This window comes from Alicyclobacillus sp. SO9 (assembly GCF_016406125.1).
In the GTDB taxonomy this organism is placed as follows: Bacteria; Bacillota; Bacilli; order Alicyclobacillales; family Alicyclobacillaceae; genus SO9.
In genome coordinates, this window is record NZ_CP066339.1 from 1 (window position 1) to 57,671 (window position 57,671).

At 49.0% G+C, this 57,671-nt stretch carries 43 protein-coding genes, 1 tRNA gene, 3 rRNA genes and 1 pseudogene; 35 read left to right on the forward strand and 13 right to left on the reverse strand.

Annotated elements, in window-relative coordinates; all coding sequences use genetic code 11:
- From dnaA to rrf, 11 genes are all read left to right on the forward strand, one after another.
- Positions 1 to 1,383, forward strand: coding sequence for a chromosomal replication initiator protein DnaA (gene dnaA / locus GI364_RS00005; protein WP_198851716.1), 1,383 nt, complete (start codon positions 1 to 3; stop codon positions 1,381 to 1,383).
- Positions 1,384 to 1,591: 208 nt separating this feature from the next.
- Positions 1,592 to 2,725, forward strand: a complete 1,134-nt coding sequence (gene dnaN / locus GI364_RS00010; RefSeq protein WP_198851717.1) for a DNA polymerase III subunit beta — start codon at positions 1,592 to 1,594, stop codon at positions 2,723 to 2,725.
- 21 nt (positions 2,726 to 2,746) lie between these two features.
- A complete protein-coding gene (yaaA, locus tag GI364_RS00015) occupies positions 2,747 to 2,947 on the forward strand; it encodes a S4 domain-containing protein YaaA (protein WP_370541873.1) in 201 nt (66 codons plus the stop codon).
- 5 nt (positions 2,948 to 2,952) lie between these two features.
- Positions 2,953 to 4,068, forward strand: coding sequence for a DNA replication/repair protein RecF (gene recF / locus GI364_RS00020; protein ID WP_198851719.1), 1,116 nt, complete (start codon positions 2,953 to 2,955; stop codon positions 4,066 to 4,068).
- 9 nt (positions 4,069 to 4,077) lie between these two features.
- On the forward strand, positions 4,078 to 4,353 hold the full coding sequence (remB, locus tag GI364_RS00025) for an extracellular matrix regulator RemB (protein ID WP_198851720.1): 276 nt from the start codon (positions 4,078 to 4,080) through the stop codon (positions 4,351 to 4,353).
- Between the two features lie 57 nt (positions 4,354 to 4,410).
- Positions 4,411 to 6,336 (forward strand): DNA topoisomerase (ATP-hydrolyzing) subunit B, encoded by a 1,926-nt coding sequence (gene gyrB, locus GI364_RS00030; RefSeq protein ID WP_198851721.1) that lies wholly within the window; start codon positions 4,411 to 4,413, stop codon positions 6,334 to 6,336.
- Between the two features lie 61 nt (positions 6,337 to 6,397).
- Entirely contained in the window at positions 6,398 to 9,061 is a 2,664-nt protein-coding gene (gene gyrA / locus GI364_RS00035; protein WP_198851722.1) for a DNA gyrase subunit A, read from the forward strand.
- Positions 9,062 to 9,602: 541 nt separating this feature from the next.
- Positions 9,603 to 10,034: a universal stress protein gene (locus GI364_RS00040; RefSeq protein ID WP_198851723.1), complete on the forward strand. Its 432-nt coding sequence runs from the start codon at positions 9,603 to 9,605 to the stop codon at positions 10,032 to 10,034.
- Between the two features lie 1,506 nt (positions 10,035 to 11,540).
- Positions 11,541 to 13,087: ribosomal RNA gene (locus GI364_RS00045) — 16S ribosomal RNA — on the forward strand.
- Between the two features lie 318 nt (positions 13,088 to 13,405).
- Positions 13,406 to 16,367 (forward strand): 23S ribosomal RNA (locus tag GI364_RS00050).
- Positions 16,368 to 16,529: 162 nt separating this feature from the next.
- Positions 16,530 to 16,646: ribosomal RNA gene (gene rrf, locus GI364_RS00055) — 5S ribosomal RNA — on the forward strand.
- Together the 16S, 23S and 5S rRNA genes form the textbook arrangement of a ribosomal RNA operon.
- A gap of 903 nt (positions 16,647 to 17,549) precedes the next feature.
- Here the strand turns inward: rrf and GI364_RS00060 are convergent.
- On the reverse strand, positions 17,550 to 18,968 hold the full coding sequence (locus tag GI364_RS00060) for a YaaC family protein (protein ID WP_198851724.1): 1,419 nt from the start codon (positions 18,966 to 18,968) through the stop codon (positions 17,550 to 17,552).
- A gap of 424 nt (positions 18,969 to 19,392) precedes the next feature.
- Between GI364_RS00060 and guaB the strand changes: the two genes are divergently transcribed.
- The 16 genes from guaB (at position 19,393) to GI364_RS00135 (ending at position 34,169) form a co-directional block, all read left to right on the forward strand.
- Positions 19,393 to 20,862 (forward strand): IMP dehydrogenase, encoded by a 1,470-nt coding sequence (gene guaB, locus GI364_RS00065; RefSeq protein ID WP_198851725.1) that lies wholly within the window; start codon positions 19,393 to 19,395, stop codon positions 20,860 to 20,862.
- Positions 20,863 to 21,122: 260 nt separating this feature from the next.
- Positions 21,123 to 22,316, forward strand: coding sequence for a D-alanyl-D-alanine carboxypeptidase family protein (locus GI364_RS00070; RefSeq protein ID WP_198851726.1), 1,194 nt, complete (start codon positions 21,123 to 21,125; stop codon positions 22,314 to 22,316).
- A 166-nt stretch (positions 22,317 to 22,482) separates the two neighbouring features.
- Positions 22,483 to 22,602: a DUF2621 domain-containing protein gene (locus tag GI364_RS24785; RefSeq protein WP_233095950.1), complete on the forward strand. Its 120-nt coding sequence runs from the start codon at positions 22,483 to 22,485 to the stop codon at positions 22,600 to 22,602.
- A 48-nt stretch (positions 22,603 to 22,650) separates the two neighbouring features.
- Positions 22,651 to 23,535, forward strand: a complete 885-nt coding sequence (pdxS, locus tag GI364_RS00075) for a pyridoxal 5'-phosphate synthase lyase subunit PdxS (protein ID WP_198851727.1) — start codon at positions 22,651 to 22,653, stop codon at positions 23,533 to 23,535.
- 70 nt (positions 23,536 to 23,605) lie between these two features.
- Positions 23,606 to 24,196: a pyridoxal 5'-phosphate synthase glutaminase subunit PdxT gene (pdxT, locus tag GI364_RS00080; RefSeq protein ID WP_198851728.1), complete on the forward strand. Its 591-nt coding sequence runs from the start codon at positions 23,606 to 23,608 to the stop codon at positions 24,194 to 24,196.
- 356 nt (positions 24,197 to 24,552) lie between these two features.
- The gene (gene serS / locus GI364_RS00085; protein WP_198851729.1) at positions 24,553 to 25,836 is read left to right on the forward strand and encodes a serine--tRNA ligase; all 1,284 of its coding nucleotides are present in this window, start codon (positions 24,553 to 24,555) and stop codon (positions 25,834 to 25,836) included.
- Positions 25,836 to 26,096 carry a hypothetical protein gene (locus GI364_RS00090; protein WP_198851730.1) on the forward strand — a complete coding sequence of 87 codons (261 nt, stop codon included), beginning with the start codon at positions 25,836 to 25,838 and terminating at the stop codon, positions 26,094 to 26,096. The genes serS and GI364_RS00090 overlap by 1 nt, the downstream gene beginning before the upstream one ends.
- 72 nt (positions 26,097 to 26,168) lie before the next feature.
- On the forward strand, positions 26,169 to 26,687 hold the full coding sequence (locus GI364_RS00095; protein ID WP_198851731.1) for a hypothetical protein: 519 nt from the start codon (positions 26,169 to 26,171) through the stop codon (positions 26,685 to 26,687).
- 49 nt (positions 26,688 to 26,736) lie between these two features.
- Positions 26,737 to 27,987 carry a cysteine desulfurase-like protein gene (locus GI364_RS00100; RefSeq protein WP_233095951.1) on the forward strand — a complete coding sequence of 417 codons (1,251 nt, stop codon included), beginning with the start codon at positions 26,737 to 26,739 and terminating at the stop codon, positions 27,985 to 27,987.
- 461 nt (positions 27,988 to 28,448) lie between these two features.
- Positions 28,449 to 29,471, forward strand: coding sequence for an FxLYD domain-containing protein (locus tag GI364_RS00105; protein WP_198851732.1), 1,023 nt, complete (start codon positions 28,449 to 28,451; stop codon positions 29,469 to 29,471).
- A gap of 10 nt (positions 29,472 to 29,481) precedes the next feature.
- A complete protein-coding gene (locus tag GI364_RS00110) occupies positions 29,482 to 31,041 on the forward strand; it encodes a trypsin-like peptidase domain-containing protein (protein ID WP_198851733.1) in 1,560 nt (519 codons plus the stop codon).
- 170 nt (positions 31,042 to 31,211) lie between these two features.
- Positions 31,212 to 31,288: transfer RNA gene (locus GI364_RS00115), tRNA-Arg, on the forward strand.
- Between the two features lie 260 nt (positions 31,289 to 31,548).
- Positions 31,549 to 32,073: an RNA polymerase sigma factor gene (locus GI364_RS00120; RefSeq protein WP_255524670.1), complete on the forward strand. Its 525-nt coding sequence runs from the start codon at positions 31,549 to 31,551 to the stop codon at positions 32,071 to 32,073.
- A complete protein-coding gene (locus GI364_RS00125; RefSeq protein ID WP_198851735.1) occupies positions 32,070 to 32,510 on the forward strand; it encodes a hypothetical protein in 441 nt (146 codons plus the stop codon). The genes GI364_RS00120 and GI364_RS00125 overlap by 4 nt, the downstream gene beginning before the upstream one ends.
- Positions 32,511 to 32,529: 19 nt before the next feature.
- Complete coding sequence (locus GI364_RS00130; protein WP_198851736.1) at positions 32,530 to 33,105, forward strand: hypothetical protein; 576 nt, start codon at positions 32,530 to 32,532, stop codon at positions 33,103 to 33,105.
- Positions 33,105 to 34,169, forward strand: a complete 1,065-nt coding sequence (locus GI364_RS00135; RefSeq protein WP_198851737.1) for a DUF4097 family beta strand repeat-containing protein — start codon at positions 33,105 to 33,107, stop codon at positions 34,167 to 34,169. Before GI364_RS00130 ends, GI364_RS00135 begins: the two co-directional genes overlap by 1 nt.
- A gap of 84 nt (positions 34,170 to 34,253) precedes the next feature.
- Here GI364_RS00135 and GI364_RS00140 read toward each other — a convergent pair whose 3' ends face one another.
- The 5 genes from GI364_RS00140 to GI364_RS00160 form a co-directional block, all read right to left on the reverse strand.
- On the reverse strand, positions 34,254 to 34,637 hold the full coding sequence (locus tag GI364_RS00140) for a GntR family transcriptional regulator (protein ID WP_198851738.1): 384 nt from the start codon (positions 34,635 to 34,637) through the stop codon (positions 34,254 to 34,256).
- 11 nt (positions 34,638 to 34,648) lie between these two features.
- Complete coding sequence (locus tag GI364_RS00145) at positions 34,649 to 35,284, reverse strand: ABC-2 transporter permease (protein ID WP_198851739.1); 636 nt, start codon at positions 35,282 to 35,284, stop codon at positions 34,649 to 34,651.
- Positions 35,265 to 36,149, reverse strand: coding sequence for an ABC transporter ATP-binding protein (locus tag GI364_RS00150; RefSeq protein ID WP_198851740.1), 885 nt, complete (start codon positions 36,147 to 36,149; stop codon positions 35,265 to 35,267). The genes GI364_RS00145 and GI364_RS00150 overlap by 20 nt, the downstream gene beginning before the upstream one ends.
- Positions 36,150 to 36,380: 231 nt before the next feature.
- Positions 36,381 to 37,064, reverse strand: coding sequence for an SGNH/GDSL hydrolase family protein (locus tag GI364_RS00155; protein WP_198851741.1), 684 nt, complete (start codon positions 37,062 to 37,064; stop codon positions 36,381 to 36,383).
- 83 nt (positions 37,065 to 37,147) lie between these two features.
- Positions 37,148 to 37,570, reverse strand: coding sequence for a DUF1284 domain-containing protein (locus GI364_RS00160; RefSeq protein WP_198851742.1), 423 nt, complete (start codon positions 37,568 to 37,570; stop codon positions 37,148 to 37,150).
- Between the two features lie 453 nt (positions 37,571 to 38,023).
- Here GI364_RS00160 and GI364_RS00165 point away from each other — a divergent pair, with 453 nt between their 5' ends.
- From GI364_RS00165 to GI364_RS00200, 8 genes and pseudogenes are all read left to right on the forward strand, one after another.
- Positions 38,024 to 38,497, forward strand: a complete 474-nt coding sequence (locus tag GI364_RS00165; RefSeq protein ID WP_198851743.1) for a hypothetical protein — start codon at positions 38,024 to 38,026, stop codon at positions 38,495 to 38,497.
- Between the two features lie 20 nt (positions 38,498 to 38,517).
- Positions 38,518 to 39,630 carry a glucosaminidase domain-containing protein gene (locus GI364_RS00170; RefSeq protein ID WP_198851744.1) on the forward strand — a complete coding sequence of 371 codons (1,113 nt, stop codon included), beginning with the start codon at positions 38,518 to 38,520 and terminating at the stop codon, positions 39,628 to 39,630.
- A 2,601-nt stretch (positions 39,631 to 42,231) separates the two neighbouring features.
- On the forward strand, positions 42,232 to 43,356 hold the full coding sequence (locus GI364_RS00175) for an ABC transporter ATP-binding protein (protein ID WP_198851745.1): 1,125 nt from the start codon (positions 42,232 to 42,234) through the stop codon (positions 43,354 to 43,356).
- A 7-nt stretch (positions 43,357 to 43,363) separates the two neighbouring features.
- Positions 43,364 to 44,674, forward strand: coding sequence for an ABC transporter substrate-binding protein (locus GI364_RS00180; protein ID WP_198851746.1), 1,311 nt, complete (start codon positions 43,364 to 43,366; stop codon positions 44,672 to 44,674).
- 26 nt (positions 44,675 to 44,700) lie between these two features.
- A complete protein-coding gene (locus GI364_RS00185) occupies positions 44,701 to 45,651 on the forward strand; it encodes a carbohydrate ABC transporter permease (RefSeq protein WP_198851747.1) in 951 nt (316 codons plus the stop codon).
- On the forward strand, positions 45,648 to 46,442 hold the full coding sequence (locus GI364_RS00190; protein WP_233096118.1) for a carbohydrate ABC transporter permease: 795 nt from the start codon (positions 45,648 to 45,650) through the stop codon (positions 46,440 to 46,442). Before GI364_RS00185 ends, GI364_RS00190 begins: the two co-directional genes overlap by 4 nt.
- 70 nt (positions 46,443 to 46,512) lie before the next feature.
- Complete coding sequence (locus tag GI364_RS00195) at positions 46,513 to 47,379, forward strand: metallophosphoesterase family protein (protein WP_198851749.1); 867 nt, start codon at positions 46,513 to 46,515, stop codon at positions 47,377 to 47,379.
- Positions 47,380 to 47,639: 260 nt separating this feature from the next.
- Positions 47,640 to 47,963, forward strand: a pseudogene (locus GI364_RS00200) (helix-turn-helix transcriptional regulator); the annotation flags it as partial.
- A 1,206-nt stretch (positions 47,964 to 49,169) separates the two neighbouring features.
- Here the strand turns inward: GI364_RS00200 and GI364_RS00205 are convergent.
- The 7 genes from GI364_RS00205 to GI364_RS00235 form a co-directional block, all read right to left on the reverse strand.
- Positions 49,170 to 49,391 carry a hypothetical protein gene (locus tag GI364_RS00205; RefSeq protein ID WP_198851750.1) on the reverse strand — a complete coding sequence of 74 codons (222 nt, stop codon included), beginning with the start codon at positions 49,389 to 49,391 and terminating at the stop codon, positions 49,170 to 49,172.
- Positions 49,392 to 49,956: 565 nt separating this feature from the next.
- Entirely contained in the window at positions 49,957 to 50,172 is a 216-nt protein-coding gene (locus GI364_RS00210) for a hypothetical protein (protein WP_198851751.1), read from the reverse strand.
- A gap of 302 nt (positions 50,173 to 50,474) precedes the next feature.
- Complete coding sequence (locus GI364_RS00215) at positions 50,475 to 50,849, reverse strand: SPW repeat protein (RefSeq protein WP_198851752.1); 375 nt, start codon at positions 50,847 to 50,849, stop codon at positions 50,475 to 50,477.
- Between the two features lie 301 nt (positions 50,850 to 51,150).
- On the reverse strand, positions 51,151 to 52,305 hold the full coding sequence (locus GI364_RS00220; RefSeq protein WP_233095952.1) for a VIT1/CCC1 transporter family protein: 1,155 nt from the start codon (positions 52,303 to 52,305) through the stop codon (positions 51,151 to 51,153).
- An 18-nt stretch (positions 52,306 to 52,323) separates the two neighbouring features.
- Entirely contained in the window at positions 52,324 to 53,451 is a 1,128-nt protein-coding gene (locus GI364_RS00225) for an ABC transporter ATP-binding protein (RefSeq protein WP_198851753.1), read from the reverse strand.
- Positions 53,441 to 55,246 (reverse strand): ABC transporter permease, encoded by a 1,806-nt coding sequence (locus GI364_RS00230; RefSeq protein WP_198851754.1) that lies wholly within the window; start codon positions 55,244 to 55,246, stop codon positions 53,441 to 53,443. Before GI364_RS00230 ends, GI364_RS00225 begins: the two co-directional genes overlap by 11 nt.
- Positions 55,227 to 56,330 (reverse strand): ABC transporter substrate-binding protein, encoded by a 1,104-nt coding sequence (locus tag GI364_RS00235; RefSeq protein WP_233096119.1) that lies wholly within the window; start codon positions 56,328 to 56,330, stop codon positions 55,227 to 55,229. The genes GI364_RS00230 and GI364_RS00235 overlap by 20 nt, the downstream gene beginning before the upstream one ends.
- Positions 56,331 to 57,671: the final 1,341 nt, after the last annotated feature.

Here is a 57,671-nt window from a genome sequence, read left to right on the forward strand (position 1 = left end):
ATGAGTTTGGCTTTTAACTCAACCTATTTTGATGATCTTTGGGAGCAGGTGCTGCTAATAATGAACGAGCGCATGAGCGGCCCAAGCTTCAACACATGGTTCGGAGGCAGCAAAATCATCAACTACGATACCGCCGCCAACGAAATAACCGTGTATATTCCCTCTTCCTTTTCTCGAAATTGGATTGTCAATCATTATAAGGACTTTATATCCACCACAGTTACTGCTCTGACTGAACAGGAGTACTCTATTAAATATATATGTAGCAATGAAGACGAGCAGAAGTCTCCAGCCGAGGAAATCGTTGCTGATCATCAAGCCAGCGAAGACTCAACCAAGAGCCCTCAAACCGAATCCAGCCAGTTTAACCCTAAGTACACCTTTGATACGTTCGTTATCGGCGCCAGTAATCGCTTTGCTCATGCAGCCAGTCTGGCAGTTGCTGAAAAACCCGCCCATTCTTATAATCCCCTCTTTTTGTACGGAGGAGTTGGCCTGGGAAAGACACACTTGATGCATGCTATTGGGCAGTACGTACACCAATACTCCCCTGACTCCAAAGTTCTATATTTGTCCTCGGAGCGTTTTACCAACGAATTTATCACCGCCATTCGCGACAGCAGGACAGCAGATTTCCGAAACCGCTATCGCTCCATAGATATACTGCTCATTGACGACATTCAATTTTTGGCAGGGAAAGAACAGACCCAAGAGGAATTTTTCCATACCTTTAACTCTCTACACGGAGAAGGAAAACAAATTGTAATCTCCAGCGACCGGCCGCCTAAGGATATTCCCACTCTTGAAGACCGTCTCCGATCGCGCTTCGAATGGGGGCTTATTACAGACATCCAGCCGCCGGATTTGGAGACTAGAATTGCCATTCTTCAAAGAAAGGCCAAGTCAGACAGGTTAGTCATTCCGGAGGACGTGTTGAACTACATTGCCAATCAGGTCGATACGAACATTCGAGAACTCGAAGGTGCTCTGATTCGAGTCGTTGCCTACTCGTCTCTCGTCAACGAGGACCTGTCGGTGCAGTTAGCAGAGCAGGCCTTAAAAGACATCATTTCACCGGACAAACCAAGAGAAATCACGTACTCACAAATTCAAAAAGTCATTGCCGATCACTTTGGTTTAAAAGTAGAAGAACTCAAGGCAAAAAAGCGCACAAAAAACGTGGCCTTTCCACGTCAAATTGCGATGTACTTGTGCCGGGAGCTGACAAACCTTTCACTGCCTAAGGTAGGAGAAGCATTTGGCGGACGCGATCACACCACAGTCTTACACGCGTGTGAAAAAGTGGCCCAGCAGATGAGTTCAGATCAACACACGGCCAACACAATAAATCGCCTGGCAGAGGCTATTAAGACCCTGTACTGAATTATCCAAAGTACGGTTGATAATTATGTGGACTTACACACAGGATATACACAGTCCACAGGCAAGCTCCCATTAAACATTTTCGGACTTATCCACATGTGAACAAGTACTATTACTATTACTGCGTCTTTTAAAGATCTTTAACATAAGAATATATGCACTGAATGAACACTTTAGAACTCGTATCTGGAAGGAGACGACAATCGTCATGAAATTCACTATTCATCAAAATGCACTTCTTCAACTTATTCAAACTTCCTCAAAGGCAGTAGCAGTACGAAGCACAAAACAAGTACTTATGGGAATCCTCCTTGAAGCAGAAGGAGATACGCTAACTGCGACAGCCTATGACCTTGAACTCGGAATCCAGAGTGCTATTCGTGCTGATGAGGAAAATAGATTTTATACCGAACAGTCTGGTGCCATCGTTCTTCCTGCCAGGTACCTGTTGGACGTCGTCAAGAAACTTCCTTCAGACATTGTTTCTTTTGACATTCACAACAACTACACTACAGACATTCAATGCGGACAGGTTGAGTTTCACCTGCATGGAATCGATGCAACTGAATTTCCAAAACTGCCTAGTTTCCACAATGTTGAAGCCATAGAACTCTCAACAGAAGCTCTCCAATCTTTGATTCGATCAACCTCTTTTGCAACGTCCACATCCGAAGTCAGACCCATTCTGACAGGAATTCACCTTCAGTTCGGCAAGGATGCACTGACGTTTACGGCAACAGATGGATTACGTTTAGCGACAAAATCAGTCCCCTTTTCCGGGACATCAGAAGAAGACGAAGAAAGAGAAGCCATTCTTCCGGCAAAATCACTAAATGAACTTCTGAAAGTTCTCTCCGATCTTACGGAGACTGTTTCCATTCAGTTCACAAACAGCCACAGCCTCTTTTCAATTGGGAACACCTTGTTTTACACTCGTCTCATTGAGGGAACGTACCCGGATACAACGCGCATTATACCTACAACACAGAAAACCGAAATTATCGTATCTAACAACGACTTTATGAACGCTATCGATCGCGCTGCATTAATTGCAAGGGACCGGGACAACCATATGATCCGAATGGAGCTCACGAACCAAAACCTAACAGTTTCATCAAGTTCTCCTGAAATTGGCAATGTATCGGAATCTATGTCTGTTTTAAATCAAATTGGCGATGATGTATTTATTGCCTTTAACGCGAAGTACGTTTTAGATGCTTTGAAAGCCTTGGGCAATGAAGAAATATCCATATACTTTAACGGCTCCAATCAACCGTTTGTTCTTCGTAAACACGGTCAAGAAGATACACTTCAATTGATTTCTCCAGTACTTATGAGATAACGAGGTGAAGTTTTGGAATTGGTGATTGAAGGAGACTACATTACCTTAGCCCAGTTTCTGAAGTTGACAGATGTCATCTCCAGCGGCGGACAAGCAAAGTTCTTTTTGCAGGAAGAGAATGTGTATGTTAATGGCATTGTCGACAAGAGACGCGGACGCAAGCTGTATCCGGGAGACGAGATTCAATACGGTGAACAAGTTTATGTCATCAGGGCGGAATAGTTTATATGCATATTACAGCGATTCGTCTTCATCACTTTCGCAATTACACAGATGAGTCACTTGAATTAAATCCGCATGTCAATATTTTGTTAGGAGACAATGCTCAGGGGAAAACTAATGTTCTCGAAGCCATCTATTTGCTGGCTGTGGGAAAATCTCACCGTACAGCGAAAGACCAAGATCTGATACACTGGGGAGAACAGTATTCATCCGTCGAGGCTGCAATTGAGCGCCGCGGTCGCAAGCAGACGATGGCCGTTCACTTGGGTAACAAGGGCAAGCGGGCACTGTTAAACGGGATTACGCAAACAAAAATGACCGATTTCGTCGGTCATTTTCAGGTTGTTTTGTTTGCTCCAGAAGACTTGTACCTAGTCAAAGGGGGCCCCGCACAGCGTCGACGCTTTATCGATATGGAACTGGGCCAAATCCAAGTGAAATACCTGTATCACTTAAGTCAGTATCATCGAGTTCTACAGCAACGCAATTCTATGCTAAAGCTTCCAAATCCAGATTTGGAACTTGTTGATGTTCTCAATACACAACTGGCTGAACATGGTGCGCAAGTCATGTACAGACGTCGTGCATTTGTTACCGATTTAGGAGAATTTGCACAAGGGGTATACCATTCCATATCTTCAGGAAAAGAGGCTTTTTCTCTGTCCTACAGCTGCTCAGTACCAGGCGTTCGATGGGAAGTCTCACAGTCCGTTGAAGAGTTGGAAGCCTTATTTAATCAGGCTTTGATTGATAAACAGAGTACCGATCTGAACCAAGGATATACAGGCATTGGTCCCCACCGCGACGATCTCGTTTTCAAACTAGACAATCAACCGGTTCAGTCATTTGCCAGTCAGGGTCAACAGAGGACGATTGCTCTGTCGCTTCGATTGGCAGAAATTGATTTCATCCACAGGGAAGTACAAGAGTACCCGGTATTGCTGTTGGACGACGTTCTTTCCGAACTTGATGACGAAAGACAGAGAAATCTCGTTTTATCTATGCGGGAAAAAGTGCAAACTATAATTACGACCACCAGTCTATATCATCTTCAAAGTCAGTTGGATAACGATGCACACCTGTTAAGGGTACGTTCTGGTATAATAGAAACTGAGGGGTAGGTGTCTTTCGTGTTTATACATATTGGCGGAGATACGATGGTTCGGTTAGAAGATATCATCGGCATTTTTGATTTGTCGGCGAAAGACAGCCCTGATACAAACAGTTACTTGGAATTAGCGAAGAGGGCCAATTCAGCGAAGATCATCGACGTTGGTGAACTGAAGTCCTTTGTCGTTACAAATAAGGCCTTATATTACTCCCCAATTTCTTCCCTGACGCTTAGAAAACGGGCGGCAATACTGGAACGGGGGCCGGGAGGTTCAACAACGTTTCAACAGCCTTAATTACCTCATTTCTGTTGACAGTTTTTCTAAACTGAAGGTTATTTATGAAGCTCACTTATGTATCCGTTGGAGGGAACACACTTGTCAAACCAAGTCTATGATGAATCACAGATTCAAGTTCTCGAGGGACTTGAAGCGGTTAGAAAACGTCCCGGGATGTATATTGGCTCCACCAGTTCCAGGGGATTGCATCATCTGGTGTGGGAGATCGTCGACAATGCGGTGGACGAAGCCCTGGCTGGACGGTGTACAAAGATTATTGTTCAGGTACACCCTGATAACAGCGTTTCTGTCATAGATAACGGAGCTGGATTTCCCGTCGGGATTCATTCGAAAACCGGGAGACCTGCAGTTGAGACTGCATTGACAGTCCTGCATGCAGGCGGCAAGTTTGGGGGCAGCGGATACAAAGTCAGCGGCGGTTTGCACGGAGTCGGTGCCTCAGTTGTCAATGCACTATCGAAAAACTTGAAAGTGGAAGTCCATCGAGAAGGAAACCTCTACGTTCAAGAATATGAACGAGGTGTACCGTTATACGATCTGAAAATAATGGGCACTACAGACCATACCGGTACGACCGTCACATTTACGCCCGATGATAAGATTTTTACGGAGACAACCAGTTTCGAAATCGATATTTTACAATCACGTCTGCGTGAACTGGCCTTTTTGAATGCCGGTCTGGAAATTCAGTTAGAAGACGAGCGCGATGAGAAGGCGTATAACTATTGCTATTCTGGCGGAGTTGCTGCTTTCGTTGAGTATATCAACAGGACAAAAGACGTCCTTCACGAGGAACCTGTGTTTGTCAGCGGGGTTCGTGATGACGTCACTATTGACGTCGCACTACAGTACAACGACGGCTATGCAACAACCATGTTCTCCTTCGCGAATAACATTAACACGCACGAAGGCGGAACTCATGAGTCTGGCTTTAAATCGGCCCTGACCCGAGTCATGAATGACTATGCACGCAAAATGGGGATTCTGAAGGACAGCGACAGCAAGCTAAGCGGTGACGATGTTCGTGAAGGACTAGCTGCCATTATTAGTGTGAAGGTACCAGAACCTCAATTTGAAGGACAGACCAAAACCAAGCTGGGAAACAGTGAGGTTCGAGGTATTGTGGACGGACTGTTCAGTGACAAGTTTTCTGCTTTTCTTGAAGAAAATCCGGCCGTAGCAAAACGGATTGTGGAAAAGTCGCTGACTGCAGCAAGAGCGAGAGAAGCCGCCAGAAAAGCCCGTGAACTTACCCGTCGAAAGAGTGCTTTGGAAGTCAGTTCATTACCTGGAAAACTTGCTGATTGTTCTACCAAGGATGCTTCTATCAGTGAGATCTACATCGTTGAGGGAGACTCAGCCGGAGGTTCTGCTAAACAGGGAAGAGACCGATCATTCCAAGCCATCCTGCCCCTTCGCGGTAAAATTATTAACGTCGAAAAAGCGCGTCTGGATAAAATTTTTTCCAATAATGAAATTCGTTCTATCATTACCGCCATTGGTACAGGTGTTGGTGAGGAATTTGAGTTAGATAAAGTGAGATACCATAAAATTGTCATTATGACAGATGCCGATGTGGACGGAAGTCACATCAGAATTCTGCTTTTAACCCTGTTCTATCGCTTTATGAAACCATTGATTGATGCGGGTTATGTATATATCGCTCAACCCCCTTTGTACAAGATTCAAAAAGGAAAATCTGTTCGTTACGCGTATACCGATAATGAACTGGATAGAATCTTGACCGAAACGGGCCGCAATGGCATCTCTCTCCAGCGCTATAAAGGTCTTGGAGAGATGAATCCCAATCAGCTCTGGGAAACTACGATGGACCCGGACGGCCGTACACTGCTCCAAGTCGGTATGGATGATGCGATGGAAGCAGATATGATTTTCAGTATGCTGATGGGAGACAAGGTTGAACCGAGGAGAGAGTTTATTGAGCAGCATGCTCGATACGTTCGCAACCTGGATATCTAGATAATTCAAATTGGAATTTATACAGATTGACTAGAACATTATCCAACGGGAGTGACAAGGTTTGTCAGACGAATTTGAAAGCAGAGTTTTACCTATCGATCTCGGACAGGAACTGAGAAACTCGTTCTTGGATTATGCAATGAGTGTCATTGTGAGCCGGGCAATTCCTGATGTCCGAGATGGACTCAAGCCTGTACATCGAAGAATTCTGTATGCAATGTATGAAGTAGGAATGACACCTGACAAGCCTCATAAGAAGTCAGCTCGGGTTGTCGGGGACGTATTGGCAAAATATCATCCTCATGGGGACAGTGCCGTTTATGACGCATTAGTTCGCTTGGCACAAACGTTTTCAACCAGATATCTCTTAGTTGACGGTCACGGGAACTTTGGGTCTGTCGACGGAGATTCAGCGGCGGCTATGCGGTACACTGAAGCTCGCATGTCATCGATTACTATGGAAATGCTGCGGGATATTAACAAGGAAACGGTAGATTTCGGACCAAACTACGACGAGAATGAAAATGAGCCGCTGGTGCTGCCATCTAGGTTTCCGAACCTGCTCGTTAACGGATCGTCAGGAATTGCAGTGGGAATGGCAACCAACATTCCACCCCACAACTTGACGGAAGTTATTGATGGTGTTGTGGCTATGATTGACAACCCTGAAATCACGATGGACGAACTCATGGCAATTATTACAGGTCCGGACTTTCCCACAGCAGGAATTATCCTCGGTCGTGCCGGTATTCGTAACGCGTACAGAACCGGGAGAGGTTCTGTAACGATTCGGGCAAGAACGGAATTTGAAGAGATGCAAGGGGGAAAGACCAGAATTGTGGTCAATGAAATTCCCTATCAGCAGAACAAAGCTCGCCTCATTGAAAAAATTGCGGAGTTAACCCGCGATAAGAAGATAGACGGCATTACTGACCTTCGAGACGAGTCCGATCGCGACGGTATGCGCATCGTCATCGAACTTCGCCGAGATGTAAGACCTCAGGTAGTCTTAAATAATCTGTATAAGCACACGGGTCTGCAAAGCAGTTTTGGCATTATCATGCTGTCTCTCGTGGATGGACAACCAAAAGTGCTGAACCTGAGAGACATGATTTATTTTTACCTGCAACATCAGAGAGATGTAGTCCGCAGGCGGACACAGTTTGATCTCAACAAGGCTGAAGCCCGCGCTCATATTCTCGAAGGATTGCGGATTGCGCTCGATTACCTGGACGAAGTGATTGCTTTGATTCGAGGGTCGCAAACCACCGAAGAGGCTCGGGAAGGTTTAATCAACCGATTTGGATTGAGTCACGAGCAAGCTCAGGCAATCTTGGATATGCGATTGCAGCGCCTGACAGGATTGGAACGAGAAAAGATTGAAAATGAGTACAACGAACTGCTCGAGCTCATTAAACGTTTGCGAGAGATCCTGGCAGACGAACAACTGCTTCTCGGCGTGATTAGAAGGGAAATTCTTGAAATTCGAGATAAGTTCGGTGATGCACGACGAACTGAAATTATCGCTTCCGAAGGAGATATTGCCGACGAAGACCTGATTCCGGTTCAGGACGTGGCCATCACACTCACCCATGCAGGCTACATTAAGCGAATTCCGCTGTCTGCGTACCATACGCAAAAGCGCGGAGGCCGCGGTATATCCATGATGGGAACCCGCGAAGAAGACTTTGTGGAACACATGTTCATTACATCCTCTCACCACCATTTGCTCTTCTTTACAAACAGGGGCCGAGTGTACAGTGTGAAAGGATATGAGGTGCCTGAATACAGTCGACAGGCCAAAGGGATCCCAATTATTAATTTGCTTCAAATTGAGCCTGGAGAGCAGATTTCAACCGTCATTCCCGTTAGCACATTGAATGCAGAAGAAGTGTCAAATCAGTTTCTGTTCTTTGCTACGCGTCAGGGTGTAGTAAAGAAAACAGCTCTCGCAGACTACAGCAATTTACGAAAGACAGGTCTCATCGGTATCAATCTCCGAGAAGAAGATGAACTGATTTCTGTTCGCCTCACTGACGGCGAGCAAGATATTATCATGGCAACGTATAAAGGCATGTCGATTCGCTTCTCGGAAAAGAATGTTCGTCGCATGGGTCGTGCAGCAACAGGAGTCAAAGGTATACAACTTTCTGCCGAAGACAAGGTCATTGGTATGGATGTTGTTCAAAACGGAGAAAACGTGTTGGTGGTTACTACCCGCGGATACGGCAAGAAAACTCCTATTATCGACTACCGGTCCCAGACCCGCGGCGGTAAGGGTATCAAGACGTTAAATTGTACAGAGAAAAACGGCTTCATTGTTGGACTCAACATTGTGGACGATGAAGATGATCTGATGATCATAACCAATGCAGGAATCACCATTCGAATTCATGTAAAAGATATCTCCAAGCAAGGGCGCTTCACACGCGGCGTAAAACTCATCAATGTACCTGAAGGCGAAGAAGTCGCAACCGTTGCACGTGTCATTCCAGGGGACGAGGATGAAGAAGGCGCTGAGAATATCACAGACGTCATTGAGGTCGATGATGTCGTTGAAGTTCTTGAAGGTGTCGAGCTTGAAGATGCTGAAGACATGGACGGGTCTGAGGACATGGACGATGCTGAAGAAGCGGATGTTGTTGAGGACGAGCTTGAAGACGATGGAAGCGATGAAGAAGCGGAGGATGCTTCTGAAGAAACGGACAATGCTGAGGACGAGTAAGAGGGTTAAAGCAAGTAAGAGGGTTATAGTAAGTAAAAGTTTCCCAATGTAGATCTAAGCTCGAATTAGGAAAGTGAGTCTAATACTGATTTGAGCTCTCCATAAGAAACATGTAGAGGTCTTTACGCGTTAAAACGGCTTCAATACTGAGGGGAGAAACAGTAGATGGAGCCGAACGACCAGAGAGCTTGATGACAACATGACAACAGTGTAAAGATAAATGCGGCCGGCGACGTAACAGCGCTCGGCCGCTATTTCTATTGGAGATTGGCAAACGATGAGCCCATCAGCCTCGTAGTTAAACGTGTGGTTAAACGTGCGATTGAAAGTGCGATTGAAAGTGCGATTGAAGGCGCTATTTAAGAGTGATGGACTTGTAGTAAGACTTGTGGTTAAAATGGACTGTCAAATCTTCAAAAATCGGTACATACGAACTAGTATATACTGAACTTTCGGTAATTTGATAAAATAGTAATAATTAAAGTAGAGACACCCGTTCAATCAGTCCCGCATCATATCTATGTTGCCAGGAGGGCTTGATATGAAGAAAATTTTGTTCGCCGCGGATGGTTCGGACTCGGCTCTACATGCAGCAAAGTTAGCCAATGAATTTCTTGAAGTTTGGCCTGACGCAACCGTTGACGTTTTCTATGTAACGCAGATGTTCACGTCCGCCCATGGGGTCAACGTGTCGGCTGAATTTGCTAAAGACCTTGCCAAGGAAGTCAAAGAACACTCGATGGCACCATCTGAAAAGAACCAACATCGCGTTCGATTTCGGCATGAAAGAAGTGTAACATCTCCTGCTATTGTACTGGCCCAGGTGGCAAAAGACGAAGGATTTGATTTGATTGTTTGTGGCAGCCATGGTCGCAATGCCGTGAACCGCTTCTTTCTTGGCAGTGTCAGTCACGGACTCGTCCACCATGCGGAAGTACCGGTTCTTGTGGCGAGAGAACGGACTGAGGACTAACACTACGTTCTGTCGATAACGTGTGTTGACGACGATTTTCAGTGATCTGAAGTTCAGTGACTTGAAGTTCAGAAACTTGAAGTTCAGACATCAGTAACTATCGTTCAAATTTCCGATACAACTCCCATACATTGAGAAATGGTATGCTGTCAGTTCACACTCAAGAGATGACGGTGTATCATTTCTTGTTGTATTGCTTATTTTTTATTTGTGGCAACCGAGTCAATGGTACAGGGGATATGGAAATGCTCGCCGGTTTCTCATGTTTCGGCGGACTCTCGGCTTTCAGTCTAGAAATGCGCTATTGCAGGACAAGATGTGGACTTGTCACACAAGAATTGATAATATCGTTGTTGAATAAGGGTATCGGAAATTCGTTTTGTGAAGATAATGTGATGAAGAAACTAAATGCAAACCATGACTCGCTAGAAGGCTGAAAGCTATGCCTCTAACGAATATCTCTAATGCATATTTAATATGCACCCAGCATGAAACTGCGAGACTCACGCGGGCAACGGCTTGAAGACGGTATTTGAAGATAGATTTCTGCTTTTTAAGTGTAATGCAAGGTGGTGGAATCGTGAGTAATTTTGAGGAATTGGGAATCATTCAAGGTGGCTTGTTTCTTGGTTTCTTTGTATTTGTTGCACTGTTAATGTTTTTTTTCAATGCAGTCTTAAAGAAATGACAAGTATCTCGTATCACAGATGAAGTCGGGTAGATGAAAGGTGGAGCAATTACTTCCGAGATCGCGGGGATCATTCGGAATCGGGCAGATGATATCCGTGCTAACCTCATTCCCCCGACGTCTCGCTTTTGATGGTCCGACGAATACTCAGAGTGCCACATCTCTGGAAATTCAACCAGAATATCGAGTTGGATGAATCGTCCAGTTATTAAGTAATGAAAATTCGCCTAATCATCCCTACTCTCTCATCCCTGGCTCATCCAGTTGCTAATGCCAGCGCAAGCATATTGACCTCATGCACTTGTGTTATTGATGCACCACTTTCTACCCCTATTTCAAAACGAGTGAGCGCACAAACTCACCTTAATAACATACTTACCCTAATGATCTCTGCAGTATAATGAACCACTGAGTCCGTGTGATTAGCCGACCCTCCCAGAATCCGGAACGGTACACGCTGCTGGAAATCGTCAATTTCATAGAAGCCGCAATTCGACAGTTATACAACCGCCATTACAGCAAAGATAACCCTGATATACTAAACATATACATATGAATTATAGTTCTGTCAAAGATTGCACGGCTTTTCTTATACAAATGAAGTTTCGTGGGTTGACATTACCAACTCTGCGATGCTATACTATTTCTCGCCGCTAATAAAGCGGTTCGACAAAAACCCTCACATTTTGTAAGCCAAAATGGAAATTTTAGAGGTTTACCGGTTCCTTGAAAACTAAACACACGAAAGAGACGCTTGTGTAAGAAATGAGCTTCGTCTGTTCTTTGAGAGAAGAGCAGTACAGGATATAAGCAAGACCAAATTTGAGAGTTTGATCCTGGCTCAGGACGAACGCTGGCGGCGTGCCTAATACATGCAAGTCGAGCGGACCTCTGGGAGCTTGCTCCCAGAGGTTAGCGGCGGACGGGTGAGTAACACGTGGGCAATCTGCCTGTCAGACTGGAATAACATCCGGAAACGGGTGCTAATGCCGGATAGACAGCGGGAAGGCATCTTCCTGCTTTGAAAGCTGCTACGGCAGTACTGACAGAGGAGCCCGCGGCGCATTAGCTAGTTGGTGGGGTAACGGCCTACCAAGGCAACGATGCGTAGCCGACCTGAGAGGGTGACCGGCCACACTGGGACTGAGACACGGCCCAGACTCCTACGGGAGGCAGCAGTAGGGAATCTTCCGCAATGGGCGAAAGCCTGACGGAGCAACGCCGCGTGAGCGAAGAAGGCCTTCGGGTTGTAAAGCTCAGTCAATCGGGAAGAGCGGACAGGAGAGGGAATGCTCCTGTCGAGACGGTACCGGAAGAGGAAGCCCCGGCTAACTACGTGCCAGCAGCCGCGGTAATACGTAGGGGGCAAGCGTTGTCCGGAATCACTGGGCGTAAAGCGTGCGTAGGCGGCCTTGTAAGTCTGGGGTGAAAACTCAGGGCTCAACCCTGAGAATGCCTTGGAAACTGTGAGGCTTGAGTACTGGAGAGGCAAGGGGAATTCCACGTGTAGCGGTGAAATGCGTAGAGATGTGGAGGAATACCAGTGGCGAAGGCGCCTTGCTGGACAGTGACTGACGCTGAGGCACGAAAGCGTGGGGAGCGAACAGGATTAGATACCCTGGTAGTCCACGCCGTAAACGATGAGTGCTAGGTGTTGGGGGTTACCGCCCTCAGTGCCGAAGGAAACCCAATAAGCACTCCGCCTGGGGAGTACGGTCGCAAGACTGAAACTCAAAGGAATTGACGGGGGCCCGCACAAGCAGTGGAGCATGTGGTTTAATTCGAAGCAACGCGAAGAACCTTACCAGGGCTTGACATCCCCCTGACCGGTGTAGAGATACACCTTCCCTTCGGGGCAGGGGAGACAGGTGGTGCATGGTTGTCGTCAGCTCGTGTCGTGAGATGTTGGGTTAAGTCCCGCAACGAGCGCAACCCTTAATCTGTGTTACCAGCATGTAAAGATGGGGACTCACAGGTGACAGCCGACGCAAGTCGGAGGAAGGTGGGGATGACGTCAAATCATCATGCCCTTTATGTCCTGGGCAACACACGTGCTACAATGGGCGGAACAAAGGGAAGCGAGACCGCGAGGTGGAGCAAAACCCAGAAAACCGTTCGTAGTTCGGATTGCAGGCTGCAACCCGCCTGCATGAAGCCGGAATTGCTAGTAATCGCGGATCAGCATGCCGCGGTGAATCCGTTCCCGGGCCTTGTACACACCGCCCGTCACACCACGAGAGTTGGCAACACCCGAAGTCGGTGGGGTAACCCTTAGGGGGACTAGCCGCCGAAGGTGGGGCTGATGATTGGGGTGAAGTCGTAACAAGGTAGCCGTATCGGAAGGTGCGGCTGGATCACCTCCTTTCTATGGAGTACTAGACAGACCGCGAGAGTCTGTCAGAACGCAAGCGTCTCTGAACTAACTGCAAGTCCCGCTGGGAAACTGGAGTTAGTGTGTGTGTTTAGTTTTGAAGGTGCCCTGCCTGCAGGAATGCAGGGAAGTGTATCTTCAACTTTTGTGTCTTTGGACACAGAGGTGTGTACCTTGACAACCAGATAGCGAGAAGTGAATTTTCCTGTTCACAAGTAAGAAATGGGTAACTGCACTTCGTTCACAGGGATGTGAATGAAAGTGATAGTATGAAATACCGAAAATCGGGAAGCAGCAATGCGGACCGAATGTGGTGAAGGTAGAAAGGGCGCACGGGGGATGCCTAGGCGCCAGGAGCCGAAGAAGGACGGGGCGAACACCGAAATGCCACGGGGAGCTGTAAGCGAGCCTTGATCCGTGGATGTCCGAATGGGGGAACCCCCTGGTCGTGATGGGCCAGGACTGCAGACTGAATCCATAGGTCTGTAGAGGCAACCGGGAGAACTGAAACATCTCAGTACCCCGAGGAAGAGAAAACAAGAGTGATTCCGTCAGTAGTGGCGAGCGAAAGCGGAAGAGCCTAAACCGGATACGCGGGAAACCTTGCAGGGGATGCGTAGACGGGGTAGCGGGGCAAGCGAAGAACGGGCTGCAACCGGTTCACAGAGTGAGAAAACGATGTTCGTAGAGGAAAGGTCTGGGAAGGCCTGTCGAAGAGGGTGAGAGCCCCGTACTCGAAACGGACGCGACTTTGTCGCATGACCCCAAGTACCGCGGGACACGAGAAACCCCGTGGGAATCTGGGAGGACCACCTCCTAAGGCTAAATACTCCCTGGCGACCGATAGTGATGAGTACCGTGAGGGAAAGGTGAAAAGCACCGCGGGAGCGGAGTGAAAGAGAACCTGAAACCGTGTGCCTACAATCAGTCGAAGCATCCGTAGAGGTGTGACGGCGTGCCTTTTGTAGAATGAACCGGCGAGTGAGGGCGGCGAGCAAGGTTAAGGTGAGAAGCCGGAGCCGAAGCGAAAGCGAGTCTGAAAAGGGCGATAAGTTGGCAGTCCTCGACCCGAAACCGGGTGATCTACCCCTGGTCAGGGTGAAGTGCGGGTAACACCGCATGGAGGCCCGAACCCACTGGCGTTGAAAAGCCAGGGGATGAACTGGGGGTAGGGGAGAAATTCCAATCGAACTCGGAGATAGCTGGTTCTCCCCGAAATAGCTTTAGGGCTAGCGTCCGGGGATGAGTTGCGGAGGTAGAGCACTGATTGGGTGCGGGGCCCGTCCAGGGTTACCAAGCTCAGTCAAACTCCGAATGCCGCAATATTAACCCGGGCAGTCAGACTACGAATGCTAAGATCCGTGGTCAAAAGGGAAACAGCCCAGACCAACAGCTAAGGTCCCAAAGTACCAGTTCAGTGGGAAACGATGTGGCGGTGCACAGACAACCAGGATGTTGGCTTAGAAGCAGCCACCATTGAAAGAGTGCGTAATAGCTCACTGGTCGAGTGACGCTGCGCGGAAAATGTAACGGGGCTAAACTGGACACCGAAGCTTTGGATGCACAGAGATGTGCGTGGTAGGGGAGCGTTCCATGAGCGGCGAAGTTGAGCTGAGAGGCTTGGTGGAGGTCATGGAAGTGAGAATGCCGGTATAAGTAGCGAAAAGACAAGTGAGAATCTTGTCCGCCGAAAGCCCAAGGGTTCCTGGGGAAGGATCGTCCGCCCAGGGTTAGTCGGGACCTAAGGCGAGGCCGAAAGGCGTAGTCGAAGGACAACTGGTGGAAATTCCAGTACCACTCCAGACTGTTTGAGCGAAGGGGTGACGCAGGAGGTCCAGGGAAGCGGCCGGATGGAAGAGGCCGTCCAAGCAGCAAGAGGGGAATCGAGGCAAATCCCGGTTCTATTAACCTCAAGCTGTGATGGGGAGGGAAGAACAGTACCGAAGTCCTGAGGATCACACTGCCGAGAAAAGCCTCTAGTGAGGAAAGGAGTGCCCGTACCGAAAACCGACACAGGTGGGCGCGTGGAGAACACGAAGGCGCGCGGGAAAACTCTCGTTAAGGAACTCGGCAAAATGGCCCCGTAACTTCGGGAGAAGGGGCGCTCATCGAGAGATGAGCCGCAGTGAAAAGGCCCAAGCGACTGTTTATCAAAAACACAGGTCTCTGCCAAGCCGAAAGGCGAAGTATAGGGGCTGACGCCTGCCCGGTGCTGGAAGGTTAAGAGGAGGGCTTAGGGTGTAAACCCGAAGGTCTGAATTGAAGCCCCAGTAAACGGCGGCCGTAACTATAACGGTCCTAAGGTAGCGAAATTCCTTGTCGGGTAAGTTCCGACCCGCACGAAAGGCGCAACGACTTGGGCGCTGTCTCAACGAGAGACCCGGTGAAATTGTAATACCTGTGAAGATGCAGGTTACCCGCGGCTAGACGGAAAGACCCCGTGGAGCTTGACTGCAGCTTGATATGGGAGATGGGTATGTCATGTACAGGATAGGTGGGAGACAGAGAAGCAGGGGCGCAAGCCAATGTGGAGTCGGTGTTGGGATACCACCCTTGAGATGCCAATCTTCTAACCTGGCGCCATGAAACTGGCGTGGGGACAGTGTCAGGCGGGCAGTTTGACTGGGGCGGTCGCCTCCAAAAAGGTAACGGAGGCGCCCAAAGGTTCCCTCAGCGCGGATGGAAATCGCGCAGTGCGTGTAAAGGCAAAAGGGAGCTTGACTGCGAGACGGACAGGTCGAGCAGGGACGAAAGTCGGGCTTAGTGACCCGGCGGCCCCGAGTGGAAGGGCCGTCGCTCAACGGATAAAAGCTACCCCGGGGATAACAGGCTGATCTCCCCCAAGAGTTCACATCGACGGGGAGGTTTGGCACCTCGATGTCGGCTCATCGCATCCTGGGGCTGAAGTCGGTCCCAAGGGTTGGGCTGTTCGCCCATTAAAGCGGTACGCGAGCTGGGTTCAGAACGTCGTGAGACAGTTCGGTCCCTATCTGCCGCGGGCGCAGGATACGTGAGAGGAATCGTCCTTAGTACGAGAGGACCGGGATGAACAGACCGCTGGTGTCCCAGTTGTTCTGCCAAGAGCATAGCTGGGTAGCTAAGTCTGGAAGGGATAAGCGCTGAAAGCATCTAAGCGCGAAGCCCCCCTCAAGATAACGTGTCCCATCCATTTATGGAGTAAGACCCCTTGAAGAAGACGAGGTAGATCGGTCCGGAGTGGAAGCGTAGTGATACGTGGAGCTGACGGATACGAATCGGTCGAGGGCTTCACCAGAGGAACAGGGAAACGACAGACGACTCGCTGTCTGGGAAGACAGGTATACAAACTACTTGAAGCGCGAAGGTGACTTCAAGGAAGTACATAGGGTTGATGCGGTGTCTGCGAAGAAGCGTTCACTTTAGTGCCAGCGGATGAGCTGACACCGTATGAACCCAGTCTGGTGACGAGAGCGGAGGGGCCACACGCGTACCCATCCCGAACACGACCGTTAAGACCTCCAGCGCCGATGATACTTGGAGCGCGAGCTCCTGGGAAAGTAGGACATTGCCAGGCGAGAGAGCAAGAAGAGAGAGGCGTTGCACCCGATGGGGTGCAGCGTCTTTTGTATGTGACTGCAGGTACAAGTGACGGAATGAACAAGAGAGAAAGAGGAGAAGGAAGATAAACGGGGAAACCCGTTATTTACCGTCTGAAGTTCCTTGAATGCATGGAAGCAGAGTTGGTGTTTCGTGAGGGGAGCGATAGAGAGAAGACGACGAGAGCGGATGAAGTGTTTTTGTGTGTGACTGTAGGTACAAGTGGAGGAACCGACAAAGAGAGAAAGAGGAGAAGGAAGATAAACGGGGACACCCGTTTATTTACTGTCTGAAGTTCCTGAATGCATGGAAGTAGAGTTGGTGTTTATGGCGGAATTGTGTCTGCTTGAGGGCAAAAGAGGGGGGGCAGTGCCAAAACATGGTCCCTGGCGACGTTGTGTTCACAAGGCGGACACAAACAGCCCGTTGACATGCCTCAGATGTGGCGGAACTGTGTCCAAAGACCCGATGAGGGGGAGGGGTGCAGAAAATAGAGATCCCACAAGTGCTTATTTGGAACATGCCTATCGCCGAGTACAAAATAAGCTCCTGAGAAGTGCTTAAGGGCCGGAAAACCAACGAAAATGGGGTCTGAACAGCAAATAAGCTCGTCTGAAGCGCTTATTTGCTCCATTGGGCCTCCGATGCGGCGAATAAGCGCTTCTCGGATCTCTATTTGCCCTGGCGCCGACAGCTGGCCCCCGGTTGGATGCCCATGCGCCGACAGCCGGAGCCCCCGGGGCCGACAGTCGCAGCCCCCGGGCGCATTCCTGTGCTGCGCTGCCCCCTGCGCCCGTGCGATTGTTCCCGAGCCCCCATCCCTTTGGGCCCGGTTGCCCCGCTGCTCGCAGGAGGCGATGTTTCTCCAAGCTCTCTCTTCTTAGTCGTTGACTATGCGGCCGTCCGCAATCCATTCGATGGATTGGGGAGTAATAGGAATGTCAAGGCGCACGATGGGTCGGGGACAGGGGAGTCTTAAATACTCACGCACTAAAAGTGCATCCTGTTCATTATTCCAGTGAATGATGTCAGACCATTCCGTTGCGGAGTATCTGCTCAGCGCAGAAAGGCAGAAGAGTAATCCGTATTGTACGAGATAAACGGGATAGGCGGGTTCGTCTACGAGATAGTCTACTCCGTCGTAAGAGTTGAACCACGGATGATTCGGAGTTGGCAATGGGATATTTAGATAACCTTTCCGATTTGCTTCAGATGATACTAACAGGCTTGAATTTGCTCCAGGTGGGGCACTGCTGGCTGGTTCATGTCCTTGCACGTATCTAGAATCGTGAGCTCGCTCAACTTGTCCCATCATAGTGGATGAGCCGGTGTTTGCATCCTGGGGAATTTCCGTGCCTACATGGTTTACGGGACCTGCATTTAGATACGCTTGCTTCCATTCATCGACGGTCATGCCCTGGTTTGAAGCAATTCGACGAGAGACCCATGCTCTACTTCTTTGAGCCGTGATACGAACTGGGGGAGTGCCAGTCGAGCGTGCTCTTTGCGTTTTTTGCACACCATTCGAAGACGCAGTTTTGTCCACAGTGGCTGCGTGGGACGCAGACTCCCCTAAATCATCGATTTGTGTGAGAGACTCCGTTGTCTCTTCATTGGTATCCAGGTGCTTGTCCATGGATTCCATAGGGTCCGTCTGATCGCGCTGGACTTGTGCTGTCTGACCTTGTGCCATCTGATCTTGTGTCTTTGACTGACGTACCTCTACATGCACCGATTCTGGTGGACCCATTGTTGGCATTTGACTGGAATTTGTATATAGAGGGTATGCGTGTTCCAAGTGATCGTAAAATTGCCCCAAAATGCCCGATAATTGTGGGAGTGAGCCAATCAAATCTCCGACAAGAAGCTTTTCAGGCAGAGGTTTTTGAGAGAATAAGTGATGAAATGACTGGATGATGCCTTCCTTATGTACAGTGAGTTTCTCCAATGGCCATCGATACCCACTGCGCTTGATGCGTCGAACAGAGAGTCCGTGTTGGAGAACACTGGTTGAGGACGGGAAGTCCAACTGAAAGAGGTATAACAGTGTTTTCACTGTATGCAGCATTTGGTAGTACCTTACGACGGGCTTTACTTCCATGGGTGCAGAATCCGCTGCCGCTGCGTAGGCAACTGCCTGCCTGGCGTAACTGGCTACATTTTCAGAGGCTCTGTACAATATGCCCGCATGGGGACTTCCATTGCCATTCTTGTCGGGATGATCCCTATGAATTTTTCTCATCAATCGAAGCGCATACGCTTCACTCTGCAGTTGTCTCATGCCTACATGGTTGAGCATTGAAATCTACACATCCCAATTCTCAAAAGTGAACAGCCTCATTTCAAGCAACCGGCCCCAATTAAAAGTGCATAGCTTAAAGGCCATTGAATTTGTACAACTGGCCTGTGTCTGGATGGCCGCGTACTTCCTAGAATCACACATGCTTAGGTCAGACAGCGTTAGTCCATATCTTTATGCCACACATGCTTAGGTCAGACAGCGTTAGTCCACATCTTTATGTCATACACGCTTATGTCACACGCCCTAGTCCACACAGCGTTAGTCTACACCGGTCCCATGACAGGTCCCGCTTGTGTCGAAACTGGGTTCAATTTGTCGTTGACACGTCTATAGGCGGTTGCTATACTACGCAATAATATCCACGGGAGAGCCGGATACTATACCTTGTAGCTAGGTGGAAAAGAATACGGGAGGGATTGCGTTGAGCACGAATTGGGGCAATAAATTCGGGCCAGAGGCGCTAACGTTCGACGATGTGCTTCTAGTACCTGCAAAATCAGATGTTCTTCCGAAAGACGTCGATGTCAGTACGCAATTTACAACAGGCATACGCTTGAATATTCCGATAGTTAGCGCCGCGATGGATACAGTAACCGAAGCGGCGCTTGCTATTGGTATGGCTAGAGAAGGCGGTATTGGAATTATTCATAAGAACATGACTATTGAGCAGCAAGCTGAGGAAGTGGATAAGGTAAAGAGATCGGAGAGTGGTGTTATCACCGATCCCATCTATCTGACCAAGGACCATCCTCTCAAGGATGCTGAATTCCTCATGTCAAAGTACCGAATCTCCGGAGTCCCCGTTGTAGAAGAAAATACTAAGAAACTCATTGGTATTATCACAAACCGCGATTTGCGGTTTGAACCGGATGAAACACGTCCTGTTGGAGAGGTTATGACACGGGGAAATTTGGTTACAGCTCCGGTAGGGACCACATTGCAGGGTGCTAAGGAAATTTTACAGCAGCACAAGATTGAAAAGCTGCCTCTGACTGACGACAACGGTATTCTAAAGGGTCTCATTACCATTAAAGACATTGAAAAGGCGCGGCAGTTTCCGCATGCAGCCAAAGACAGCCAAGGCCGCTTGGTCTGCGGTGCTGCGGTTTCAACTAGTGCAGACATGGACAACCGCGTCGCTGCATTGGTTGCAGCAGGTGTCGACGTCCTGGTGGTGGACACCGCGCACGGTCACTCAACAGGCGTTATTGAAGCTGTGAAGGCGATCCGCCAACGCTATCCGGATTTGCAGTTAGTCGCAGGGAACGTCGCAACGCCGGAAGGAACCTTGGCTTTGATTGAGGCTGGTGTGAATGCGGTGAAGGTGGGTATTGGACCGGGATCGATCTGTACAACCCGCGTTGTTGCAGGCATCGGTGTACCTCAAGTCAGCGCGATTTACAACTGCGCCTCTGTCGCAAAAGAAAAAGGTGTTCCAATTATTGCAGACGGCGGCATTAAGTACTCCGGTGACATTGTGAAAGCTTTGGCAGCCGGGGCGAATACGGTTATGGTGGGAAGTCTGTTGGCTGGTACAGAAGAAAGCCCCGGTGAGACGGAGATTTTCCAGGGTCGGAGGTTTAAGGTATACCGCGGTATGGGATCGCTTGGAGCCATGAAGGAAGGCGGCGGCGAACGCTACTTCCAAGAGGACAAGAAGAAGCTGGTACCGGAAGGCATCGAAGGTCGAGTTGCCTACCGCGGACAGCTGTCCGAGACCTTGTATCAAATGGTCGGCGGCGTTCGAGCCGGAATGGGGTATTGCGGTACTGCGGATGTTCAGGAACTGCATGACTATAGTCAGTTTATCCGCATTACGGCTGCAGGCCTGCGAGAGAGCCACCCGCACGATGTGCAAGTCACGAAGGAAGCTCCGAACTACAGCATCTAGTCCAAAGCACTATGGCTCTCGCTTTTTAGGCGGGAGCCAAATCTCCAGTTGATTCCACCTCTATGAGATAGTTTCGTATGATATACTAGATTCGTTTATAGCATGCCTAGTATCCGTGCTAGCAGTGTCTACCACTGTCAATGGCAGGTGCTTACCTGCTTCATCTGCCGAAGATACATCCCCGGTTTCCGGTTTCTTGGTCTGGTGAGGCATCTTCTTTCACACAAACCCAAAACACAACAAAACCTCAGGAGGAAACAATGTCCAGACTACTTCGTTCCATTATTGTCGCCGTTATTGTCTTGGCAATTGTCGTCGTCGGGATTGTACAACTCACCCGACCGATTCCGCCCGTCGCAATGAAAACCAATGTGAAGCAAGTAAGTATACCCGGCAAATTGTCGCCTGTGTTCCCAAGTCAGGGTGAAGCGGCTATCGGCGAAGAAAGTTTGGGTGTTATCCAAGAGACCAAGTCGGAACAACCAGTTCCCATCGCCAGTCTTACAAAGATGATGACAGCTTATTTATTGCTTCAAGCAAAGCCGCTAAAAGTCGGCGAAAATGGTCCTACAACGACCATCACGCAGCATGATGTGCAGGTGTACAACAAAGATGTTGCAAACGGGGATTCAGTTTTAAAAGTGCAGGTTGGAGAAAAGCTGACGGAACGGCAATTGCTTGAAGGTCTGCTGCTGCCGTCAGGTGACAACATCGCTACGTTGATTGGAGAACAGCTTTCCGGAAGTCTGTCGAAGTTTGTTGCGAAAATGAATGCTACAGCCAAGTCGCTGGGCATGACAAATACGCATTATACGGATGCAAGCGGTGTGAGTCCTGCGACGGTGAGTACAGCCCACGATCAGATTCTGATTGCTCAGCAGGACATGAAAAATCCGGTGTTCAGAAAAATTGTGGCCATGCCGCAAGCTACGTTCCCTGTTGCTGGTGTGCAGTACAACGTAGACTACATGCTGGGTAAGAACGGCATTACGGGTATCAAGACGGGCAGCACGAATCAAGCCGGCGGCTGCTTTGTTTCATCCATGCCCATCACGGTTAAGGGCCAACAGCATATTTTAATAGGTGCCGTTCTGGGACAGAAGACTTACAGATCGTTGCGCAGTGCCTTCAACAACAACGTGAAAATGCTTGACTCGGTCAAGTCGAAGTTTGAGAACTATACGATTCACAATCCGAGCCAGGGTTTTGCAAAATTGACCACTGCCTGGAAGCAAAGTGCCAGCCTTAAAATGGCCAAACCCCTCACTGTGTTTGGTTATCCCGGCATGCCTGTGAAATTCGGATATGACCTGCATTCCAAACAAGTACCAATGAAAGCAGGCAGTTCTCCAGCGAAAATGACGGTGCAAACGGGAGATGTGACACAGACAATTCCGCTACAGACGTCAGCGGCAATTACTAAGCCAAAGTTGCTCTGGAAACTGCGTCGCTAGGTCACGTCATCACGGAGATGAACACACCTATTTTGCAAGGGTATGTGGTAAACACGCTTTAGGATCAAACGGCTAGTTAGTTAGAGTCCCGGTAGGTTGCTACCGGGGCTCTAATGTACTAATGTATGAATAGAACCGAACCCTACAATTGAGGGGTGGAAATATAATGTCGTCGTGGATCATGATTGCAATGATAGTTGTGAATTCCATATTAGTGATTTTGTTTCTTGGGGGCGCGTTTTTCATGACACGTGCTTTTCTGCGCAAAATGAAAAACAACTCATAAGGAACCTGAAAATGTCCAGATAACTGGCGACCAAGGGGGAACAAGAGAATGGCAAAGACAGGTACTGAAGTAGTAAAGCGCGGTATGGCCGAAATGCAAAAAGGCGGCGTCATCATGGATGTAGTTTCAGCCGAGCAGGCGAAGATTGCTGAAGCGGCAGGAGCGGTGGCGGTCATGGCGCTGGAGCGTGTTCCTTCAGATATTCGAGCCGCCGGCGGAGTAGCACGCATGGCGGATCCTACCATTGTGGAATCTGTAATGAATGCAGTTTCGGTTCCGGTTATGGCTAAATGCCGTATTGGGCACATTGTGGAGGCACGCATTCTTGAGTCTCTTGGTGTAGACTACATCGACGAAAGTGAAGTCTTAACGCCGGCAGACGACCGATTCCATATCAACAAGCGCGATTACACCGTGCCTTTTGTGTGTGGAGCACGCAACCTTGGTGAGGCACTGCGGCGCATTGCCGAAGGTGCATCTATGATTAGGACGAAAGGTGAACCGGGAACGGGCAACATTGTTGAAGCTGTAACCCACCAGCGTATGATGCAGGCAGAAATCCGCAAGGTGCAGAATATGTCAGAGGATGAACTGATTGCGGAAGCCAAGAACATTGGTGCCCCGTACGAACTGTTGCTCGAAGTCCATCGTCAAGGCAGCCTTCCTGTCGTCAATTTTGCAGCAGGAGGCGTCGCGACGCCTGCTGATGCAGCACTCATGATGCAACTAGGCTCCGATGGTGTCTTTGTCGGATCCGGTATCTTCAAGTCCGAAGACCCCGAGAAGTTCGGTCGGGCTGTCGTCCGTGCTACCACGCACTATGAGGATTACGAGTTGATTGCAGAACTGTCCAAGGGTCTTGGAACACCCATGAAGGGCATTGATTTGAGTACACTGAAGGCTGAAGAGAGGATGGCTTCTCGCGGCTGGTAAGACCACTGCGGGTGTGCTTGAAATTGGGTTATTAGACTCTTTCAGATTTGGAAGGTAAGGAAGACAACTTATGAAAATTGGAGTACTGGCTCTGCAAGGGGCATTTCGTGAACATGTTAAGTTGCTTGAGTCCCTGGGTGCCGATGCGCCACTGGTGAAACGGGATTTTCACTTGGAGGGGCTCGACGGTTTGGTAATACCGGGGGGAGAAAGCACCACCATTGGACGACTCCTCCGGGAATACAATCTGATGGAACCAATCCGAGAACGGGCAAGTCAGGGTTTTCCGTTGTTTGGTACATGTGCCGGGATGATTGTGCTGGCAAATCAAATTGAAGGGGCAGAAGAGCCCCATTTGGCTGTCATGAATATGAAGGTAAACCGAAATTCATTTGGCCGGCAAAGAGAGAGCTTTGAGGCAGACTTGGAAATTCCGGTGATTGGTTCCGAGCCATTTCCAGCAGTCTTTATTCGGGCTCCACACGTGGTCGAAGTTGGCGAACATGTGGAGGTACTGTGCTGTTACAACGACAGGATGGTAGCTGTGCAAGAGGGGAATTTGCTTGCTCTGTCTTTTCATCCTGAACTCACCGGAGATGCTCGGCTGCATCGGCACTTCCTGACAATGGTGGAAAGTGCACAGGTAAGTTCAGCGAAATAGTCCTGTAAGCTAGGTGCTCAGGACGTCTTAAGGGGTGGACACCGTCACACTAGTACTGTGTCTCCTGCAACCGGTGAAATTGAGGGTGAAATTGACTCTTCAGTCAGTTTTCACCCTTATCTTTTACATTGATACATATGTGTATTTGGCTACATACATTTGAGTCTGGTTGCCGAGCAGTCTGCATCAGTTGCCTGTCTACCCTCCATTTGGTATTCTCGAACCAATATACTTGCAGCGTTATACTTGCATCGTTGGCAGTACCTTGAAGGGGACGCTACCCTTATCCATCCGATGGTGCTGGTTTTCATTAAACAAACCGTTTTTTCGGACTTAACGCAGAAAGGTTGAGTGTGATGCTGGACATTCGTGCCGTACGACAGGATCCCCAGGTATACCGTGAAGGTTTGAAGCGTAAACACGCTGATGCCAAAGTGATTGACGAGCTGTTGCAGATTGACGAGTCTTGGCGTCAAAGCTTGGCAGAAGTAGAACGCCTGAAGAGTCTTCGCAACAAGGCATCAGAAAACATTGCAGCTAAAAAGAAGAACAAGGAAGACGCTTCTGGGGATATCGACGAGATGCGCCAGGTATCCGCCAAGATTAAAGAACTTGATGAAGCGGTCCGCCGCTTTGACGAGAAACAGAAGGAACTGTTGTACACGATTCCCAATCTGCCTCACGAGTCTGTACCTAACGGTGAAAGTGAAGACGACAATGTCCCTTTGCAGTATTGGGGGGAGTTGCCGAAATTTGCATATACGCCTAAAGCACACTGGGATTTGGCCCAGGAACTGGGGATTGTGGATTTTGAGCGTGCGGTGAAAATTACGGGATCGCGGTTTGTTTTATACAAGGGACTGGGAGCGAAATTGGAGCGAGCCCTGGCCAGCTTTATGTTGGATTTCCAAGTTGAACAACGGGGTTATACGGAAATGTTCCCAGCTTTTATTGCCAATGAGGAAAGCCTTGTAGGGACAGGCAACTTGCCGAAATTTGGTGAGGATATGTTCAAACTTGAGGGGCTTCCCTATTACCTCATTCCAACAGCAGAAGTACCTTTGACCAACTACTACCGTGATGAAATTCTCGATGCTGACCAAGTGCCCGTAAAGTTTGCAGGGTATAGCGCGTCGTTCAGGTCAGAAGCGGGATCGGCTGGGAAAGATACCCGCGGACTCATACGGTTGCATCAGTTCCAGAAGGTTGAGTTGGTTAAGCTGGTCAGACCGGAGGATTCCTACACCGAACTGGAGACCCTTGTGGAAGACTGTGCCGCAGTGCTCAAGGCTTTAGAGATTCCGTACAGAGTCATTGAAATATGCACGGCCGATCTCGGTTTTAAAGAGTCCAAAAAATACGATTTGGAGCTTTGGATGCCTGCCTCCGAGACCTACCGTGAAGTAAGTTCCTGCTCTAATTTTGAGGATTTTCAGGCGCGCAGAGCTAATCTCAGATTCCGTCGGGAAGAAACATCAAAGCCTGAGTTTTTGCATACTTTGAACGGATCGGGATTGGCAGTGGGCCGCACTTTGGCCGCTATCCTGGAAAATGGCCAGCAGCCGGACGGCAGCGTCAAACTGCCTCAGGCACTTGTTCCTTACATGGGAACTGATGTGATAGAGAAAGGGCAGTTCTAATGCATATCCTCTGGAACACTGTCTTTGTGCTGGTTGTGTTGGGGTTTATTGTTGGCATTCCGATTCAACATCGAGCTTTGAATAAGATTGCATTTGGCAGATCCATGTTCATCACCATCTCGGCCATCTTGATGGGACTCTTTATTGGACTGTATCCGTCGATTGCTGCCACGATTGTTTCCCTTGTGCTGATTCTTATTGGAGCAGGATTCATGGCACTGATGAGTCTCAAGTCCTATCAACATCTAAAACGCCGTTAACCCCTGAGTGAGGAACCAGGAACAGATCTGGCGGTGGAATGTATCTAGACGGTGAAGGAGGGCCACGACAGCGTGCGCATATCGAAAATGAGTTTTGATTTGGAAGCCAAGGATATTAACTCCATGATTCACGAGTTTGCGCCAGAGGCGAACCTGTGGGTGGAAGCGATTGACCAGTACGGTGTTCGCGGTCATCTGAAACTGCTGTTTTGGAATGTGGACTTTGTTGCCGTTCCTTACAGCACGGACCGGGACGAGATTAACATTCAAATTACGGCGCATAAACTGGTAACCATTCCGCCGGCCATTATTCAGAGGCAGCTGCAAGAGGCGATTAAGGATGCCCCTGAAGGAATCGATGTTCTCTCACAGATGCTTCGCGTGAAAATCACCTCGCTTCTGCGACCCTTTGGGCTGTCTCTGGAGGTAGACGAACTGCAGCCCTATGATGGATTTGTTCGAATTGGATTGTCAGGGGTTGAACTGCAAAATCTGGCAAGTATCTTTGCCGCCAGCGGAGCACGCGGAACCACGGCTGCTGCACGCGATGCAGGTACCTCGGAATCGATGGAATCCAGCGATTTACGCTGAGACAACTGTAAGCTTGCAAATGCTGGCAAGGAATTGAGGAGGAAGCTGTGTGGAGCCTTTCAATGAGATGAGTCCGAACTTTCCTGTACAATCTGTTCGCAGAATGTTTCCAGCTCTTAATCGACGGTACAAAGGCTATAAAGTCGTATATTTTGACGGTCCAGGCGGATCGCAAGTCGTACAACCGGCTGTCGATGCGATGGTTCGGTACATGACAGACGGCGGGGCGAATCTTCACGGCGCATTTTCAAGCAGCGTAGAGACAGAGGCGATGATTGCTGATGCCAGACGACTTGCAGCTGCCTTTTTGCATGCAAATCCTGATGAAATTGCATTTGGTCCGAACATGACCACCTTGAACTTGTCTATCTCGAGAGCGCTCTCCAGAACGTGGCAGCCAGGAGATGAGATTGTGGTGACAGAGCTGGATCACCGTGCCAATGTAGACCCCTGGATTCGCGCGGCACAAGACAAAGGTGTTGCGGTCAAATGGCTGCGGGTAGACCCAGATACCCTGACGCTGGACCTGGATGCACTCGCTGAGGTCATCACAGAGCGGACGAAACTTGTTGCAGTGGGACTGGCTTCAAACGGAGTAGGAACCATCACCGACGTGGCTCGAGTGGCAAAGCGTGCTCACGCAGTTGGTGCGCTGGTTTCTGTTGACGCTGTCCATGCAGCTCCTCACATTGTTGTGGACCGAAACCGTCTCGGAGCAGACATTGTCCTTTGTTCAGCCTATAAGTTTTTTGGCCCGCACTTGGGGATTGCAGCCGTGAAACGCGAAGTTTTTGAGTCTCTGGACGTCTACAAACTGAAGCCGGCTCCAGACTACATTCCCGACAAGCTGGAAACGGGTACGCAGAATCATGAAGGGCTTGCTGGACTTATCGGTGCACTGCGCTTTATTGCCGATCTCGGTCACGGCCTGACCCTGCGCACCCAACTGACCACAGCCATGGAACGGATTGAAGGCTATGAGGATTCTCTGGCCCGGCGAATGAGGCAGGAGTTGTCGCACATGAGCGGTGTGACCCTGTATTCCGCCGGAGATACAGTGCATAAGACCCCTACCATTGCATTTTCTGTGGAGGGCATGGCACCTCGTGCCGTGTCTGAGACCATGGCCGAGAACTACGGCATCTTCGTTGCCGATGGGGATTTTTATGCCAGCACAGTGGTGGAGCGTTTGGGATTGCAGGAGAGCGGAGGCTTTGTGCGGGCAGGTCTTGCACCCTACAACACGGAGAATGAAGTGAACCGATTTCTTGAAGCCTTGAAGACCCTCACCCGCGCGTGACTGCGCGGGCGCACCATATTTTCCTCTGCGGTCGTTTACTTTCTCTCACTTGGGGAAATTGGAGAAAATACGATAATTTGGACCTACCGACATACCCCAACTGATTTAGATCGAAAGGTATAATTGTAGAATTGCAGTATTATTTGTCTAGTTTTGCCACTAACCTTGGCAGGAGATACATAATCTAGTAGAGTCATAGAGTGAAATACAAATTCGTGCGTGCAGCTCTCGTGCTGCCGTTGAGTCGCTTTGAAGGGCGTTATTCTATGTTCCCTCCATTCTAGCAATTAGCTATACTAGACTCATCGAATTGTGTCGGGGTGAGCTGATTGTATTGTGAGAATTGCGGATCGCGAATGGAATCCGACTGGACATACTGCGAGCACTGCGGAGCGCAGGTAGTGGAACTGGACGTTGCTTTTACTCCAGGCCCTCCCTTGTGGTCAAGGCGAGGATTCCGAGTGTTCATTTACATTGTTGCTGGTTTGTTTGCAGCAGCTATGGCAGTATTGGCTGCAGACAGCGGGTTTACACGGCAGCAACAGATTGAAGCGCTTGCGGCAGCAAAATCAGGCAACTTTCAGCAAGCTGTACAAAAAGAGCAGCGTGCAATTCGATTTTCACCGAGTCACGCAGAGATGGACCGACGACTTGCTGTTTTCGAACTTGCTGTTAGAGAACACAATCGGTTAGACAAGGCAGACGCAGAAATTAAAAACAAAGAATGGCACAGAGCCGTGCTCGATTATAAAGCGGTTGAGAGTACCTTTCAAAGCAGTGTTCTCAAAAACAGCAATGTATCCTGGTTAGAGGGGTTGTTGAAGAGAGCCAGAGCGGGTGTAGAAAAGGGTACATTGGGTGGTTTGGAAGCCCGTGCCGGGAACAGCACTGATGTTTCCACCATAGTCGGGATTTATCAACAGGTCGTGCAATATGACGATGCGCTGGGGCAAAAGGCCGCGAAAGTGATTCAGAGCCGCCTTGACTCTGTAGCGACCAAGACGATTAATAAGGACCTGAAACACCATGCGTATGATTCCGCCAAGAGTGTTGTCAACCAGGCTCTTGCCGGACCGATTGTGGATAAAACCCTAACGAAACTCAAGGAGACCATCAGTACGCAACAACATGACTTTGAACTAAAACAGCAACAAATCATGAAACAGGCCATGGCACAGGCTGCAAAAATTGCCAACCAAAACGCTAATCCCCTTGAGGTTGTGAAATTAACGCTGAGGAATGATGGCCAGGGAAATACGGTGGTTAAAGGGGTCGTCAAGAATGCGGGAACCAACGTCATAGCCAACTTGTCCATCGAAGTGGATTTTTACGACAACAATAGCAAGAAAGTAGATACAGAGTATGCTACGGTTACGCCGGATCCTTTGCCATCAGGCCAGTCTGCCAAGTTTACCATTCAGATTCCGGCGTTTTACGGTGCTGTAACAGCAAAAGTTACAAACTATACGTGGGTCAATGAGTGAGGTGACGACAGTGCGCTGTTTAAATTGCGGAAAAGAGATATCAGATGAGGCGCGGTTTTGCCGCCACTGCGGCAGGCCTGTCGTTGGACACGACAATGACAGGCCAGTCAGCGAGTCAGATGGCAGTGTACTTGCAGGCACATCTGGATTGGGTAACAGCGACGGGACGAGCAGGATTGACGGGACGGATGAGAGAAATTCAAAATCTAAATCAGCTGTGAAAGCGAAGAAGACGGTGCCCATCATTACTGGTGCGGCTGTGGCTGTCATTGCGATTGCATCACTGGCATACACCTCTTGGGCACAGGGGTGGTTCGGTCTTGGCGGACAACAGGCTGTGACTTCTCAACTGGGACTTAACCCTGGGGGCGGTGCAGCAGGTACCGGAAATACGCCCGGATCTCCGAAAAGTGCTGGTTCTGGAACGGGAAGCGGGCAATCCCGCGGGAAGACACCGCCAACGGTTCAGAGCATTATCAAGAAGACACTGCCCAGCCTTGCCTATGTGGATGTTACAACCAAAAGCGGGGAAAGCATCGGTTCTGGATTCGTGTTCGATAACAAGGGCGATATTGTAACCAATGCCCATGTCGTAGCGGGATCGCAGGGGATTCAGGTCAAACTGCAAGGAAACGCCAGTCACGAGGCTAAAGTCATTGGCATTGACGCCGCTCACGATATTGCGGAACTGCGCATTACTGCCTATGCGCACAAGACACCGCTGTCTATTTCCAAAAAACCGGCACAACTGGGCGATCCCGTCATTGCCCTCGGGAGTCCGCTAGGCTTAAAGGATACAGTCACGTCCGGGATTATCAGCGGCATGAATCGGGACTTTTCCATCGGAACCACAAATTACAACAACATGTATCAAATCTCAGCACCGATTGCACCGGGAAACAGCGGAGGGCCGTTGGTATCTGTCAGCAGCGGGAAGGTGATTGGGATTGATACTGCTGGAGTTACACAGGGATCGGGCAGTATTGGCTTCGCCATACCCATAACACAAGTTTCGGACAATCTGACTCGCTGGGCCAAGAAGCCAATGAGTGCATCAAGTATACAAGTGCAGTTAAAGCAGGCACAGAAGATTGAGCAGGCTAGCAATTCCGGCGGGTCAGGCAACGCGTCTGGCGGAGGAACCGGGAACACAGCTGCAGGCGGAAACTCAGGCGGAAGCAGCAACAGCACGAGCAGCCCGGGAATCACACCTGGAAGTCTGCAGGAGGAATCACTGAAGCTCATATCGGCATATTATTACGATTTGAACCAACAGGATTATTTGGATGCATATGCCATGCTCGGACAAAGCATGCAAAGCAATATGTCGTATTCTGCTTTTGCAAAAGGATACAGCAATACCTTAAAGAATTCGGTGCAAAACGCGGTGTTTTCGCCCATTGATAAAAACTCCGGAAAAGTGACTTTTACCCTGGTGGCACAGGAGGTCACGTCAAAGGGTCAGACCCAGACCAGCGTGTACAGCGTCGTGGACACTTGCGGTTATGAAGACGGTCAACTGCGCATCGAACATTCCAACATGAAATTGCAAAGCCGCAAAAAGGGCTAGGATTGTCAATTTACCAGTACTGCCCTTTGCGGTCTGGCTCAGAAGTTTGTATAATGGAATTCGCGGTTGCACGCAGGCAGATGCTTTTATCGGATGGATTGGGGTGTTGGTATTCTAATCGACACCTGTACCGCAATTCCACACCTGTACTGCAATTGTCAATGAAATATGCGCCCGTAGCTCAGTAGGATAGAGCACAGGTTTCCTAAACCTGGTGCCGGGGGTTCGAATCCCTCCGGGCGCACCATGTGAGTAAAAGACAGTTTCTAAACAGTGTAATTTAGCGCATGAGATGTCCATCAATACATCTATGCGCTAAATTTTTATGCTCTAATTGGTATAGATACGAACAACTTCTGACTGCGAAATTTGGTAACAGATTCTGCCGTCGAGATTGCTGAGTGGCTCATACAAAGAAATTATTAAAAACTTGCAGTGCTTTATCGCACCTCCGGCGTCTAATGTTGTGAAAGGGAGGAGGGGAGAGTTCTGAATGAGAAGCAGTGCATCCGTGCCGCGGCCGCGGGGGACCACGATGCCTTTGGGGAACTGGTCTCTGAATACCAGAGTATGGTCTATAGGGTCTGCCTTAAAATCACGGGCAATAGGGATGCAGCACAAGACTTGGCACAAGACGTGTTTTTGAAGGCCTACGATGGGTTGCCTGCATTCAGACAGGACGCCTCGTTCTCTACTTGGCTTTATCAGATTACGGTTCGAACGTGTCTCGACTGGAAGCGGGGTTCTGCGAGGTATCAACAGAGGCTCAATGCTGTTGCTGTACAAAGCAGGCAGGAGGTCCCAGTAGATACGCCGGAACAGACTGTTGTGAAAAAGGAACGTTCTGCAGAACTTATGTCACTCATGGAGAGTTTGAGAGAACCTTATCGAACCGTAACAAAGATGTTTTACCTACATAAATTCTCCTGTCAGGAAATTGCACAGCGAAGAGGAGTATCTGTTAAGACAGTCGAGTCACAGCTCTATCGATCACGAAGAATTTTACGCGAGAAAGGAGATGCGTTGCGATGAATTGTACGGACGTTCAAATGTGGATAAGCTCCCCTCTGACGAGTGATGTCGCAGTAGATACGTTGTATGAGATCTCGCAACACATCAATAGTTGTGAGGAATGCCAAAACTGGTATGAAGAAGTTCAGGAACTCGCACAACTGTGGGAAGACGATACACCTGTAGAAAACTTGGACTTGGTGACACCAGTTCTCAAGGAATTAGCTGGGCGGTCCGCCGCTGTGCCGCAAGTGCAAAAGAACTCTGGATTTCGTACAGGACTTGCTGGACTCAAACTACCCGTTGGAACATCCATGTTGAACTACGGGGTGGCTGCTTCCATTACCATTGCGCTGTTCGGATTCGGTATCTTTCAGCACGCAAGCACATTGGCTCAAGGCAGCCTTGGGTTATCAACGCAATTTAGTCACTTCATAAATATGATTTCAAATCTGTAAGTTGAGCGGAGGATTCACATTGCAACGTAAGAGCAGGTTTTTAACGTTTGTTTTATCGTTTGTACCTGGATTGGGACACCTGTATCTAGGCCTTAACAGACGAGGACTACAGTTCATGATTGCGGCCTTCGCCTGTGTCATACTCTCAACGATGATACCGCTGATATTTCCGTCTGTATTGGCGATTGTCTGGTTTTACTCTCTGTTTGACGCTTTGCAAAAAGCACTTGTCATCAATATCTATGCAGAGCGGAATGGGAATGAAGGCGGAGTGGTTGACAATCCCTATGACTCCCAGGGAGTAAACTTCAGTCACCTGGATCACCCGATTGTTCCGGCGGAGTTTATGCAGGGACGCAGGGGAACAGGACCTGTGTGGATTGGCGGATTATCGATTCTCATTGGCGTCCTGGTCCTCATTCGACAGGTGTTTCCGCATATTTGGTCGGTCTTGATAAGGGCCCACGGAGGAACGATAGTTCTGGCCGCTATTCTGATAGGGTTCGGCATTTGGCTCATTCGTACGCAAATGAAGCCAACTGGACGAAAAACTTCCGGAACCAATGATGACCGGTCAGATGAGAGTGAACTGTAATGATGCCAAATCATGATACAAACAAGGTGCATGTTAGAAAAGTTGGAATTTTGACCAGTGCCGCCGCGCTGATTACGATTGGAGTCATCGTCATTCTCCATGTCGCTGGTCCGGTCTCCTACAGTGTACTGCACTACATTTGGCCAGCAATGCTTATCCTGTTTGGCATCGAGGCAATTTGGACATATGTTGCTACCCGTGGGACTAGGGTTCGGGTGAGTGGATGGAGCGTTGTGCTTTTGGTTGTCATTGGACTGTTTAGTCTCGGAACCTATGGTGTAAGGGTGCTAAGCTCTGATCTACATTTTGGACCAGGGTACGCGGAGCCTGTGAACGGTAAGGTAGCTATTGGCGGGGGAATTCAAAAGGTTGTCATCCGTCTTCGCAATACGCCTGTCACTGTCACGGGGACCACGTCATCCACACTCTCTTACAACGGAGTATTGAAAGTTACTGCGGCGTCCAAAAAACAGGCAGACAAGGACATTCACACACAGTGGCAAGTGCACAAGACTGGAGACACGCTGGTTATGACCCTTGTGGAACCAAAGCCGCGAATCGACCTCTCTTTTGGGGGCTTAATACAGTCTTCTCCACATTTAAATGTTGCGGTGCCACAACAGCTTCTCAGTAGTGTGACGACCACAAATTCCAGTATCGACGAGTCACATATGAATGGTGCAGTAGACTTGCATACCACCAACGGACCCATCAAGCTGCAGGACATCAAGGGAAATGTATCTGCCGCTACGACGAACGGATCGATACATTTAAAAAACGTTGCTAAAACAGTGAATGTATCAACGACAAACGGATCGATAACAGGGAACTCAATGGTTGGGGGGCAGTGGACCTGTGATACAACCAACGCATCCGTCAAAATGAGCTTGCAAAGTCAGTCCAACGCCAAAGTCACTGCGTCTACCAGCAACGGACACTTTGGTGGAAATGTTAAATGGACAACATCTAATCGCAATAACGCAACTGCCACTGTTGGCAAAGGAACCTATCCGATGACCATTCATACCACGAATGCGTCGGTCACAATTGACAGCCAGTCTTGATGTTAATTGATTGTCATACGTCTGATGGCAGACAAGGAATCCTTCGCTGCTGAAGGATTCCCTGAATCATGTACTGCCATGCCGCTATTCTGAGTCAGCGTGATCCCATAGTAAATCGACCATGTTCCTGAATTCATCTTTTGACAGGGCCGTGCGCTTGGCACTCGCAATGACTTCTGACAAATCACGTTCCACAAGTCCCATTTGTCGCTCCCTGAGCAGGTCCTTGCTGAGTCCCGCCACAAATGTTCCCTTACCGACGACGCTCTCGATATATCCGTCCCGTTCCAGCTCCTCGTAGGCCCTTTTCGTGGTAATGACGCTGATTTTCAAATCCTTGGCCAAAATTCGCATGGACGGCAATGCTTCGCCTGGCTTAATCGAGCCAGAAACAATTTGATTTATAATCTGGTCGACAATTTGCATATAGATAGGTTTATCTAATGAATTTGCTATGAGAATATCCAAGATACACCTCTTCAAAGATTCCGTTGTTCAAGAAAATACACCGATAACTGCATCGAAGACCAGTATACAATCGCACCGGCAATGAACACTATGAACGCTATGACCGGCCTTGAAAAGAAGGACATCTCAGCAGTAAGAAGCCCCGAGATGAGAGACGAGACAATAACGGCAATAAACATAACCCACCTTACCTTCTGGTAGCCGAGCTTATAATACAAGGGAATTACAATGCCAAAAAACATAGAGAAAATCAGAAACAGTATACTGACACCCTTGTAGTCAAAGATATTCGTAAAAACCAGAGGATAGTGTTTCGTAAGAACTGAGATGAGCTTTATTGCAGTCAGTAATGACAATGCGGCCACAAATACGAGACCGAGAAACAGGTATCGGGCCTCAACCAGTTTTCTTTTCGTTACAGGGAATGCAGACATCAACGTTAAACCGTTGTATTTGTAGTCGTAAGCAGTGATATAGCTGAAGAACAAGTAGATAATAAAAAGGAAGAAGAAGTTCTGTACATTGTTGTTTGAGAGGATACCGTCTTTGTTTGCTGCTGGAATCATGAACAGGAAGTAAAAGAACCCAAAGAAAATTGCCCGTGACTTCTTGATAATACTCCAATCCTTATAGAGCAAGCTGTACATTGGTCTGTTTCCCCCTAACCAAGTGAATCATGATGTCTTCGAGCGTCGGCTGCAGCACAATGATTCGGCTGCCGAAACGGTTCATTAACTCATCCTTGTGTTCAGTAAGGACCGAAAAACCAAGAGCGGAGTCGAGCAGACCACTCACTTGTCTTGTCTCTAAAATTGCGTCTCGCAGTTCTTTTGGGCCCTTAACGAGGGCATAGCCTTCCATCAACGCATCCTTTTCCTTAGAAAAGACGATGTTGCCATCGTTTATCATCGTGATAAAATCTGCAACCCTGTCTAAGTCTGAGGTGATGTGAGTCGAAAAGAGTATGCTTTTTTCGCCGTCAGCAATAACGGTCTGGAGAATTTCTAGGAGTTCGCTGCGAAAAACGGGATCGAGCCCCGAAGTTGGTTCGTCTAGAATGAAGAGTTCGGCCTGATGGCTTAAGGCACAAGCCAGCATAAACTTGACTTTCATCCCACGTGAATACGATTCAAGTTTCTTATCCGGATTCAATTCGAACTCCCGCATATACTTCCGAAAATTCGTCCAATCCCAGTGCTTGTAAAACTTAGATGTTATCTGTGCCATATCGCTTGCAGATAGAAATTCATAAAAGGCAGTCTCTCCGAACACAAACCCTATTTTCTGCTTGATTGTCTGTGGGTCTGCAGCAAGTTCTCTGCCAAAAATCCGGATTTGTCCTGAATCAGCTTGAAGGACGTTCAAAATCGCCTTTATTGTCGTCGTTTTTCCCGCACCGTTAGGTCCAATAAATCCCATGATGTAGCCGCGCTCCAAACTAAAGGAAACGTCCTGCAATGCGAAGTCGTCATACTGTTTTCGGAGATTTGAAACCTGAAGGATGTCATTCATTTCATCACCTCATAAGGGATACACTACAGGCACATTTGTTATATTGTGCATACTCAATATATACAATATGCTCATTTTAGTCAATGGGTACAAGTGACGAGACGCTGTCACGCGTACCATCGCAGTGAATCCAGATTTCAGGATGAGGGAGAGTTGTGATGAGGGAGTTTCGGATGTTATGTCGAGTGAAGGCAGATTTTTGAGGAAGGAACTAGCGGGAATTATAGTCCTCTAAACAGGAATTCCCGCAATACGAGGGAGCCCTGCTACGATGGCGTCGGCAAGGGCTCTATAACCTTTTCGGGTTGGATGAATGCCATCGTCGCTCAACAATTCACGGAGGTCTCCCGCTTCCTTGAAGGCCGTACGGACGTCGAGCATGAGCATGTCCCACTCTTTTGCCAACTGCACAAGCGCACGATTGTACATACCGTGCCAATGTTCAATCCCGCCGCATGTGGCAATCCAGTGTGCAATGTTGCTGCCGTGTTGTTCGTAGCGACGGGTGTAGTAGCGAACGGGATCGAGGGGAATCAGGTTCATTAGGATAGGGGTAGCACCGGCTTCCCGGATTCGCTTGACAAGATGTTGCAAGTTGGAAATGTACCTGTCGAGGGGGACAATGGGAGTATGTGGATTATCCTTTGCATCGGCAACCTCGTCCCAACGAAAATCGCAGTCATTTCCGCCAATCTCTATTAACACGTAGTCCGGAACTTGTTCAATGACGTCCTTCTCCAGTCTCATGCAAAGGAGATCTGAGTTGTCATTAAAGACACCTTTGTTCACGACCTCTGCCTTTGAGCCAAAAAACTCGTGCAGAAGTGCCGGATAATTGTCCTTGACGATGCGAAGGCGTCCTTTCATATACGTAATGCCGCGCGTAACACTGTCTCCGAAGCAGACGATTTTCATTATCTATCCGTCCCTTGTTCGTTTGCTCTATTGTACCACGCTAGTTAAGTTTAGCTGTATCTGAATCAGGGCAAGAAGGCTTTTTAGTCAATTTCAATTCTCCGCAAGCCCTTGCCCAGTCTTATTTCATTAATTCCCTCTTCGCAGACTCCATAGCTTCGCCAGGAACAAGTACTGCACAGGCTGTTAATGTCTCGCCCAACCACGTTTTTGGCGATGCGCGGCTCAATCTCACTCCAAGGAAGCTTTTGCCCTGGTTCAAGGTTCAGGTTAGATAAAACATTGGCATCGCGTTCATAGATGTTGTTGTCTTCACAGTGATAAGTCTTATCAGACGGGAACTTGGCACATAGACTATCTGGGCCTGATACCAGCGTCACTTCTGTTTCAGGTTCTCTGCGCAGCAATTGGTGAATTTTAGTCATGTTCGCTTCATATTCAGCGGAATAACCCATACCTCGGTATCCTGGCAGGCACAGGAGATGATGGCCCCTGAGCGTAAGCATCGGTGAATTCCTCCTCGTATTTTGAGGCGCAAGAGTTCTATTATTTAAGTTTACCATGCTAATTTTGATTCAAAGCCTGTGCCTGTGTTGCGGCTTATGTGTTCATTTTACCGTATCTGTTTATGTTGGGGCAGTGCCGGGCTATCAAAACTGGACTTCGCGTCTGCTTCCCTTTTTAGACTTTTACTTCAGACCAGGTTTACATCGCTAAAGTGTGAACCTGGTCATTTTGTATGTCGACGCCTTTTTGATTGCCGGACCACACAGCCGGACCACACAGCCGGACCACACAGCCGGACCACACAGCCGGGACAGATACGAGCGGATTTTCTAATGTTTGTGCCCAATTATCAATTTTTGAAGCGTAAAACTGCTGGCACAATGTGTCCCTTATCTGTAAAGGACGTCCTTTACGGTTGGCCAACCGGTTTTGTGAAGAGGAGGTATGTCAGCGTGACTTTATCAGCAATGGATGTACGGGTCTACGCCGCCGATACAAACGATATGGAAATCGCTCTGGGTGCGGCAGCCGCAGCAGGAATTGCCCCAACCAACGTCAGTGGGAATTTTAACAACACGTGGAATGCGATTACTAATAATCAGGCCTTGGTAATTGCGGCCGGTAAACTCTCCAACACCGCTCTCTATTATAACCCATGCGGATGGGCGAATCCCATCAACGAGGGGGCTGGTCATACTCCGTTCGCATATGCAACCGAACCTCAAGATGCGTTGCCAGGCGCTTACTACTACGAAAACGGATCGGGAAGCGGAGATTATGAAACAGCCAAATTGATCGCGATGTTAAGTTACTACGCTGTTCATGGAAGTTACCCGCCAGGTTACGGAACACTGCCAACTCAGGCAGGCGCCAGCACCACATGCGATTCGAGTATGAGTTCGAAGGTGTCTTGTTCCTGTTACTAAATGAAAAGGAGGGCTCTTCTATGGGAATTTCCAACAGCAACGTTTATTTATATGCGGCAACCGATACAGACTTTCGCATAGCTCAGACAGCTGCAAAATTAGCAGGTGTACCCAGTGGCAATGTCATTGGAGACTTTTCCGCCGCATACAACCTGGTTCAGAATGCAACAACAAATTTTGTGCTGGCAGTGGGCTCAGCTGCACTCTATGCACTCTATTACAACCCTTGCGGCTGGGGCGGCCTTGCCGCTGGCAGTACTCCGTTCAGTTACTACGCATCGGCGCAGTGCAGTTTACTGCGTTCGAACATGTTTGTGAACGCTGCAGGACAGACGCCTGCAGATACCTTCTATATTGCGATTGCTTTCACTTATTATGCCATTCACTGCAGCTATCCAGGCGTGTTTCCCAGTTCAGGACTGCCCTCCAGGAGTTCTCCTCAGACGGTTTGCGTGGGGAACAGCAATCAAGGCTGTCCGTGTTCCAGTTCCGTTTCAGGAGGCGGCTGCAATTTTCCATCAACACCCCCTAGTTCCTGCACCCCAACGCAGTCTGCCTTTCTCAATAATTATCTGAGTTACGCGGAGACTGCATCGAGTAAGACAGGATTGCCAGTAAATTTTATCCTTGCGCACTGGGGCATCGAAACTGGATGGGGAACTGCGGCTGGACTCTGTTCGGGGTGTAATAATCCTGGGAATCTCATCATATCAGGACAGGGGACTTGTCCTTGCGGCAACGTATCCAAGTTCTCCACGATGACGGATGGTGTAAATGAATATATCAACGTAATGAACACACGTTACAGTTTTGTCAAATGGGCTTATGACAAATATGGACTGAAAGAGGCATGTATGGCCATTGGGGCAGGCTGTGAACCTGCGTCCGGTATTGCTTCAGACATTTACGCTACGGGGCGATATAATGGAGTGAGTTACAACGGTCAGGCAGTATCAAACAACTGCTATCTGTCGTCTACTATTGCTGGAAATGGACAGGCGTACAGCACCTGTGCACCGACGGTTGCGAACAACGATGGAAACGGATGTAACGGGTGCGGCTATGTAGGATGTAGTTTATACGAGACAGCCACAACAGGCTGCCTTGCACAGTATAACTGTGTGACTGCGTGAATCTCTGCACTTTGAATCAAACCCGTTTATTGATAGGTAATCGAGACGTGAGCTTCTAAGAATTTCGAGGCAGGAGTAAATCCAAGGGGACGAATCCTGCCTTGATGAAGCTGATCCCGCTGCCCGTATTGACCTCGCGGCCATCGTAGGCTGCCAGTAGCGGCGGCGGGGGCGAGCAGTGGGGTGACCGGGCCGGGGCCGGGCGGGCAGTTAGTGATCGGACCGGGGTCGGGTCGGGGTCGGGGTCGGGGTCGGGCGGCGGTTAGTGATCGGAAAGATCCCTAATGGTTCGGGACCACGGCGGTAGTGATCGCAAAGCTCCCTAATGCTCCGTGCAAGGGATATTAGTGTCATGAATGATCCCTAATGTGGTAGGCGGCAGAATGGGGCATAGGTGATAGGGATCAACGGGATCCCTATTCTAGACGGCCTGTTGGCGATAGGGATCACAGCGATCACTATTTTTTGGCGCGCATTGGAATAGGGAGCAAAAGGATCCTTAACCAACTGGCGTCACGAACAAACGGCCTACATCGGCAGCTCGCAAGTGTTCCGCTGGGCATTGAGTTGGATATTATGGTAATTGGAGTCAATGAATGAGACTTTACCGCTAATATTTTGTTTGATCCCGTTGATCCCGCTGCGGTCGTAGGCTGCCAGTAGCGGCGGCGAGGGTCGGGGCCGGGGGGCGGTTAGTGATCGGACCGGGGTCGGTCGGCAGTTAGTGATCGGAAAGATCCCTAATGGTGCGGGGCCACGGCGGTAGTGATCGCAAAGCTCCCTAATGCTCCGTGCCGGGGATATTAGTGTCATGAATGATCCCTAATGTGGGAGGCGGCAGAATGGGGCGTAGGTGATAGGGATCAACGGGATCCCTATTCTGGACGGCCTGTTGGCGATAGGGATCGCAGCGATCCCTATTCTTTGGCGCACGTTGGAATAGGGAGCAAAGGGATCCTTAACCAACTGGCGTCACGAACAAACGGCCTGCATCGGCAGCCCGCAAGTGTTCCGCTGCGCATTGAACTAGATATTATGGTAATTGGAGTTAATAAATGAGACTTTACCGCTGATATTTTGCTTGATCCCGTTGATCCTGCTGCGGTCGTAGGCTGCCAGTAGCGGCGGTGGGGGCTGCGGGGTGACCGGACCGGGGCCGGGCGGTTAGTGATCGGAAAGATCCCTAATGGTGCGGGACCAATCCGATAGTGATCGCAAAGCTCCCTAATGCCTCACGCCCGGGACATTAGTGTCATGAATGATCCCTAATGTGGGAAACGGCAGAATGGGGCATAGGTGATAGGGATCAACGGGATCCCTATTCTGGGCGGCCTGTTGGCGATAGGGATCCCAGCGATCCCTATTCTTTGGCGCGCGTTGGAATAGGGAGCAAAAGGATCCTTAACCAACTGGCGTCACGAACAAACGGCCTGCATCGGCAGCCCGCAAGTGTTCCGCTGCGCATTGAACTAGATATTATGGTAATTGGAGTTAATAAATGAGACTTTACCGCTGATATTTTGCTTGATCCCGTTGATCCCGCGGCCATCGTAGGCTGCCAGTAGCGGCGGCGGGGGCCGGGGCCGGGCGGCGGTTAGTGATCGGAAAGCTCCCTAATGGTGCGGGACCACGGCGGTAGTGATCGCAAAGCTCCCTAATGCTCCGTGCCCGGGACATTAGCGTCATGAATGATCCCTAATGTGGGAGGCGGCAGAATGGGGCGTAGGTGATAGGGATCAACGGGATCCCTATTCTGGACGGCCTGTTGGCGATAGGGATCGCAGCGATCCCTATTTTTTGGCGCACGTTGGAATAGGGAGCAAAGGGATCCTTAACCTACTGGCGTTATGCATCAGGCGTCACGAACAAACGGCCTGCATCGGCAGCCCGTAAGTGGTCCGCTGGGCATTGAGTTGGATATTATGGTAATTGGAGTTAATAAATGAGACTTTACCGCTGATATTTTGCTTGATCCCGTTGATCCCGCGGCCATCGTAGGCTGTCAGTAGCGGCGGTGGGGGTCGGGGCCGGGGCCGGGCGGCGGTTAGTGATCGGAAAGATCCCTAATGGTGCGGGACCACGGCGGTAGTGATCGCAAAGCTCCCTAATGCTCCGTGCCCGGGACATTAGTGTCATGAATGATCCCTAATGTGGGAGGCGGCAGAATGGGGCGTAGGTGATAGGGATCAACGGGACCCTATTCTAGACGGCCTGTTGGCGATAGGGATCGCAGCGATCACTATTCTTCGGCGCGCGTTGGAATAGGGAGCAAAAGGATCCTTAACCTACTGGCGTTATGCACCAGGCGTCACGAACAAACGGCCTGCACCGGTTCCACTGATATTTTGTTTGATCCTGTTCATCCCGTTCATCCCGCTGCCGTTGTAGCGGGGCAGTATTGTCAGCGTTCGTTTGCTGGTCGCAGCAGACTTTGCAGTTTTGTACACTGCCTTTACGATTAGTTAACAGTATATTTACGCAATTTTATGCTCAGCTTCAAAATACCTTAATCCCTCCTTGTTAGCATTTACCTTACAAGCCCACCGCAAAACCCAATAATTTGGTTGACATCCTAGTTTGAATCCGAGGGGAGGGGCTGAGATGTCATCAATTCATCTAAAGTCTCTTACGAAATCCTATGACAACCAATCCAATGCTTTATCTGATGTGTCAATCGAAATTATCGACGGAGAATTTATGGTTCTGGTGGGACCGTCCGGGTGCGGCAAGAGTACCTTGCTTCGCTGTTTAGCTGGGCTGGAGACGGTCACGCTTGGAGATATTTTCGTTGGCGATAAGCGGGTTAATGATGTAGCCGCACACAAACGCAATGTTGCAATGGTTTTTCAAAGCTACGCACTTTATCCTAATTTATCGGTATTTGAAAACATCGCCTTTCCACTTCGGGCAATTCGTGCCAAGAAAGAGTTCATCAAGCAGCGGGTTGAAGAGGTGGCAGCTCGACTGGGTCTGGCAGAGTACCTGGCACGAAAACCTCGTGCACTATCTGGCGGTCAGCGGCAACGAGTAGCGATTGCTCGTGCAATTGTCCGCAATCCCGAAGCCTTCCTCATGGATGAACCCCTTTCCAATTTGGATGCCAAACTGCGGCATCAAATGCGTGTAGAACTCTTGCGTCTGCAAAGACAATTAGGGACAACCACGGTGTTTGTCACGCACGATCAAGTAGAAGCCATGACCATGGGCGACCGCATCACTGTCTTGAATCAAGGCGAAGTTCAACAAATCGGAACGCCTTATGAGGTCTACAACCGTCCGGCAAACACTTTCGTGGCAAGCTTTATTGGATCACCTCCAATGAATGTGAAAGAACTGCGAGTTCAACGCGGCGCCACGCTTCACGACGTAAGGGTAGAGGGTGAAAATTTATTTATACCGACGGACAGCAAACTTCAGGCAACCGAGGGTGACAGTGTACTGGTTGGAATTCGACCGGAAGACCTCACACTGACGGATACAACGAATGCAGTGATGCAGGGTGTGGTTGATGTGGTTGAGTATACCGGATCGGAAACATTGTTGACTGTCCTCACAGACAGTGGCGAGTGGGTTGTCAAGTTGAACAGCAAACAGCCAATGGCTCGGGGGAATACGGTTAATTTGGAGGTTGACGACTGCAATCTCTATTTATTTGACAAAGTGACTACGAAACTGATGGGGACTTTGAATGAACTCTCAGAAATGCCCTATGTGGCAAATCACTAGGAGGAAGATGATGAAAAGAACGTGGATGACAGTGGCTTCACTTGCTCTAACAGGTACAGTTGTTGCGGGGTGTGGAACAGCAAACTCCGCCAATGGTGGAAATGGGACTACAGGTGGGTCCTCGACATCGAAACAGGGAGTCGTGCAGTTAACCTATGATTATCCGGTCGGCGTAGCCGGACCGTTGGCAAAAATCATGAAGAACATGGTAGACAAATTCAACCAATCCCACTCTACCATTCATGTGACGCCGGTCTTTGCGGGAAACTATCAGCAAACATTGGCAAAGGTAGAAACTGCTGTTCAGAGCGGGAACCCGCCTGATGTTGCGGTCCTGAACAGTACAGCTACTTTTGATTTGCTTCGTATGAACGCCATTTCACCCCTGGACAGCATTGTGAAAAACGGCAACTTCTATTCAGCCTTAACGAAGCCTGAGGTTCAAAACCATTATTGGGGTGTACCATTCCAGAGATCGACAGTGGTGCTGTACTACAACAAAGACTTATTCAAAAAGGCTGGTCTTGACCCAAGCCACGGTCCAAAAACCTGGGCAGAACTCATTTCCGATGCACAGAAAATTAAGGCTAAGGCCGGAGTCAACGGCATCGAGATCCCGTCCAATGGTACGGTCTATTGGACATTTGAACCGTTTGCAACGGAAGCGGGTCACAATCTCGGAGGGTCAAACGGAAAAACTGTGTATTTTAACTCTTCCGCTGTCAAAAAAGCCCTGAATTTCTGGATGGACCTCTCTCACAAGTATAAGGTCATGCCAAAGGGTATCATCCAGTGGAACGACGTCCCCTCCGACTTCGAAAATCAAAAGACAGCCATGGCAGTGCACTCCAGCGGCAGCCTGACGTCAATCATGTCAAAGTCCAACTTCAATGTGGGTGTTTCGTTCCTGCCTAAGGCCAGTCAAAATGGGTCAAATCAGGTGACAGGTCTTGGCGGCGGTGACATGTTTGTCATGAAAGGCATCTCCAAAAAGCAGCACGATGCCGCCATTACATTCGTGAAGTGGATGACAACACCAAAAGAAGCAGCCCATTGGAGCATGAGTACAGGTTACATTGGTACGTCACCGGCAGTATACCAACAGCCTTCCATGAAGGCTTACATCAAGAAGCATCCTCAGGCAATGGTTGCGGCGAAACAGCTAAAATACGCTCAGCCTGAACTTTCGACTTATCATCTAAACCGAATTTACGATGTCATTGACAGCGCTATTCAATCGGTGATGGATGGCCAATCCTCCGTGAACAGTGCTCTGAACAAAGCTCAGAAGAAGGCCGACTCCATCCTTTCTCAATAGGAGGAGGTTCATTGGGAGGGCTTCGATTGAAAACAAGCGCACCAGGCATACAAAACTTGGATTTTTCACAACGAAGGTTTTCTTTTCAACGCATTCTGCGGGCGGCGTGGCCCTACTCTGTGCGCTACGCCATCCTGCTTTTGCCTATGGCAATGGTAACCCTGTTTGTGATCTGGCCGATGATCCTGACAGTACTTCACAGTTTCCAAGTGATGAACGCCCGCGGGCAAGCTTCAGGGTTTGCAGGTGTTAAGAACTATGCACACTTGTTTCATTCGTCTTTGTTTCGCCAGGTCATGACAAATACAGTGATATACGCTGGTATTTCTGTGGTGTTATGTATTGTCATTGCTTTTGGATTGTCTTTTCTGCTGAACAGTAGAAGCAACTCGGCATCGCGGCTGCTCTTGGTCGGGTTGTTCTCGCCAACGATTACACCCATGATTGCGGCGGCAAACATTTGGTTGTTCTTCTTGACACCCGGTTTTGGAATTGTCGACAAGGTCATGCGTTTTGTTGGATTCGGAAAGGAGAATTGGCTCGGGCATCCCACGACGGCAACAATCGTTCTGATTTTGCTGTTTGTGTGGAAGTATGCACCATACTTCACTCTGTTCCTGCTGGCTGGACTGCAAGCTATTCCGCCAGACGTCAGGGAGTCCTTGCGAACCGAAGACCCGCACAAGTTCTACGGTTTTCGCAAAGTCATTCTTCCCATTCTCAGCCCGATGATTGGGTTCGTCACGACGATGGCTGTGCTCTATGCTGTTGAGACTATCGATCCCGTTTACGTACTCACACAAGGCGGCCCCAACAACGCTACGAATCTTGTCATGTACTACTTGTTTAAGCTTGGCTTCAATTACTACTCGTGGGGTGAGGCTGCAGCACTATCTGCTATTCTGCTGGGTGGCTTGGCAACGCTCTCCGGACTATCGTTAATTGTGATGGAGAGGAGGGCCTTTCATTGGCAGTGAAACGGTACAAGGATTCCATCTACTGGATACTCTTAAGCACAGTAGCATTAATTTGGGGTTTCCCAACTGTGTGGGTCGTCTTTGAGACATTCTTCGGCGGTAATCACCACTTTGGGTTTACCTTTAAAAACTTGATAGATGCTTGGAAAGCAGCTCCATTTCCACAGTACAGTGTCAATACAGTCATAATTGTACTGGGACTCCTGCTCATCCAATTGGTTTTCGGGGCAGTCGCAGGGTTTATCTTAGCCCGCTATGAATTCCCATTCAAATCCTTGGTTACGCTGGTCTTCATCATGCAGATTGTAGTACCGGTTTACGCAGTCTTGATTCAGGAGTATGACATTCTTCGAGGGTTCCACTTGCTCGACACAAAGCTGGGAATTATGCTTCCGTATGCTGTCTCGGGGATTGCTGTCCTGTCTTTTCGCCAGGCCTTTAAATCCGTGCCGCCGGAGTTGGAAGAAGCAGCCCGTATGGATGGCTACAATACCTTGGGTATTTTCCGTCGTGTCTATCTACCCCAAGCTATTCCTGCTTCTTTGGCTTTTGGCGTCATTTCACTGACGTATCACTGGACGGATTTTCTCTGGCCAATGATTGTTACTAACACAGCTCACGCCAGGCCAATTGTTGTGGGATTGGCGATGATCGCTCAATCCAGTGAATCAGGCATGCAGTGGAATCTGTTGGCCTCTGCAACTGCCATCGTGATTATTCCTGTACTGATTGTATTCAGCCTTGCAACAAGAAAAATTCTATCTGCATTTTCATCCACCTTTAATTGGTAAACAAATTGGGTATATAGGTAGTATGGGATTTATGAAATACATCTGGTATAGATTTAAAGGGGGAATTGGTATGGCTTTGCGGATTGCGCTAATTGGAGACTTGCATTATCCAGGGATGTTGAATGAATCGGCCGACAACCTTTCTGTTCGAGACACGTTCTACACTGAACTCTTGCATAACTTCTTTATGGAGGACGCAGATTTACATGTTAGTGTGGGGGATGTGACACACAAGGGGAATTCCGAAGAATGGAAGGGTATCGAACGCATTGTGCAAAAATACCCTGGACGGACTTTCCGTTTTGTGCTCGGAAACCATGACGTACTTGACCAGAGCAAGCATGTCACGTTGGAGGCGCTGGAACTTCCGCGTTATTTTGTAGAAGAGACCCGAGACGCTCGCCTCATCTATCTTGACACAACGAGGGACATGTCTCCTGACAATTGGGGCGGTTTTGTCGACGAGGAACAGCTAAAATGGTTGCAAACACTGCCGAGGCAGGTCGACAAACCCACACTGGTATTTGCTCATCACCCCATTCACAACACCACTGCCAAATCTGAATTGCCTATGATGAATGTAGAGAACTCCCAAGGTGTTGTACACGAATTGGATAAAATTGCGGCTCAGATCATTTACATGAACGGACACAATCATATTCAAAGCATTGCAAAGCACCCTTCTCTTTCGCAGTGGGACTTTGTTCAGACGGCCTCTGTAGTCTCATCGCCTTGTTTTCGTGTGCTTGAGGTGACGCCGACAAGTGTAGCCGTCACAACAAAGCATCTTGCAACGCCGACGTTTCAAAAGAGAGCAGCCGCAGTTCGAGAAATCGTATCGGACTACTGGCATGATGAAACGGCGCCCGGAGGGAAAGGCGATCAATCCATCATAATCGATAGAAAGCAGTTCAAGAAGGCTTCCAGCGAGAGCTGAAACTTTAGGTCGCTTTGAGTCTGTTCTTTGAGTCTGCTATGCATGGAGTTTGCGCTTTGAGTCTCTACCGCCTTGAGTCCGGGTTGCCTTGAGTTTCGGTTGCATTACGTCTGTGCTGACAATACCTTCAGCCTTCAGTTTGCGTACGAATTTGCTCTCCTTCAACTTCCTCGAAATGATATCCTGTTCAAAGAAAGCACGAATGAACCGGATGGGGCAGTCTTCCCTCTGTACCATAGAAGTTGAAGGAGGCGGGTTGCGTGGAATCACTGGAGAACATGAAGGATGCCATAGATTTTATTGAGCGAAATCTTTTTAATGAAATTGAAATGACTGCAGTCGCGCGTCAGGCTTGCTCATCAACCTTTCATTTTCAACGAATGTTTCATATGCTTACCGGGTTTACTGTCGCTGAGTATATTCGCAAGCGAAGATTGACGCTGGCTGCACAGGAACTCTCAAGTTCACCCATCAAGGTCCTCGATGTTTCACTCAAATGTGGCTATGACTCACCAGAATCCTTCTCCAAGGCATTTCGCAAAACGCATGGGGTTTCTCCCTCTCGAGCTCGTGACGAAGGGGTCATTTGGATTCCCGTTAAGAAAAAGGAATGAGGAACGGACTGTCCCACACGGATTCAACTCATAGCGGCAGTCCCTTCGACTCCTTCACAGCAATCGGAGGTTGAGCAGGACAGGACCCCAACTCGACCTGATCAGGACCCTTAGGTTACACCAGGCTGCCTGCGCGGTGGTGGGGCCCCAATTGCCGTAACCGGAGGCCGACGCACGTGCAGGTGCGGGTGCGGGGCTGGGCGGGGCGCCAAATAAGCTCCTCCGGGATCGCTATTGCAGCGCCTGTGCCCAAATTCGCTGAAATAAACTCCTCCCGGATCCTTATCTGCTCTCAACACCCCTGTTTAGGGTGGCTTTTCGTCAGATAAGCTCCTCTCGGATCGTTATTCGCTGCACGCAAGCGCAGATGTTGAAGATAAGCGTTTCTGAAACGCTTATTTTCCACTCCATCACTTCATCACTGCACCCGGCCATCGGGGTGGGGCCCCAACTGCCGCAACCGGAGGCCGACGCACGTGCAGGTGCGGGTGCGGGGCTGGGCGGGGCGCCAGATAAGCTCCTCCGGGATCGCTATTGCAGCGCCTGTGCCCAAATTCGCTGAAATAAACTCCTCCCGGATCCTTATCTGACCCCGACACCCCTGTTTAGGGCGGCTTTTCGACCGATAAGCTCCTCTCGGATCGTTATTCGCTGCACGCAAGCGCAGATGTTGAAGATAAGCGTTTCTGAAACGCTTATCCTCCACTCCATCACTTCATCATTGCACCCGGCCATCGGGGTGGGGCCAACTGCCGCAACCGGAGGCCGGCGCACGTGCAGGTGCGGGTGCGGGGCTGGGTGGGGCTGGGTGGGGCGCCAAATAAGCTCCTCCGGGATCGCTATTGCACCGCCTGCACCCAAATTCGCTGAAATAAACCCCTCCCGGATCCTTATCTGCTCCCCACACCCCTGTTTAGGGTGGCTTTTCGTCAGATAAGCTCCTCTCGGATCGCTATTCGCTGTGCGCAACCGCAGATGACGAAGATAAGCGTTTCTGAAACGCTTATCCTCCACTCCATCACTTCATCACTGCACCCGGCCATCGGGGTGGGGCCCCAACTGCCGCATCTGGGGACCAGCGCACGTGCGGGGCGCCAGATAGGCTTGTCTTGGATCGCTATTGCACCACCTGAACCTGTACGATGCATGGCAGTCTCTTTACTTCTTAAATCGCCGTCATTTATCTAAGATTCCCGAATAAAGTCTTTCAATAATTTTTGACAAACCTATTAGAATGCCACCGCCAACAAACGAGCCTGCAATTGAACTTATCATTGCTCCAGTATTTGTGATTTGAGACGTTGCTGCCAGCATGCGAATATAGACAAACGTGTTACCAAATAATTCAACAACAATCACAGCAATGCCCAACCAAAATAGAAACTTTGCAGTTTTCACGGATTCACCTCACCTAAGTAAAAATATCCCAGTTTTAAGTATACACCTTATCAGTATTTTCTGCTAAATGATATGCTGCTAGTGGCCTCCGAAGACAAGCAGTCTAACAATCCGTTTATTATAATTTATGTAAATTATTAAAATATGAGATTTGGAATTCTAAATTAAATTAAATCAAATTTAATAAATAATAACGAAGTGTTCGTACATAGTAGGACTAGCGTGGTTGGAGGTGATGCCATTGATTGAATGAAAGTCTTAGCACCCCCTAAATACTAGTAGTAACAGGTGTTCTATGTTTAGTACTGCATCTATGTGTAGCACTGTAGTTGAGTTGGATGTTAGCACGTTGAGCAATACACTGAGCAATACATTGAACGCTGAACATAGGGCAACACATAAGAAAAGATATCATTCCGCGCTCACATGGAATATGAATTCTCAAATGAAATAGGAATTACTGTGCCTCCCTAAAATTTAGGTTTCGCCGATTGACTGCCTTGTTGAACAATAAACAATAAAACCCCGCCCTTCGGGACGGGGTATACTTTTATCTACTGGACTTCTACAGGTGGCGGGATAATTCCTCGTAAAAATTCTGTGCTTCCTGATTTGGGGCACAGATGCCACATTCATTCATCCCTGGAACGGCAAACTTCATTTCGAGGGTATTCATAAGTTTTTTTATGTTGTGATCGCGAATCGGTTTCGGGAGACTCTCATCCTGCTTAAGTTTCTGCCATTCCCATCTTAGTTCCGTCAAGTGATGCCTGTCTTCCATGATTATCGCTCCCGCATCCTCGATTAAGGTAAAATCAGTATGGCTGGGTTAGCTCAAAGATTGTTCAAAGTAATGCTTGTCTTGTAGACAAAATAGGCGCCTCTGCCGATGAGGACAGAAGCGCCGTATTGGAATCAGTAAGATCCGGTCTGGTCTCAGTTATTCATTCTCAGTCACGACAATGCATGTTTGTAGCTTGTAACAGGTAATACATACTCTTCTAAGCAGTATTACACTAAGCCGTCATACATGATTGTAAGCCGCAGTCGTAATACATGCCTGTGAGCCTTTAAAAACTGTTGTCAAGCTGCACGGCGTGCATTTCCGCCTGAGTTGCTTGCATTTCCATTCTCACCCATAATCCAAAGGTCAAGCAGAACAGTAATGGCGCCAAGAATAACGTCGTTCCAAGTGTTTCCCGTCATACTGCTAATACCTACACTCCAGGGCTGGATAATAAACCAGATGCCCATAATTAGTGAGGTCCAGTTCTGCCAATTAGACCAATCCGCTGTCGATTCTGGAAGAGCAGCTGCCCAGATGGCAACAATCAACTGAATTGCCCCGGCAATGACACTCGTCCAGACGGCACCGGCGTGATTTGAGAACCCGAACACCCACGGTGAGATAATAAACCATGCACCGATAATGGCTACAGTCCAGTTCTTCCATTTCATCGCCCGACACCTCCACTAGGGATTTGCCAAATCGGCTTCCTGATTCCAACTACAAGGGTAGTAGTTCAGCACTGATGTCTCAAACCGTATTAAGAACTGTCTGCTGCTACATAAGATACTTACATAAAGTGCACTCCATGCATCTCGCCAAACCTGAAAAATCCTCCAAAATTCACGCTCAAGCAGGTATATCAAGTAGGTAGTAGGTATATGTGCCCAAACCCTGAGATGACGCCTGAGATGTACGCCTGAGATGTAATTGCCATAGGGCATAAGTCTTAAAAGTGGGTCGGGGTTGCGGTCAGCCGCCTAGCAAACGCGATCCAATTTCACCGAATCCGTACGACACTACACCCACGATGATGCCGACTAAGGTCATCTCAAGGCCGCTGACGAACCAGCCGCGTACTGTGATAATGCTCTTCAGTGCACCTACAACAAAGTGGGCCAGAATACTGACTGCTGCGGCCACCACGATGGCAACTAAACCGTGCAAAAAGAAGAAGGGAACCAACGGTACGATTGCGCCAACAAGAGTAGAGAGACTGCCAAAGAGTGCAGAACTCCAAGGATTGGATTGGCTGGCTTCGTGAATTCCTAGCTCCTCTTGCGCCATGGTCGTCAGGAATGTTTCAGGATCTTTTGAAACCTGGGTCGCAATGCGGTTGGACTCTTCCGGCGACAGTCCTTTTAGTTCATAGAGGAGCTTGAGTTCCTCAAGTTCATGTTCGGGATCGTCCTGAATTTCACGCCGTTCATGGCTCAACTCGCTGTCGAGCAGTTCATTCTCGGACTTGGCCGCTAACCAGGCACCAGCACCCATGGAAAGGGTACTGGCCAAGGCGCCAAAAAACCCGGATATGAGGATGGTCTGGTCATTATGGGCAAAACCGGCCACACCGGCGATAATGCCAAAAATGGCACCAAGACCATCGTTAACTCCGTATATCGCGTCTCCTACCCAACCGCCGCTGGCACGGCGATGCCAACGTTCTTCGCCCCAGAGGCTATGCAACCGGTGTTTTACTGGCTTCTTCTGAGCATGCAGGATGTCATCTAAGGACTCATGCGTCTTTTCATCCTCGTCAATTTCATCGATGATGCGAAGAACGTCCTCGTCATCCACAATGTTACGCAAAGATGCGTACCAGTTAGCGTTTTGTGTCTCAATGCTTTCAATGTTGCTTAAGATCTGAGCAGAAGAAAGTTGTGACATATTGTCATTGTCGAGTGTTGGTTTCTTTAACGAGGTATTATCAATACCCAACTCCTCGAGTTTTTCTGCCCACATCTGCGCATGCTTATATTCGAGATTGGCGAGTTTCAGAAAGATATCGCGCCGCCGCTCGTCACCTTCATTTTTTGCTGACAGTTCATACAATTCGGCTGCCTGAATTTCCCTGCGCCAATTCTCCATAAAAATCTTCTCTAAACCTGCTTTTGTCGCCTGACTCACGTGTTCTCCTTTCGGGTTCTAGGCTTGTTCTACCGGCACAATTGTATCTGCCGAAGGCTTTTCTTCCAGAACCAAACAACGATTTACTGGAACGGTCAGATGAACTTCATCCCCCTCGTTCCATTCCTTCTGATCCCATATTTCCAAAGTCAATACGGGGCTTCCCATAAGCTCAACCTTGTAACGCCAATTTGAACCGTGGAATGCGCGTTGAACTACTTTTCCCTGGAAGTGCGTATTCGAAAATGCGCCCTCTTCAAGGTTGTGAGACGTTTGGTTTGCCTCCATGGTCAGGTCTGTCGGCCGAATAGAAACAATTTTTGCTTCTCCCACCGTTCCAGACCCAGCTGCTCGCACCATGTGACCGTGACAGTTTAAGGTAATTGTGCTGTCGTCGGAAAGCTCAGTCTTGCCTTCCAATAGGTTTGATGCACCCATAAACGAGGCTGTGAAGACCGTGCGCGGGCATTCATACAGTTCCTTGGGTGTGCCAATCTGCTCAGTTCGGCCCTGGTTGAGTAAAACAATTGTGTCAGCCATGCTAAGTGCTTCTGATTGATCGTGCGTGACATAAATAGTGGTGGTGCCTGCTCTTCGAACGATATCCAGCAGGTCCCAGCGCATTTGTTCTCTTAATTTAGCATCAAGACTCGATAGAGGTTCATCCATTAGCATCACCGAAGGTGAAGGAGCTAAGGCGCGAGCAATCGCGATGCGCTGTTTCTGTCCGCCCGAAAGCTGGTGCGGGAACGCAGTTTGATAGTCGGACATTTGAACAATTCCCAAGACTTCTTGTACCCGTCTTTGAATCTCTACCTTTGTTGATTTGCGTAATTTCAATCCAAATGCCACATTCTCATAAACGTTCATATGGGGCCACAAGGCAAAATCCTGAAACACCATCCCCACTTTTCTCTTTTCCGGAGCGAGAGAATAGGTCGCGGAGGCCCAGGTGTCATTGCCAACTGTGACAGTCCCTGACTCTGGTGTTAAAAAGCCCGCGAGAATGTTTAATAGTGTAGTTTTTCCACAGCCAGACGGTCCCAGAAGTGCAGCAAACTCTCCTGTTTGAACTGAGAAATTGATGTCTTTCAGGACATGTTTTCCGTCAAAGGATTTATTTAACGAAGAGATATTAATCTCCACTACCCATCGCCTCCAGACCTATGCTGCTTCCTGCACCTTCAACCTGCGACACGTGGACAGTACTGTCGTGTTGCTTTCCGATGGTACGCTTTTGGACCCGGTAAATAATGTAGCGGCCTAACCCGTACAGCCCTAATACAAAAATCATTCCTATCACTGTGAGAGCGGAGCCTTGAGCCCATTCAAAGGACTTAAACTTTGACGCAATCTCAATGGGAAGCGGAGGCTGTCCGGCCGGATACAGCAGTGAAGACGCGGGCAGCTCAAACATGATGCCTGTCTGTGTCAGAAAGAACGTCGAAACCATTGTGGAACTGATTAACGGAAACACGATTTTTTGCATTACTCGAATCTGTTTAGCACCCAAGCTTTGTGCAGCTACCATCAGATTTGGAGACAACTGAGAAATTGCACCAATGTCTAAACGGATGGCGTATGGAAGTGTTCCGGCAATGTAAGCCATGCCTAAACAAATTGAGGTTCCATACAACACTAAGTGAATTGGAATCAGCCAGTTGGCATTCCAGGCAAAAATGAAACCAGCAGCCAGGACAATTCCCGGAATGGCAATTGTCGCCATGGTAATGGCATTCACGAACTTCATAGCTGGTGATTTTTTAAACTGGAGGAGGTAGGCAATATACAGCGCAATCACCATGGTGATGACTGCGGCTGACAGGCTGTAGCCCAGAGATCGAAGTACAGACGAGACCCCTTCTCCACCTAACTGAAGCGCCTTTGCATAGTGATGAAAGGTCCAGTTGGAAGCGGCAATTCCATTACTAAACGTCTTCCACATGGATGCCACCGCGGTTGAGCCCGCAGGAATCAGAAGACCAATGGCAGCTACAATGAGAGCTGCTGTTGTTCGCCAGTTCATGGACTGGCGAGCGCTGCTCTGTGCTGCGGCGCGGCTTTGATTCGATACGGTTACGTAGGTGCCTCTTCGCATCCACCACATCTGCAACCAAATTGCTAGTGCCATGATGACAAGCAGCACTAACGATAAAACTGCAGCCGCCGCATAATTCACAGGTGCTTCGTAAAGCGATGCGTAGATCTGAAAAGTCAACAAAGGAATGTGCGTTTGCGGCGTAATCGCTGCAGCAAAGCCAAAGTCTCCAAACCCTTCGGCAAAAGCGATGGATACCCCAGCAAGCAAGCCGGGTGTTAAAAGCGGCATGGTGATGCGGCGGAAAATCGTCCACCGACGGGCACCAAGGGAGCGGCCAGCGCGTTCAAACTCGATACCGAGATTCTCGACGGCCTGCATCATAGCCAAATGAACAAACGGCAGATACCTTAGCCCCATGACCACAACGAGTCCAGGCTTGGAGAAAAACCAATTAGACCACCCGTTAGGCAGTCCAAAAATCTGAGCTGCAATTCCTCCGTCCTGCATAAATATCATCCAGCCTTGGGCAATGATGTAGGACGGTGCAAACAAGGTCATCCAGATGAGCAAGTCAAGGACGATTTTTAGCTTCCGCGGCGCTTGTGACGTCCCAAAAGCCGTCAAGGTTCCAAGGATTGCCGCAACGACAGCTGCCGCAAGTCCAATCCAAAGTGAGTTGAACAAAGCCTCCATGTTCAGCTTGTCACTGAAAACGCCGATGATGGGCTTCAGTGACGGTGCAAGGCTCATCTTCTGGTCGAAGATGTGCGGGAAAATAATCTGCAATAACAGTGATGCAAGAGGATAGAGTATCAGTACTGCAAGAATCAAGAGGCTAGGGAGACTCGTTCCCCAACCCTTGATTCGCAGTGATTTTGATTTAGTGCGTGATGTTGTCATTAAACCACTTCTTCAATTGATTTTCGTTCTTCGCTGCTTTCACTGGATTTACAGAAAACCAATTAATGCCGCCTTGCTGTCTTGCCGAATCCGGTTTAATGCCCTTGATGATTGGGTTATAGTACGAATCTCCGCCGCCGTTCTTCGGATTAATCATGGCCTTCTGTCCTTGTTTAGACAGGACAAATTCGACAAACTTCTTCGCTGCCGCCATATCTGGTGCATTTTTTGCAATTCCCATTACGTCAGGAAGAGTAAAAGTACCTTGTGTCGGATAGACAATCTTAATTGGGGCTCCCTTTTGCTTTGCCGAAATCAAAGCGGAGTCCTGAATGGCAGCCACCTTAATTTTGCCGGATGTCAATGCCTTCAGTGTGACACCGTTGGTACGGAAGATTTGCATACCGTTCTTCTTGGCTTGGGTAAAGAACTGCTTGCCTTTTGTCTGACCCATCATTTGCATCATGCCTGCAACAAACGGGTAGGCGGGACCAGAAACACTTGGATTGTTCATGCCAAAAGCGTTCTTGAACTCAGGTTTTAGCAGGTCGCTGTAGGTTTTCGGTGCCTTGGAAGCAGGCAGATTCTTGGTGTCGTAAGCAAGTGCAACTGCGGCGGTGATTCCGCCGGGGAAGTAAGCGTGATCGGAGGGGACATTCTTTTTGCCAAGCGCAGTGTAGTTACTGAAGTCGTTGGGTGTCCAGTTCTTCAGAAGCAGGCCCTGGTTGTCGAGGGATTGCATTGTAGAAGGTCCGTCGAACCAGACAACGTCCCAGTGAGGGTTGTTCTTTTGAGCTTCCACGTCTGCGACGGTTGGTCCAGTGGATGCATCTTTCACAACGGTTTTAATACCGGTAGCTTTTTCAAATGCCTTACCCATTGCCTTGTCATAGCCCTGGGCGGAATAGATAACGAGTTTCTGGGATTTTGCTGACGATGATTTCGTGGAGTTGGATGTAGTGTTGGATTGACTCCCTGATCCCGATGACGCAGCATTGTTCGTCCCTGTACCGCAGCCGCTTATAACAACTGCGGTTCCGGCAATCGCTAGAAATGATAGAGCAGTGTGCTTCATATTACGCATCGCCAATTTAACCTCCAGTTTTTCACTAAGTTTCGATAGAATGTCACTTTTTCTTGTCGAAAGCCGTTGTGTTACGGCTAAGTTGCATGGTAGATGACGAATGTAAAGGTTTGTTTAAGGATTTGTAAGGTTCTTCATAAGTTTCTTTAAAAAAATAATTAACTTTAGAGTTGGTAAGTGCTAATTCATTTGAGTCCATTTGCCTAACTAAATTGGTTTGATTGAGGTGTCTAAATTCGTTGGTGAGGGCTCATTTGGGAGTGCGAAGGGAGTGCGAAGGGAGTGCGAAGGGAGTGCGAAGGGAGTGCGAAGGGAGTGCGAAGGGAGTGGGGCCGGGTCGGCGGGTCGGCGGGTTGGCGGGTTGGCGGGTTGGCGGGTTGGCGGGTTGGCGGGGGCCGGATAGTGCCTGAAAAGATCCTTATTGGGCAAAGGGAGGTGGAATTGTGATCCCAATGATCACTAATGCCCGCGGCTCAGGATATTAGTCTCATGAATGATCCCTAATGTGGGGAGGGGCGAGGTGGTGCGTGGGTGATAGGGATCAACGGGATCCCTATTGTAGAGGGGCCGTTTGTGATAGTGATCGCATCGATCACTATTGTTCGGCGGGCATTGGAATAGGGAGCGAAAGGATCACTAACAAAGGCGAGCAGGGAGAACTTCGATTGGACTGGGAGCCTGCATCAGCGTTCTCCGCCTTAGCAATAACCAAATTTATACATTACGTAGCCTGTATGGCACGAGACTCACCTTTGACGGCAATAACTTGCACCTTTCGGTGTATTATATATCCATTATTTTTCATTAAAGGAGCTTTCCGACTATCTGTTTCGCTCGCTTATTCGGATGGAGTTGATCCCGCTGCCGTCGCCGGCCTTGCAACCGGGAACGGAGCGCTGGTGCCGGCGGGTCGGCGGGTCGGCGGGCTGGCGGGGGCCGGATAGTGCCTGAAAAGATCCTTATTGGGCAAAGGGCGGTGGAATTGTGATCCCAATGATCACTAATGCCTGTGGCCCAGGATATTAGTGTCATGAATGATCCTTAATGTGGGGAGGGGCGAGGTGGTGCGTGGGTGATAGGGATCAACGGGATCCCTATTGTAGAGGGGCCGTTTGTGATAGTGATCGCATCGATCACTATTGTTCGGCGGGCATTGGAATAGGGAGCGAAAGGATCACTAACAAAGGCGAGCAGGGGAACTTCAATTGGACTGGGAGCCTGCATCAGCTTTATAACCGGTTTGACACGTCAGGCAGCCCACTTAATGGATGTTCGCGTTGACTATTTCACACCAATATGATAAATATGATTTAAATGATGTTGGCTGTGTGATTAAGCGGT

Bases quoted from the DNA above. Each gene is read 5' to 3' on its own strand.
- dnaA (WP_198851716.1), top strand. From the start codon at position 1: ATGAGTTTGGCTTTTAACTCAACCTATTTTGATGATCTTTGGGAGCAG.
- dnaN (WP_198851717.1), top strand. From the start codon at position 1,592: ATGAAATTCACTATTCATCAAAATGCACTTCTTCAACTTATTCAAACT.
- recF (WP_198851719.1), top strand. From the start codon at position 2,953: ATGCATATTACAGCGATTCGTCTTCATCACTTTCGCAATTACACAGAT.
- gyrB (WP_198851721.1), top strand. From the start codon at position 4,411: ATGTATCCGTTGGAGGGAACACACTTGTCAAACCAAGTCTATGATGAA.
- GI364_RS00040 (WP_198851723.1), top strand. From the start codon at position 9,603: ATGAAGAAAATTTTGTTCGCCGCGGATGGTTCGGACTCGGCTCTACAT.
- GI364_RS00060 (WP_198851724.1), bottom strand. From the start codon at position 18,968: ATGCTCAACCATGTAGGCATGAGACAACTGCAGAGTGAAGCGTATGCG.
- GI364_RS00070 (WP_198851726.1), top strand. From the start codon at position 21,123: ATGTCCAGACTACTTCGTTCCATTATTGTCGCCGTTATTGTCTTGGCA.
- GI364_RS24785 (WP_233095950.1), top strand. From the start codon at position 22,483: ATGTCGTCGTGGATCATGATTGCAATGATAGTTGTGAATTCCATATTA.
- pdxS (WP_198851727.1), top strand. From the start codon at position 22,651: ATGGCAAAGACAGGTACTGAAGTAGTAAAGCGCGGTATGGCCGAAATG.
- pdxT (WP_198851728.1), top strand. From the start codon at position 23,606: ATGAAAATTGGAGTACTGGCTCTGCAAGGGGCATTTCGTGAACATGTT.
- serS (WP_198851729.1), top strand. From the start codon at position 24,553: ATGCTGGACATTCGTGCCGTACGACAGGATCCCCAGGTATACCGTGAA.
- GI364_RS00090 (WP_198851730.1), top strand. From the start codon at position 25,836: ATGCATATCCTCTGGAACACTGTCTTTGTGCTGGTTGTGTTGGGGTTT.
- GI364_RS00125 (WP_198851735.1), top strand. From the start codon at position 32,070: ATGAATTGTACGGACGTTCAAATGTGGATAAGCTCCCCTCTGACGAGT.
- GI364_RS00135 (WP_198851737.1), top strand. From the start codon at position 33,105: ATGATGCCAAATCATGATACAAACAAGGTGCATGTTAGAAAAGTTGGA.
- GI364_RS00145 (WP_198851739.1), bottom strand. From the start codon at position 35,284: ATGTACAGCTTGCTCTATAAGGATTGGAGTATTATCAAGAAGTCACGG.
- GI364_RS00150 (WP_198851740.1), bottom strand. From the start codon at position 36,149: ATGAATGACATCCTTCAGGTTTCAAATCTCCGAAAACAGTATGACGAC.
- GI364_RS00155 (WP_198851741.1), bottom strand. From the start codon at position 37,064: ATGAAAATCGTCTGCTTCGGAGACAGTGTTACGCGCGGCATTACGTAT.
- GI364_RS00160 (WP_198851742.1), bottom strand. From the start codon at position 37,570: ATGCTTACGCTCAGGGGCCATCATCTCCTGTGCCTGCCAGGATACCGA.
- GI364_RS00170 (WP_198851744.1), top strand. From the start codon at position 38,518: ATGGGAATTTCCAACAGCAACGTTTATTTATATGCGGCAACCGATACA.
- GI364_RS00175 (WP_198851745.1), top strand. From the start codon at position 42,232: ATGTCATCAATTCATCTAAAGTCTCTTACGAAATCCTATGACAACCAA.
- GI364_RS00180 (WP_198851746.1), top strand. From the start codon at position 43,364: ATGATGAAAAGAACGTGGATGACAGTGGCTTCACTTGCTCTAACAGGT.
- GI364_RS00195 (WP_198851749.1), top strand. From the start codon at position 46,513: ATGGCTTTGCGGATTGCGCTAATTGGAGACTTGCATTATCCAGGGATG.
- GI364_RS00210 (WP_198851751.1), bottom strand. From the start codon at position 50,172: ATGGAAGACAGGCATCACTTGACGGAACTAAGATGGGAATGGCAGAAA.
- GI364_RS00215 (WP_198851752.1), bottom strand. From the start codon at position 50,849: ATGAAATGGAAGAACTGGACTGTAGCCATTATCGGTGCATGGTTTATT.
- GI364_RS00230 (WP_198851754.1), bottom strand. From the start codon at position 55,246: ATGACAACATCACGCACTAAATCAAAATCACTGCGAATCAAGGGTTGG.
- GI364_RS00235 (WP_233096119.1), bottom strand. From the start codon at position 56,330: ATGCGTAATATGAAGCACACTGCTCTATCATTTCTAGCGATTGCCGGA.